Source organism: Bartonella sp. B39, from assembly GCF_053795145.1.
Genome location: NZ_CP200036.1, coordinates 1,515,001 through 1,572,671, shown reverse-complemented (window position 1 = coordinate 1,572,671; position 57,671 = coordinate 1,515,001). Strand labels below are relative to the sequence as shown.

At 40.9% G+C, this 57,671-nt stretch carries 50 protein-coding genes, 1 tRNA gene, 1 other RNA gene and 6 pseudogenes (2 of these 58 only partly in view); 39 read left to right on the top strand and 19 right to left on the bottom strand.

Annotation, left to right across the window (positions count from 1 at the left end; all coding sequences use genetic code 11):
• The 4 genes from V4P57_RS07180 to V4P57_RS07165 form a co-directional block, all read left to right on the top strand.
• On the top strand, window positions 1–45 hold the 3' portion of the coding sequence (locus V4P57_RS07180; protein WP_455465871.1) for an XRE family transcriptional regulator. 273 nt of this gene lie to the left of the window's left edge; only the last 45 of its 318 coding nucleotides appear in the window; its start codon lies off the left edge, out of view; the stop codon is at window positions 43–45.
• A 313-nt stretch (window positions 46–358) separates the two neighbouring features.
• The gene (locus V4P57_RS07175; protein WP_455465870.1) at window positions 359–748 is read left to right on the top strand and encodes a hypothetical protein; all 390 of its coding nucleotides are present in this window, start codon (window positions 359–361) and stop codon (window positions 746–748) included.
• A 5-nt stretch (window positions 749–753) separates the two neighbouring features.
• Window positions 754–951 carry a hypothetical protein gene (locus tag V4P57_RS07170; RefSeq protein ID WP_455465869.1) on the top strand — a complete coding sequence of 66 codons (198 nt, stop codon included), beginning with the start codon at window positions 754–756 and terminating at the stop codon, window positions 949–951.
• 1,364 nt (window positions 952–2,315) lie between these two features.
• Complete coding sequence (locus tag V4P57_RS07165) at window positions 2,316–3,014, top strand: lambda exonuclease family protein (RefSeq protein ID WP_455465868.1); 699 nt, start codon at window positions 2,316–2,318, stop codon at window positions 3,012–3,014.
• Window positions 3,015–3,307: 293 nt separating this feature from the next.
• On the opposite strand, the gene V4P57_RS07160 is transcribed toward V4P57_RS07165, so the two are convergent.
• Window positions 3,308–3,382, bottom strand: a tRNA-Thr gene (locus tag V4P57_RS07160).
• Between the two features lie 171 nt (window positions 3,383–3,553).
• On the opposite strand from V4P57_RS07160, the gene V4P57_RS07155 reads away from it, so the two are divergent.
• From V4P57_RS07155 to V4P57_RS07140, 4 genes are all read left to right on the top strand, one after another.
• Window positions 3,554–3,700: a hypothetical protein gene (locus tag V4P57_RS07155; RefSeq protein ID WP_455465867.1), complete on the top strand. Its 147-nt coding sequence runs from the start codon at window positions 3,554–3,556 to the stop codon at window positions 3,698–3,700.
• Between the two features lie 159 nt (window positions 3,701–3,859).
• On the top strand, window positions 3,860–5,155 hold the full coding sequence (murA, locus tag V4P57_RS07150) for a UDP-N-acetylglucosamine 1-carboxyvinyltransferase (RefSeq protein ID WP_455465866.1): 1,296 nt from the start codon (window positions 3,860–3,862) through the stop codon (window positions 5,153–5,155).
• A 34-nt stretch (window positions 5,156–5,189) separates the two neighbouring features.
• Window positions 5,190–5,498 (top strand): hypothetical protein, encoded by a 309-nt coding sequence (locus tag V4P57_RS07145; protein WP_455467008.1) that lies wholly within the window; start codon window positions 5,190–5,192, stop codon window positions 5,496–5,498.
• A 34-nt stretch (window positions 5,499–5,532) separates the two neighbouring features.
• The gene (locus tag V4P57_RS07140) at window positions 5,533–5,841 is read left to right on the top strand and encodes a hypothetical protein (protein ID WP_455467007.1); all 309 of its coding nucleotides are present in this window, start codon (window positions 5,533–5,535) and stop codon (window positions 5,839–5,841) included.
• Between the two features lie 136 nt (window positions 5,842–5,977).
• Here the strand turns inward: V4P57_RS07140 and V4P57_RS07135 are convergent, their stop codons facing one another.
• On the bottom strand, window positions 5,978–6,106 hold the full coding sequence (locus V4P57_RS07135) for a hypothetical protein (protein WP_455465865.1): 129 nt from the start codon (window positions 6,104–6,106) through the stop codon (window positions 5,978–5,980).
• Window positions 6,107–6,160: 54 nt separating this feature from the next.
• Between V4P57_RS07135 and ssrS the strand changes: the two genes are divergently transcribed.
• From ssrS to V4P57_RS07120, 3 genes are all read left to right on the top strand, one after another.
• Window positions 6,161–6,320: non-coding RNA, 6S RNA (ssrS, locus tag V4P57_RS07130), on the top strand.
• 312 nt (window positions 6,321–6,632) lie between these two features.
• A complete protein-coding gene (locus tag V4P57_RS07125; protein WP_455465864.1) occupies window positions 6,633–7,241 on the top strand; it encodes a 5-formyltetrahydrofolate cyclo-ligase in 609 nt (202 codons plus the stop codon).
• A 3-nt stretch (window positions 7,242–7,244) separates the two neighbouring features.
• On the top strand, window positions 7,245–8,096 hold the full coding sequence (locus V4P57_RS07120) for a TIGR00282 family metallophosphoesterase (protein WP_455465863.1): 852 nt from the start codon (window positions 7,245–7,247) through the stop codon (window positions 8,094–8,096).
• 765 nt (window positions 8,097–8,861) lie between these two features.
• Here the strand turns inward: V4P57_RS07120 and V4P57_RS07115 are convergent.
• On the bottom strand, window positions 8,862–9,143 hold the full coding sequence (locus V4P57_RS07115) for a helix-turn-helix domain-containing protein (protein ID WP_455465862.1): 282 nt from the start codon (window positions 9,141–9,143) through the stop codon (window positions 8,862–8,864).
• Window positions 9,144–10,309: 1,166 nt separating this feature from the next.
• On the opposite strand from V4P57_RS07115, the pseudogene V4P57_RS07110 reads away from it, so the two are divergent.
• Window positions 10,310–10,527, top strand: a pseudogene (locus tag V4P57_RS07110) (hypothetical protein).
• A 249-nt stretch (window positions 10,528–10,776) separates the two neighbouring features.
• Here V4P57_RS07110 and V4P57_RS07105 read toward each other — a convergent pair.
• The 7 genes and pseudogenes from V4P57_RS07105 to V4P57_RS07075 form a co-directional block, all read right to left on the bottom strand.
• A pseudogene (locus tag V4P57_RS07105) lies at window positions 10,777–11,068 on the bottom strand (hypothetical protein); the annotation flags it as partial.
• Window positions 11,069–11,105: 37 nt separating this feature from the next.
• Window positions 11,106–11,397: pseudogene (locus V4P57_RS07100) on the bottom strand (hypothetical protein); the annotation flags it as partial.
• 37 nt (window positions 11,398–11,434) lie between these two features.
• Window positions 11,435–11,726: pseudogene (locus tag V4P57_RS07095) on the bottom strand (hypothetical protein); the annotation flags it as partial.
• A gap of 37 nt (window positions 11,727–11,763) precedes the next feature.
• Window positions 11,764–12,055: pseudogene (locus V4P57_RS07090) on the bottom strand (hypothetical protein); the annotation flags it as partial.
• 37 nt (window positions 12,056–12,092) lie between these two features.
• Window positions 12,093–12,896: a tetratricopeptide repeat protein gene (locus V4P57_RS07085; RefSeq protein ID WP_455465861.1), complete on the bottom strand. Its 804-nt coding sequence runs from the start codon at window positions 12,894–12,896 to the stop codon at window positions 12,093–12,095.
• 144 nt (window positions 12,897–13,040) lie between these two features.
• Window positions 13,041–13,166 (bottom strand): type B 50S ribosomal protein L36, encoded by a 126-nt coding sequence (gene ykgO / locus V4P57_RS07080; RefSeq protein ID WP_455465860.1) that lies wholly within the window; start codon window positions 13,164–13,166, stop codon window positions 13,041–13,043.
• Window positions 13,167–15,512: 2,346 nt separating this feature from the next.
• A complete protein-coding gene (locus tag V4P57_RS07075) occupies window positions 15,513–16,595 on the bottom strand; it encodes a 5-(carboxyamino)imidazole ribonucleotide synthase (RefSeq protein WP_455465859.1) in 1,083 nt (360 codons plus the stop codon).
• 1 nt (window position 16,596) lies between these two features.
• Here V4P57_RS07075 and V4P57_RS07070 point away from each other — a divergent pair, with 1 nt between their 5' ends.
• The gene (locus tag V4P57_RS07070; protein WP_455465858.1) at window positions 16,597–17,895 is read left to right on the top strand and encodes a hypothetical protein; all 1,299 of its coding nucleotides are present in this window, start codon (window positions 16,597–16,599) and stop codon (window positions 17,893–17,895) included.
• Here V4P57_RS07070 and purE read toward each other — a convergent pair.
• Complete coding sequence (gene purE, locus V4P57_RS07065) at window positions 17,833–18,330, bottom strand: 5-(carboxyamino)imidazole ribonucleotide mutase (RefSeq protein WP_455465857.1); 498 nt, start codon at window positions 18,328–18,330, stop codon at window positions 17,833–17,835. The two genes, V4P57_RS07070 and purE, sit on opposite strands and share 63 nt — an antisense overlap.
• A gap of 1,042 nt (window positions 18,331–19,372) precedes the next feature.
• Here purE and V4P57_RS07060 point away from each other — a divergent pair.
• The 20 genes from V4P57_RS07060 (at window position 19,373) to V4P57_RS06965 (ending at window position 42,261) form a co-directional block, all read left to right on the top strand.
• Window positions 19,373–19,525 carry a DUF5993 family protein gene (locus tag V4P57_RS07060; RefSeq protein ID WP_455465856.1) on the top strand — a complete coding sequence of 51 codons (153 nt, stop codon included), beginning with the start codon at window positions 19,373–19,375 and terminating at the stop codon, window positions 19,523–19,525.
• Between the two features lie 10 nt (window positions 19,526–19,535).
• A complete protein-coding gene (locus V4P57_RS07055) occupies window positions 19,536–20,117 on the top strand; it encodes a disulfide bond formation protein B (RefSeq protein WP_455465855.1) in 582 nt (193 codons plus the stop codon).
• Window positions 20,118–21,865: 1,748 nt separating this feature from the next.
• Window positions 21,866–22,084 (top strand): translation initiation factor IF-1, encoded by a 219-nt coding sequence (gene infA / locus V4P57_RS07050; protein WP_004856585.1) that lies wholly within the window; start codon window positions 21,866–21,868, stop codon window positions 22,082–22,084.
• 203 nt (window positions 22,085–22,287) lie between these two features.
• A complete protein-coding gene (locus tag V4P57_RS07045) occupies window positions 22,288–22,983 on the top strand; it encodes a Maf family nucleotide pyrophosphatase (protein WP_455465854.1) in 696 nt (231 codons plus the stop codon).
• 121 nt (window positions 22,984–23,104) lie between these two features.
• A complete protein-coding gene (gene yacG / locus V4P57_RS07040; protein WP_455465853.1) occupies window positions 23,105–23,305 on the top strand; it encodes a DNA gyrase inhibitor YacG in 201 nt (66 codons plus the stop codon).
• Between the two features lie 1,648 nt (window positions 23,306–24,953).
• Window positions 24,954–27,533: an ATP-dependent chaperone ClpB gene (gene clpB / locus V4P57_RS07035; RefSeq protein WP_455465852.1), complete on the top strand. Its 2,580-nt coding sequence runs from the start codon at window positions 24,954–24,956 to the stop codon at window positions 27,531–27,533.
• A 1,290-nt stretch (window positions 27,534–28,823) separates the two neighbouring features.
• Window positions 28,824–29,153, top strand: coding sequence for a hypothetical protein (locus V4P57_RS07030; protein ID WP_455465851.1), 330 nt, complete (start codon window positions 28,824–28,826; stop codon window positions 29,151–29,153).
• Between the two features lie 422 nt (window positions 29,154–29,575).
• On the top strand, window positions 29,576–30,901 hold the full coding sequence (locus tag V4P57_RS07025) for a PBSX family phage terminase large subunit (RefSeq protein ID WP_455465850.1): 1,326 nt from the start codon (window positions 29,576–29,578) through the stop codon (window positions 30,899–30,901).
• Window positions 30,902–32,749, top strand: coding sequence for a portal protein (locus V4P57_RS07020; protein WP_455465849.1), 1,848 nt, complete (start codon window positions 30,902–30,904; stop codon window positions 32,747–32,749).
• A 56-nt stretch (window positions 32,750–32,805) separates the two neighbouring features.
• Window positions 32,806–33,615: a hypothetical protein gene (locus V4P57_RS07015; protein ID WP_455465848.1), complete on the top strand. Its 810-nt coding sequence runs from the start codon at window positions 32,806–32,808 to the stop codon at window positions 33,613–33,615.
• Window positions 33,616–33,904: 289 nt separating this feature from the next.
• Window positions 33,905–35,023 (top strand): N4-gp56 family major capsid protein, encoded by a 1,119-nt coding sequence (locus tag V4P57_RS07010; RefSeq protein WP_455465847.1) that lies wholly within the window; start codon window positions 33,905–33,907, stop codon window positions 35,021–35,023.
• Window positions 35,024–35,122: 99 nt separating this feature from the next.
• Window positions 35,123–35,818 carry a hypothetical protein gene (locus V4P57_RS07005; protein ID WP_455465846.1) on the top strand — a complete coding sequence of 232 codons (696 nt, stop codon included), beginning with the start codon at window positions 35,123–35,125 and terminating at the stop codon, window positions 35,816–35,818.
• Window positions 35,819–35,892: 74 nt separating this feature from the next.
• On the top strand, window positions 35,893–36,108 hold the full coding sequence (locus V4P57_RS07000; protein ID WP_455465845.1) for a hypothetical protein: 216 nt from the start codon (window positions 35,893–35,895) through the stop codon (window positions 36,106–36,108).
• On the top strand, window positions 36,075–36,572 hold the full coding sequence (locus V4P57_RS06995) for a hypothetical protein (RefSeq protein WP_455465844.1): 498 nt from the start codon (window positions 36,075–36,077) through the stop codon (window positions 36,570–36,572). Before V4P57_RS07000 ends, V4P57_RS06995 begins: the two co-directional genes overlap by 34 nt.
• Window positions 36,573–36,691: 119 nt before the next feature.
• The gene (locus V4P57_RS06990) at window positions 36,692–38,155 is read left to right on the top strand and encodes a hypothetical protein (protein ID WP_455465843.1); all 1,464 of its coding nucleotides are present in this window, start codon (window positions 36,692–36,694) and stop codon (window positions 38,153–38,155) included.
• A complete protein-coding gene (locus V4P57_RS06985) occupies window positions 38,152–38,613 on the top strand; it encodes a hypothetical protein (protein ID WP_455465842.1) in 462 nt (153 codons plus the stop codon). The genes V4P57_RS06990 and V4P57_RS06985 overlap by 4 nt, the downstream gene beginning before the upstream one ends.
• 99 nt (window positions 38,614–38,712) lie before the next feature.
• On the top strand, window positions 38,713–39,171 hold the full coding sequence (locus V4P57_RS06980) for a hypothetical protein (protein WP_455465841.1): 459 nt from the start codon (window positions 38,713–38,715) through the stop codon (window positions 39,169–39,171).
• Window positions 39,168–40,307, top strand: a complete 1,140-nt coding sequence (locus tag V4P57_RS06975; protein ID WP_455465840.1) for a tail fiber domain-containing protein — start codon at window positions 39,168–39,170, stop codon at window positions 40,305–40,307. Before V4P57_RS06980 ends, V4P57_RS06975 begins: the two co-directional genes overlap by 4 nt.
• Window positions 40,304–41,266 (top strand): phage tail protein, encoded by a 963-nt coding sequence (locus V4P57_RS06970; protein ID WP_455465839.1) that lies wholly within the window; start codon window positions 40,304–40,306, stop codon window positions 41,264–41,266. The genes V4P57_RS06975 and V4P57_RS06970 overlap by 4 nt, the downstream gene beginning before the upstream one ends.
• Window positions 41,267–42,045: 779 nt before the next feature.
• Window positions 42,046–42,261 carry a hypothetical protein gene (locus V4P57_RS06965; RefSeq protein WP_455465838.1) on the top strand — a complete coding sequence of 72 codons (216 nt, stop codon included), beginning with the start codon at window positions 42,046–42,048 and terminating at the stop codon, window positions 42,259–42,261.
• A gap of 1,344 nt (window positions 42,262–43,605) precedes the next feature.
• Here V4P57_RS06965 and V4P57_RS06960 read toward each other — a convergent pair.
• Both V4P57_RS06960 and V4P57_RS06955 read right to left on the bottom strand, forming a co-directional pair.
• Window positions 43,606–43,971, bottom strand: a complete 366-nt coding sequence (locus V4P57_RS06960; RefSeq protein WP_455465837.1) for a phage capsid family protein — start codon at window positions 43,969–43,971, stop codon at window positions 43,606–43,608.
• A 313-nt stretch (window positions 43,972–44,284) separates the two neighbouring features.
• Entirely contained in the window at window positions 44,285–44,551 is a 267-nt protein-coding gene (locus V4P57_RS06955) for a hypothetical protein (protein ID WP_455465836.1), read from the bottom strand.
• Window positions 44,552–45,292: 741 nt separating this feature from the next.
• Between V4P57_RS06955 and V4P57_RS06950 the strand changes: the two genes are divergently transcribed.
• The 3 genes from V4P57_RS06950 to V4P57_RS06940 all read left to right on the top strand — a co-directional run bounded on the left by V4P57_RS06950 (window position 45,293) and on the right by V4P57_RS06940 (window position 48,808).
• Entirely contained in the window at window positions 45,293–45,736 is a 444-nt protein-coding gene (locus tag V4P57_RS06950; RefSeq protein WP_455465835.1) for a hypothetical protein, read from the top strand.
• A gap of 1,023 nt (window positions 45,737–46,759) precedes the next feature.
• Window positions 46,760–46,951, top strand: a complete 192-nt coding sequence (locus V4P57_RS06945) for a hypothetical protein (protein ID WP_455465834.1) — start codon at window positions 46,760–46,762, stop codon at window positions 46,949–46,951.
• 1,104 nt (window positions 46,952–48,055) lie between these two features.
• Window positions 48,056–48,808 (top strand): DUF4167 domain-containing protein, encoded by a 753-nt coding sequence (locus V4P57_RS06940; protein WP_455465833.1) that lies wholly within the window; start codon window positions 48,056–48,058, stop codon window positions 48,806–48,808.
• Between the two features lie 44 nt (window positions 48,809–48,852).
• Here V4P57_RS06940 and V4P57_RS06935 read toward each other — a convergent pair whose 3' ends face one another.
• From V4P57_RS06935 to V4P57_RS06920, 4 genes and pseudogenes are all read right to left on the bottom strand, one after another.
• Complete coding sequence (locus tag V4P57_RS06935) at window positions 48,853–49,302, bottom strand: hypothetical protein (protein WP_455465832.1); 450 nt, start codon at window positions 49,300–49,302, stop codon at window positions 48,853–48,855.
• A gap of 50 nt (window positions 49,303–49,352) precedes the next feature.
• Window positions 49,353–49,717: pseudogene (locus V4P57_RS06930) on the bottom strand (hypothetical protein).
• A 700-nt stretch (window positions 49,718–50,417) separates the two neighbouring features.
• Window positions 50,418–51,431, bottom strand: coding sequence for a sensor histidine kinase (locus tag V4P57_RS06925; protein ID WP_455465831.1), 1,014 nt, complete (start codon window positions 51,429–51,431; stop codon window positions 50,418–50,420).
• Window positions 51,432–51,451: 20 nt separating this feature from the next.
• The gene (locus V4P57_RS06920) at window positions 51,452–52,246 is read right to left on the bottom strand and encodes a response regulator (RefSeq protein WP_455465830.1); all 795 of its coding nucleotides are present in this window, start codon (window positions 52,244–52,246) and stop codon (window positions 51,452–51,454) included.
• 169 nt (window positions 52,247–52,415) lie between these two features.
• Here V4P57_RS06920 and V4P57_RS06915 point away from each other — a divergent pair, with 169 nt between their 5' ends.
• The 3 genes from V4P57_RS06915 to V4P57_RS06905 all read left to right on the top strand — a co-directional run bounded on the left by V4P57_RS06915 (window position 52,416) and on the right by V4P57_RS06905 (window position 54,840).
• Window positions 52,416–52,619: a NepR family anti-sigma factor gene (locus V4P57_RS06915; protein ID WP_455465829.1), complete on the top strand. Its 204-nt coding sequence runs from the start codon at window positions 52,416–52,418 to the stop codon at window positions 52,617–52,619.
• Window positions 52,620–52,626: 7 nt separating this feature from the next.
• The gene (locus tag V4P57_RS06910; protein WP_455465828.1) at window positions 52,627–53,181 is read left to right on the top strand and encodes an RNA polymerase sigma factor; all 555 of its coding nucleotides are present in this window, start codon (window positions 52,627–52,629) and stop codon (window positions 53,179–53,181) included.
• Between the two features lie 228 nt (window positions 53,182–53,409).
• Complete coding sequence (locus V4P57_RS06905) at window positions 53,410–54,840, top strand: sensor histidine kinase (RefSeq protein WP_455465827.1); 1,431 nt, start codon at window positions 53,410–53,412, stop codon at window positions 54,838–54,840.
• A gap of 53 nt (window positions 54,841–54,893) precedes the next feature.
• On the opposite strand, the gene V4P57_RS06900 is transcribed toward V4P57_RS06905, so the two are convergent.
• Together V4P57_RS06900 and V4P57_RS06895 are read right to left on the bottom strand one after the other, a co-directional pair.
• A complete protein-coding gene (locus V4P57_RS06900; protein ID WP_455465826.1) occupies window positions 54,894–56,060 on the bottom strand; it encodes a metallophosphoesterase in 1,167 nt (388 codons plus the stop codon).
• Between the two features lie 1,035 nt (window positions 56,061–57,095).
• On the bottom strand, window positions 57,096–57,671 hold the final stretch of the coding sequence (locus V4P57_RS06895; protein ID WP_455465825.1) for a M23 family metallopeptidase. It continues 1,431 nt past the right edge of the window; only the last 576 of its 2,007 coding nucleotides appear in the window; its start codon lies beyond the right edge, outside the window; its stop codon occupies window positions 57,096–57,098.

The window sequence follows — 57,671 nt, the reverse complement described above, 5'->3', positions numbered from 1 at the left end:
ATTTTAACTCTTTTGCGGCGGTCAACTGGCGAAGCCTCAGAATAAGTTCTTTCTGTGTTTTTTCGTCAAGAGTGCACCAGTATTTTATCAATTTTAAATCACTCATTTTAGCTCTCCTGTCTGTTGGTGGTTGCATTAATTAAGAACAAATAGAGAACAATGTAAGGACATCAGGTGAACAAAAGAGGACAGGTTTTTATTCACGCACGCCGTTTCAACGTTGTAAAGATTGAAATTATATCTTTTATTAAGGATAATATTAATTGACATCTCTCCCATAGAGGATATAAGGGTAACGCTATATTCGGCCTTGTCAAGACAAAGCTGTGCGTTATCAACTATCGAAAGGGGGGAAATTATGAAAAATATGCCATTCGTTAAAGAGGATGAAATTATCATACTTCTTTGTGAAGATGAAAAAGGTGATGTCTATGAAGGACCACTCGAACAAATCGAAGAAGTGCTCGAATTTATTGAAGAGTGTGAAACTGTTCATAGAATCTTGCGTCTTGATCTCACGACACTTCATGCAGAGGATGTTAGTGAACAAATCGCTGATGCTTATGTCGCAAATTACGAAATTGACGAACAAAATAACCAACTCCAGCCATTCATTCTCAATAGTGATGCTTACCACGTCTGTTTAGATGAAAAAGTGGCGCGTGATTATGAAGATAATCTCTATGGTTCTTACGAAAAACAGCATCGTTTGCGCCCATGTGATGTGTTGAACGATTACTGGTGGTAAAAATCATGGCAAATTATCTTAAAACTTTTTATCAGGGATTTCCGCTTTACTACGCTGGAAATACCCAAAACACAATCAGACTCGAACCACAAAAGCACAAGGCAGTCCTTTTCATATCGCAACAGGTTGCAGAAGGTGTCGCGAAAAATTTGGCTCGAGAATATCAGCGAGACGATTTTTCCGTCGTGCAACAGCATGATTGAGAATTGTGCAACAGCATGATTGAGACGGATTATTAGTCAATAAAAAGGATACAACCCTTAAGCGTTTTTCCATCGGGAATACCGAATTCTAGGGAATAAAATGCTTCAGGGCTATGTGCTGTAATTGCATATGTTGCCGGCTGTTGGGGATGTGAGGCGCTGGTTTTTAAGAGATATTGTGAGGTATTTGGAGAAGAGGCGTGTAGGGAATGTTTGGAGAAGTATTTGGAGATGTTCACGCGGGCTTAGGAGGGAGTGCCCATGGGGGCTTTAAAAAACAAAAAGCTTTAAGCTGTCCTCAAATTGTTGGGGAAGAGAATGTGGCGTTTGTAGGGCGGAGGATGCAAGGTTGGAGATGTAAGGTGTGGGATGCAAGGTTGGAGATGCAAGGTTGGAGATGCGAGGTGTGGGATGCAAGGTTGGAGATGCAAGGTTGGAGATGCGAGGTGTGGGATGCAAGATGTGGGATGCAAGATGTGGGATGCAAGATGTGGGATGTGAGGATATTTGAGAAGGAGAAGGAAGTGAGATGCATCTGGAAATAGTGCTTCATTGAGGGAGTTTTGAGCCAAGGGGTTAAGGCGATAGACTTTAGAAGAGTGTTATGGCGGTGTTTCATGAGCAATGGGACTTGCATCTGGGAGAAACATTTGGAGAAGAGGCGTGTAGGGAATGTTTGGAGAAGTATTTGGAGATGTTCACGCGGGCTTAGGAGGGAGTGCCAATGAGGGCTTTAAAAAAACAAAAAGCTTTAAGTTGTCCTCAAATTGTTGGGGAAGAGAATGTGGCGTTTGTAGGGCGGAGGATGCAAGGTTGGAGATGTAAGGTGTGGGATGCAAGGTGTGGGATGCAAGGTTGGAGATGCAAGATGTGGGATGCAAGATGTGGGATGTGAGGATATTTGAGAAGGAGAAGGAAGTGAGATGCATCTGGAAATAGTGCTTCATTGAGGGAGTTTTGAGCCAAGGGGTTAAGGCGATAGACTTTAGAAGAGTGTTATGGCGGTGTTTCATGAGCAATGGGACTTGCATCTGGGAGAAACATTTGGAGAAGAGGCGTGTAGGGAATGTTTGGAGAAGTGTTTGGAGATGTTCACGCGGGCTTAGGAGGGAGTGCCCATGGGGGCTTTAAAAAAACAAAAAGCTTTAAGCTGTCCTCAAATTGTTGGGGAAGGGAATGTGGCGTTTGTAGGGCGGAGGATGCAAGGTTGGAGATGCAAGATGTGGGATGCAAGATGTGGGATGGGGGCATTTGAGAGAAGAAGGGTTTCAAAAAAGGTATATTCCTCAAAAATGAGGATGTTGTGAGGTTGAAAGAGAAGGCTGCAAATAAAAAATGCGGTCAATTCTGGGGGATGAAAGTTTATGCCAATTGTTATCGATTGTATTCAGGGAACAGAGGAATGGCTGCAAGCACGCAATGGCTTGATAACGGCTTCTTTGTTTGAAATGGTTATGGCACGAAAAAAACAGGGGCAAAAAACCTCAAAATATCATTCCATTATGATGAAACTTGCTGGAGAAAGAATCACTGGAAAAATTGTCGATGAGGGGACAACACTGTCTATGCGACGAGGAACAAAATTAGAACTAAATGCGCGCCAACTGTATGCTACACTCACGCACACAGAGCCTGAATGTATCGGGTTTGTTCTAGCCGATGATCGTATGAAAGGCTTTTCTCCTGATGCTTTTGTTGGAAAAAACGGATTATTGGAAATTAAAACCAAAAAACCAGAAATTCTCATCCCTCATTACGCTCAAAAAGATTTTCCAGAAGAGCATAAAGCTCAATGTCAGGGAGGATTGTGGATCGCTCAACGTGAATGGGTGGATTTAATGCTATATTGGCCAGATATGCCGCCTCTGATTAAGCGTGCTTATCGTGATGAAGTTTATATCCGAAAACTTGAAAGTGAAATTAGCCGATTTAATGAGGAATTGGAGATCATGGTACAGAAAATTAAGTCTGCTGAGGTAAGGTTTGGTATCAGAAGGGAAAATATCCTTGAAGGGAGCACAAGAAAAAAGCGTATAAGAGAAAGACGCACAATCAGGGGATGAGGAGTAAGAGCCGTGGGAATGGAAGATGAGAGTAATATGGCGAAACTTGGGCGGAAAACTGGAACAGGTTATAAAACAAGAAAGAAAAAAGGATGGGCATGCAAGTATTGAATTATGTAAAAATACTACAATAATAATATTGCAAGAATGTTGTAAAAGGAAATATTGCGAGAATGTTGTGAAAAGAAATATTGCAAAAATGTTGTGAAAGGAAATATTACGAGAATGTCATGAAAATACTAAGAAGGGATGGTGGTTGTAAAAATACTCTAATGCTAAAATGTTACGCGCAATGGTGCTGCGAGAGAGGATTGAACTCTCGACCTCTCCCTTACCAAGGGAGTGCTCTACCACTGAGCTACCGCAGCCGTTTTCAATCTTTGCGCTGTCTTGTGCCATATTGTCATAAAATAGGCAAGAGAGCATTTGTGTATTCTTGCAAGAAAATCTTCTTGTGTCATGTTATACATTTCTTATACAGAGTTTTTAAAGGCCGTGAGTTGATTGAAAAAACTCAACACTGCTTAAAAGGTTGCGCAATGACACAGATGCATCAAAAACAAGAAGAAATTAATCATAAAGATGAAAAAGCAAAACGACGCCAAGAAAGATTAGCTCAACAGTTGCGCCAAAATCTGAAGCGCCGAAAAGAGCAAAGTCGAAAAAGAGCGAAAACAGAGCTTTGAGAAATATTTCTTATGGCAAATTTGCAACCAAGCGTCTCAATGATTCGTTATAGTATCTAAGATTTATTCTAAAATTATCGATTTCGTTTTGAAATCATAAAAAAAAATAACTTCTCGGGGGTAAAACCTTTGGAAGGGGAAACACAAAGGGAAAATACGATGGATTCTATTCAAATTGTTGGCGGTAAAAAACTGAAAGGAACAATTCCCATCTCAGGAGCAAAAAATGCCGCATTACCCCTTATGATCGCGTCATTGCTTACCGAAGAAACGCTTACTTTAGAAAATATTCCCCATCTTGCTGATGTTGAATTGCTCATTCGTATTCTGAATAATCATGGTGTCGGATATGCCGTCGATGGACAGGAAGTCCACCACGATTGTGTGGATTCTAGAACAATCCATTTTACCGCTCAAAAAATAGTCACAACACGTGCTCCATACGAATTGGTGAAAAAAATGCGGGCAAGCTTTTGGGTGATCGGACCCCTGCTTGCTCGATGCCGAGAAGCGTATGTATCCCTGCCTGGGGGATGCGCTATCGGAACAAGACCCGTCGATTTTATTCTCGAGGGTCTCAAAACTTTAGGAGCCCATATTGCTATTGAAAATGGATATGTGCGGGCTAAAGCTCCAAGAGGATTAAAAGGTGATATCTACCGCTTTCCTAAAGTGACTGTTGGGGGGACACATGTGATGCTTATGGCGGCAACTATGGCAAAGGGAAAAACCATTCTCGATAACGCTGCTTGTGAACCAGAAGTCGCTAATCTTATTCGAACTCTCAACGCTATGGGGGCAAAAATAGTCGGTGAAGGCACAACAACACTCACTATCGAGGGGGTTAAAAAACTTAATGGTGCTAGAGTACGAGTCATTCCTGATCGAATTGAGGCTGGAACATATGCAATGGCTGTAGCTATGACAGGGGGGGATGTGTTTCTCAAAAATGCAAACCCTAATCATTTATCTCAAGTGCTCAAAGTGCTTCAAAAAACTGGACTCGATATTCAAATAAAACCTCAAGGAATTCAGGTGAGCCGAAATGGGCGAAAAACAAAAATAATACCTGTCGACATCAAAACTGGACCTTATCCCGCTTTTCCAACAGATCTCCAAGCGCAATTCATGGCACTGATGACAAGGGCTCAGGGAATCGCTCATATTACTGAAACAATTTTTGAAAATCGTTTCATGCATGTTCAGGAACTTATTCGTTTGGGTGCTCAGATCAAACTCTATGGACAAACAGCTACCGTCTACGGAACAGAGCAATTGCAAGGAGCACAAGTGATGGCAACCGATTTGCGTGCTTCCGTTTCTCTTGTTATTGCCGCACTGGCCGCAAAGGGCGAAACGATCGTTAATCGCGTGTATCACCTCGATCGCGGGTTTGAACGGCTGGAAGAAAAATTAGCACAATGTGGTGCTACCATTCAACGTATAACAGCGTAAACCATTTGTCCTTTAATTTGTATGGCTCTGGAACTTGATCTGCGCGATAGATGGTGCATTGCTTGAGTTTATAAGACTATGGAATCAAGAGAACTATAGCTCTCATATATCCATCTCTAGATATCCGTGTCGTAAGCTATCTCACTGTGGGTGGAGGAACTTCATTGGAGGATGGCTTCACTGGTGGCGCTTTATTGAGGTAGCACTTTATTGGGAGATGGCTGCACTGGCGGCAAAGGGCGAAACGATCGTTAATCGCGTGTATTACCTCGATCGCGGGTTTGAACGGCTGGAAGAAAAATTAGCACAATGTGGTGCTACCATTCAACGTATAACAGCGTAAACCATTTGTCCTTTAATTTGTATGGCTCTGGAACTTGATCTGCGCGATAGATGGTGCATTGCTTGAGTTTATAAGACTATGGAATCAAGAGAACTATAGCTCTCATATATCCATCTCTAGATATCCGTGTCGTAAGCTACCTCACTGTGGGTGGAGGAACTTCATTGGAGGATGGCTTCACTGGTGGCGCTTTATTGAGGTAGCACTTTATTGGGAGATGGCTGCACTGGCGGCAAAGGGCGAAACGATCGTTAATCGCGTGTATTACCTCGATCGCGGGTTTGAACGGCTGGAAGAAAAATTAGCACAATGTGGTGCTACCATTCAACGTATAACAGCGTAAACCATTTGTCCTTTAATTTGTATGGCTCTGGAACTTGATCTGCGCGATAGATGGTGCATTGCTTGAGTTTATAAGACTATGGAATCAAGAGAACTATAGCTCTCATATATCCATCTCTAGATATCCGTGTCGTAAGCTACCTCACTGTGGGTGGAGGAACTTCATTGGAGGATGGCTTCACTGGTGGCGCTTTATTAGGGACAATATCCTGCATCATCATCACAGCAGACACAACCTCTACCGAATGAGGCTCAAAAGAGAGCATATTGAAATCATTTTATATCTAGCAGAAAAGTTCAAAATGTTTTATAGTGAGTGGGGTGTTCTGCGCTTCTCGACAGGAAATAACGTATTCCTGAGACCTTATTGATCTCTAAGGGAGCTGTCCCTGATAAAGCTCGTGGGCTTTTTCATATGGCGCCCACCTATTTTATAGGTTCCCGGGGTCAACTTTTTCCACCGGTTGTCGTGGATCACCTTATCTCTTGCATAATAAAATAAATTGTTGTGCTCTTTTTTGTATAAAGTGAATTGCTATGATCTTTTCAAGAAGTTTATGAGAATCTTCGCCGATTTAAAAGAGCTTGTTTTGTGCATCTATAGCAGTTTACAGAATAATTAATGAGAAAAATGATGTGCAACATTCTCGGTTTGCTCGATCAATTTGCAAATAAGCCAAACAAAAGCAGGTCACTTTACCATGTTCTCCTTTCAAAAAGAGAGAGCATGCTGCTTTTTTGCAATCCACTCATTTTTATTTACAGCGCTATAATTAATTATTTGGGAAAAAAATGGTAGAAAATACAGATAATCTGCAGTTTTCTTTATCGATCCGTGCACAGCTCCGCAAGATTGGCTTATCCGAGCGCGCTGCTCTTTCAACACAAGAAAAATCTGTTTTTTCGCAGCGTGCCTGTGCCCATCTGATGAAGAGCCTTGAGGAAAAAGGCGAAGATTTTTCACGCATGATTCTAGCGGGATATTGGCCGATAAAATCAGAAATTGATCCGCGTCCTTTATTGGATGCTGTCGCGTTACGTGGTGGCAGTTTAGCTTTACCAGTGGTGCTTGATTCAACCACCATGATTTTTCGTGCATTTTCAAAAAACATGGCGCTAGAATCGATGCGTTTTGGAACATTAGGTCCTGGGGCAGAAAATGCCACTGTTATACCAAATGTGATTATTGTTCCACTTTCTGCATTTGACAAACAGTGTCACCGTCTCGGATATGGAGGGGGATATTATGATCGTGCGGTTGAAGATCTTGAAAAAAAAGGTTATCAGGTAAATTTATTTGGCTTAGGATTTTCGTGTCAGGAAGTTGAATCCATTCCTCATGCGGAACATGATCTTGTTGTGAAAGGAATTTTTACAGAAAAGGGTTTCTTAAAACGATAAAGTATGATTAAAACGCCTATGCGTTTTTTATTTTTAGGTGACATTGTTGGAATGACGGGTTGCGAAGTTGTTTTTGAACAGCTTCCAAAACTGATCAAGAGATGGAAACTTGATTTTGTCGTGGTGAATGGTGAAAATGCTTCTCAAGGCTTTGGTATAACACAAGAGACATATCAAGACCTTTTAATGGTGGGTGTTGATGTTGTGACAACCGGAAATCACGCTTTTTCGTGTCAAGAAGCATTAAAGTATGCGCATGACAGCGATCGTTTTTTACGTCCAGCAAATTTTATGCCAGAAAATTTTATGAAGGGAATGCCTGGAAAAGGTTCTGATATTTTTACAGCAAAAAATGGGGCGCATGTTCTGGTTGCGAACCTTTTGGGGAGTGTTTTTATGCCCTGCAAGGTCATGGATCCCTTTGAAACGGCTGAAAAGATTTTATGTGCTTGCTCTTTGATGGAACAGGCCGATGCAATTGTTTTTGATTTTCACGCAGAAACAACGAGCGAGAAGCAATGTTTTGGACATTTTCTTGATGGTCGTGTAAGCGTGATTGTAGGAACGCATACTCATATTCCTACAGCTGATGCGCAAATTTTAGAAGGTGGCAGTGCTTACTTAACGGATGCGGGGATGTGTGGAGATTATAATTCGTCTCTTGGAATGGATAAGGAAGAGCCTTTACACCGTTTTCTTTATAAGAAAAAACAGGATCGTTATGAACCAGCGCGAGGACCTGCTACACTTTGCGGGTTAGCGGTTGAAATTTCAGACCGCACAGGTTTAGCAGAAAAGGTTTCAGCAGTACGGATTGGTCCTCATTTAAAACCTGAAATTCCAGATTTTTGGTAGCCTTCTTTCAGTGCCCTCTTTGATATCTGCTCTCCAATATTCCCTTGTAAAGACTCTCTTTGGCAATGTGGTTAGCTTGGAAAAATTTCGTTCCCAAAACAGATTGGTCCTCATTTAAAGCCTGAAATTCCAGATTTTTGGTAGCCTTCCTTCAGTGCCCTCTTTGATGTCTGCTATCCAATATTCCCTTGTAAAGACTCTCTTTGGCAATGTGGTTAGCTTGGAAAAATTTCGTTTCCAAAATAGATTGGTCCTCATTTAAAGCCTGAAATTCCAGATTTTTGGTAGCCTTCTTTCAGTGCCCTCTTTGATATCTGCTCTCCAATATTCCCTTGTAAAGACTCTCTTTGGCAATGTGGTTAGCTTGGAAAAATTTCGTTTCCAAAATAGATTGGTCCTCATTTAAAGCCTGAAATTCCAGATTTTTGGTAGCCTTCTTTCAGTGCCCTCTTTGATATCTGCTCTCCAATATTCCCTTGTAAAGACTCTCTTTGGCAATGTGGTTAGCTTGGAAAAATTTCGTTTCCAAAACAGATTGGTCCTCATTTAAAGCCTGAAATTCCAGATTTTTGGTAGCCTTCCTTCAGTGCCCTCTTTGATGTCTGCTCTCCAATATTCCCTTGTAAAGACTCTCTTTGGCAATGTGGTTAGCTTGGAAAAATTTCGTTCCCCCAAAAGAAAGTCCCTCCCAAAAAATCCCAAGAAAGAGACCCTCCAAAAACTCGCCTAACAAAAATAAAAAAAATGACCGATGAATTTTTTATTCTAATGAGAAAGCAACGGTAAAATCGCTTTCCGTTTTTTAAGTTTGAGCATTCTAAAACTTTTCAAAAGGATGTGCTCTTCTTTGCTCGATATTGCTTCATCACAATGATAGGGAGTGTTTCCTTTTGGTGAGAGATCCCTGTAAAAAAAGGAAAGTGGAACATTGAGAATATCAGAAATTTCCTTTAAGCGCTCCGTACTCACACGATTTAAGCCTTTTTCATGCTTTTGGATTTGTTGGAAAATTACACCTAATTGGCTACCTAATTGCTTTTGCGGCATTCTTAGCATTGTTCTTTCAAAGCCAATTTTTTTGCTTATAAATTTTGCCTATAAAAATGTCGTTTAAATGTGGATTTTTGATTTTCACTCTTAAGCTTCCTCGCCGATTGTGAACGCTCTCGTATTGATATTCCGGGAGTCTGAAAACACTGAGTTCAAATCAACCTTTTGCTTTTAGTGCTGAAAGAATCCGGACATAGCAAAAACCACCGAAATTCCCATGATACCCATATAATGGGTTATTTTCACGTTCGAATTTTGGAATTTTCAGTTCCCTCTTGATCGCTGCGTATACGACCAAAATCACCCTTTAGATAGTAAAGTAATTTCAGGGAATTGGAAATTAAAATCGCCTTTCTTTGTTTTCTAATGAGAAGATATCTCTTATGAACGCTCACCAAAATCATGAGCTCATATCTGCGTGAGAAAAACAAAACAAGCTGTTATGATTCTTAAGTCAAGGACGCCATTAGGCGCGCCTTTAAAGGGTTTCACCCGACTTGTAAGAACCAATGCTTGCTAGTCCTCTCAATAAACGCGAGTCTGAGCTCATGATATGAGAAGATGCAGAGATGCTTTGACGTGCGATGAGAGGATATTCTTGCTTTGTGCAAAAATGGAGCGGTTTGGGTGGAATAGTCATACAGATTTTGGTGGAATACTGCTGATGTGATCCTTATGCTTTAAGAGTTGTTACAAGATGAGGGGTATTCCTTTTCTGGAAAATGGTCTCAGTACAAAAGGAACAATGAGAAAATAGTCATTTATGATTTTAGCTGCTGTAGCACAAGCTGAATGTGCACGTATTTTGGAGAGCAAACGAATGAGGAATCAATGGTAGCGTTGGAAGTCAGTGTCGTAAAATTTGGCTCAAAACCTCATCCAAAGATAAAAGAGGGTACTGACGTTGATTACAGCAGGGCGTTTCATCTAAAATTGTTAAGGAAAAAAGAGCGATTTCTTATGGGTGACTTAATTTTAGGACAAAAAAACAAGTTTGTGTAAAGAAACCATAAGCATTTTTATTGATCAGATTTAACCGTTAAATTAGTATACAAACACACATCTGTGAGAAGGGGATTTCTATGAAAAAAGGGTTGCCAAAAAGTTATATGATCAATGCTGAATGCGAAAAATTATGAACAGGAGGCTTAGATCAAGATGGTATTTATCTCTCTGAATCAGAAGCAGCTGACCGTGTTGGTGATGACAAAACAGCATGGGAATGGTTAGCAATGGCTGATTTATCAGCTCATCACTCTTATTTCTTAAATCTCAAAATGGTGCGCAATTTGTACGCGATATGGGTTTTCTTACAAAGAATGCTGATAAAGAATATGGTCTAAATTGGTTGGATAAAGATGTTATTGTAGGAGAAAATTAATAGTTTACTTATAACCTTTTATATCTTTGTAATAATGCCTATTATGGATAAATTCGTTGGAATAGGTAAGGCGGACTCAAGTTTTGAGTGTTTCGACCAGTATTCTACGCCGCTGGGAAGCAGAGGGTAAGTTAAAATCACTAGGTTGAATGGGAAACCATACTCATCTTACCCAAGCTTGAAGCATAAGTGGGTTCAAGCGCAAGGATGTTTCTTAAGTCGCGTTATTCTCTATCATCAAGCGCAAATTTAAAGGGTTTGAGGTGTTGCTTTCTCTAAAAGAGCTTCAATGCGCTTTTGAAGCTTTTGCATTTGTGGATAATATTCAAGTGCCTTTTTATAGGCCTTGATGGCAAGATGTGGACGCTCTGTTGCCTCCATGGTAACTCCAAGCCCAAAGAACGCTATGTAATTGCGTGGCTCAAGTTCTAGGGCATGGTTAAGGTCAAGCATCGCTAGCTTAAAATCACTAAGTTGAATGGGAAACCATACTCATCTTACTCAAGCTTGAAGCATAAGTGGGTTCAAGCGCAAGGATGTTTCTTAAGTCGCGTTATTCTCTATCATCAAGCGCAAATTTAAAGGGTTTGAGGTGTTGCTTTCTCTAAAAGAGCTTCAATGCGCTTTTGAAGCTTTTGCATTTGTGGATAATATTCAAGTGCCTTTTTATAGGCTTTGATGGCAAGATGTGGACGCTCTGTTGCCTCCATGGTAACTCCAAGCCCAAAGAACGCTATGTAATTGCGTGGCTCAAGTTCTAGGGCATGGTTAAGGTCAAGCATCGCTAGCTTAAAATCACTAAGTTGAATGGGAAACCATACTCATCTTACTCAAGCTTGAAGCATAAGTGGGTTCAAGCGCAAGGATGTTTCTTAAGTCGCGTTATTCTCTATCATCAAGCGCAAATTTAAAGGGTTTGAGGTGTTGCTTTCTCTAAAAGAGCTTCAATGCGCTTTTGAAGCTTTTGCATTTGTGGATAATATTCAAGTGCCTTTTTATAGGCCTTGATGGCAAGATGTGGACGCTCTGTTGCCTCCATGGTAACTCCAAGCCCAAAGAACGCTATGTAATTGCGTGGCTCAAGTTCTAGGGCATGGTTAAGGTCAAGCATCGCTAGCTTAAAATCACTAAGTTGAATGGGAAACCATACTCATCTTACTCAAGCTTGAAGCATAAGTGGGTTCAAGCGCAAGGATGTTTCTTAAGTCGCGTTATTCTCTATCATCAAGCGCAAATTTAAAGGGTTTGAGGTGTTGCTTTCTCTAAAAGAGCTTCAATGCGCTTTTGAAGCTTTTGCATTTGTGGATAATATTCAAGTGCCTTTTTATAGGCCTTGATGGCAAGATGTGGACGCTCTGTTGCCTCCATGGTAACTCCAAGCCCAAAGAACGCTATGTAATTGCGTGGCTCAAGTTCTAGGGCATGGTTAAGGTCAAGCATCGCTAGCTTAAAATCACTAAGTTGAATGGGAAACCATACTCATCTTACTCAAGCTTGAAGCATAAGTGGGTTCAAGCGCAAGGATGTTTCTTAAGTCGCGTTATTCTCTATCATCAAGCGCAAATTTAAAGGGTTTGAGGTGTTGCTTTCTCTAAAAGAGCTTCAATGCGCTTTTGAAGCTTTTGCATTTGTGGATAATATTCAAGTGCCTTTTTATAGGCTTTGATGGCAAGATGTGGACGCTCTGTTGCCTCCATGGTAACTCCAAGCTCAAAGAACGCTATGTAATTGCGTGGCTCAAGTTCTAGGGCATGGTTAAGGTCAAGCATCGCTAGCTTAAAATCACTAAGTTGAATGTGAATCCACGCTCGCCTTACCCAAGCTTCAGCATAAGTGGGTTCAAGCGCAAGGGCATTGTCAATGTAATCAAGAGCAAGACCATAATTGTCAGTATTGATCGCATTTTCAGCCCATGACATCAAAAGATCAATCGTTTCACTGCCCGATTGTGACCATAAACGTTGAAGTTGTTCGCTTATCTTTTTAGCTTCATGAACATTCGCACAAAACTTCAATTCTTTGAGAAGGTGTAAAATTTCCGCTTCTCTACGCTCTTTCGCTCTGTCAGTATGAGATTGGGTGGATGCGTCAGAATCTTCAAAAATGGTCACAGTACTATCAGGAATTCTCAGTGTTGAAGAAGGAGAGCTGGGTAAAAGTTCATCTAGCGGTAAAAGCATTTGAGGAGAAGGGGGATCTTCAGGAAGTGAGGGAGGATTTTGTCCATATCCAGTCGAAACTAAACCAAAATTGCCTGCAGAAATTAAAAAAAATACAACGAAATGCAAAAAACGGAAACGCAAAAAACCTTGCCAGAAAAAACAAAGATCCCGAAATCGTAAACTTTTAAAAAAAATCAAAAAAACCATAACGACAAGACCTCAAACGGCAAATTATTACACAACAGACCTGAAATGCAAAAATAAACTTTCAAGAGAATAAAAAAATTAATGCCTGCTAAAAAGCAGGCAAAAAACCATCTATCATGACAAGCCATTAAGCTTGACAGAATATCAACCTTGACGTGCTCTAAAACGTGGATTCGTTTTATTGAGGATGTAAACACGACCTTTGCGACGCACCAAACGATTGTTACGGTGCCGATCCTTTAGTGCTTTAAGCGAATTCTTAATTTTCATCATACTCACCGTTTATATATACTCATGCAAATTAAGGTCATAATTTAAGTTGTCATAACCTCAATACAACAACATGCTGTTCTTTTGTAAACCAGTATGCTGCTCCTCTTGAGAGACCTTTACAAATTAAGAGACCTTTACAACACTATGCTCTATACTTTTTCATTGTGATCAAAAAAAGAAAAACGCACCCTCAAAACAAAGGCACGCATTAACACATTTCATTAACACAACGAAGAAGTGAAAATTGCAAAAAACTGAAGCACTTCTAACAAGAACTCTTCTTCTTGTCAAGGAACTATCCCCTCAAAATGCCTGAGGATGTATCCAATGGAAGAGAAAAAAATGCAAAAATCTCAAAGGTTCTCATTTTTGATGATATGGGCGGTGAAATACCTGTGCTCTCTCACGTAGAAGCGAGGAGAAAATGTATCAACAAAAATACAAGAGCACAAACCGGTACTTTTCATTGTTTTAAAACTTAACCAAGCCATGGTTTTTTGGAGAGCCAAAGCGCTTGTCGTGCTTACAATAATTCCAAATTTTAGAGCGAGAGAGAAAATTGTGAATCTTCGGTTGAACACTTTAGAAAATGCTCCATAAAAACAGAAAAAGCCATCTACTTCTTTTTTGTTAAGAGATAAACTAAGTTCTGCTTTGGCGCTTTTGCATCATAATTTATAAGAATGTGGAGGACCTTTCGTTATTGCTTGGTATTTTTTCAGTCATCGACTACGATATTTGTGTCGTTAAAACAGAAATTATGTGCTGCTAAAGTGGAAGATTGCGCCATTAAAGCAAAAGATTTTGCGACAATTTCATCGATGGCGATAGTGTCCTTCAGAATTATCCTTTCTTGGGGAGATTTCTGTATGCCATTTAAAAAGAAGGAAATGAAAATCACCCGTTCTAGGGCTTTTTCAACTATGCTGAGAGGCCATTTTTGCTTTTGGATATGGGGGGATTTCTTGTGTCCTATAGCCTATAAAATTTTGAAACCTTTGTAAATTTCAGTATCATCTCTGATTAAAATACCATGAGACTTAAGGTATTGTAGCTAAAAGCGCGGGGTATTTTGGGTGGAAGAGAGGCGGAAATCTTCTTGGAGAAGGTAATGGAGGGCGCTTTTAACGAGAAGAAAGGCAAATTTGTTCTCTCTTAATCCACGGAAATAAGCAAATTCAACTATGCTGAGAGGCCATTTTTGCTTTTGGATATGGGGGGATTTCTTGTGTCCTATAGCCTATAAAATTTTGAAACCTTTGTAAATTTCAGTATCATCTCTGATTAAAATACCATGAGACTTAAGGTATTGTAGCTAAAAGCGCGGGGTATTTTGGGTGGAAGAGAGGCGGAAATCTTCTTGGAGAAGGTAATGGAGGGCGCTTTTAACGAGAAGAAAGGCAAATTTGTTCTCTCTTAATCCACGGAAATAAGCAAATTCAACTATGCTGAGAGGCCATTTTTGCTTTTGGATATGGGGGGATTTCTTGTGTCCTATAGCCTATAAAATTTTGAAACCTTTGTAAATTTCAGTATCATCTCTGATTAAAATACCATGAGACTTAAGGTATTGTAGCTAAAAGCGCGGGGTATTTTGGGTGGAAGAGAGGCGGAAATCTTCTTGGAGAAGATAATGGAGAGCGCTTTTAACGAGAAGAAAGGCAAATTTGTTCTCTCTTAATCCACGGAAATAAGTGAATTTTGCCGTGTGATAACAGAAGCTTTGCGAGAGTTACCAAGGGAGGCTTGTAGGGAGGGGTGTTTTGGATAGATTTGTGAGATTGTGCAAGGTGTTGGGGTATTCTTAGGGGAAGAATGATCGTGAGGGAATGATTTTTTCCTATACGTGATTTGTGCCTCATATGAGGGAGAACACTGTGGTGGTGGTTAAAAAGAAAGGATATCGTTTAGAGCTCTTGAAAGCACGGCGACTGGAAATGAGGGATTGTTGAGGAATGCATCAGATTCCCGAATCTGAGATCATGATTTTTGTTTTGCGTGAGAGAGATTGTGAGTACTCAGACAGAGCATTTGGCAGACAGTTAACCTCTCATTTTTGATAAAATGATGCGCAATAAACTGTCTATGGATCACTGCGTAAAAAACAGCAGAAGAGGATGTGAGAGATCATAAAAATGCACAACCCATTGCTATAGAGGAAGGTTATGAGAAGTTCTACTATAATCCCAAAGGAATGGGGGCTAGCAATGTGAGGGCTCGTATGTCAAAGGGGAAAGTGTTGTCATATCTGTGGGAGGAGTATTTTTGAGAGGTTGTTTTTTCTCTGTTTGCTCTTCCTCTGGTGGTGTGTCGAGAGGCATCCTTTGCAAAGATATTCTCCTGTCAAGATTGGGTAGATGGCCCCGTTAATTGAATGACATGCCCCATTTTGCGTAAGGGTTGTACAGAGCTTTTACCATATAAATGAACCGATGTATTTTCTTGTGTGAGAAAATATTTGTATTCACTGAGGTTATTGCCAAGAAGGTTGATCATTTGGCAATTGCTATGGCGGTATGTGCTGCCCAATGGAAGACCACAAATAGCACGGATATGTTGTTCAAATTGTGAAGTGATACATGCTTTTTGCGTCCAATGACCAGAGTTATGAACACGAGGTGCCAATTCATTCACTAAAAGACGACCATCTATGAGAACAAAAAATTCAATGCAAAGAACACCAACATAATTGAGCGCATCCATTACGCGTGCGCTTATTTTTTGGGCGGCCTTTTGTACATCAAACGGAACACGCGAGGGCACAAATGACTTATGAAGAATGCCATTTTTATGCTGATTTTCAGGGCAATCATAAAAAATATGTTTCCCTTGTTTTGTACGGGTTGAAAGCACCGAAATTTCCGATAAAAAAGGAACAATCTCTTCCAAAATTAGAGAATGATCCCGAAAAGTCGTAAAAGCTTTTTCAAGAGTTTGCTCACAGGGGTGATCCAACATCATCTGGTTCTTTCCATCGTAACCAAAACGACGTGTTTTCAAAAGGCCACGCTCTCCTAACGCTGAAAGTCCTGAAAGGAGAGATGAAGTATTGTCAACAGCATACCACGATGCAGTCCCTATGCCTTTCTTTTGCAAAAATTGCTTCTCAAAAAGCCGATCTTGCGTAATTTCTAACGCTTTGGAAGAGGGATAAACACTTTTGGCTTTCTCTATGTATTGAACCGTTTGAAGTGAAAGATTTTCAAACTCATAGGTCACAACATCACACATGGAAATAAAACGATCTAATGCCGAAGTATCATCGTAGGAGGCAACAATATGATCGTTGGCTGTTTGCGCAGCTGGGCAATCTGCTTCAGGGCACAAAACAACCGTTCGAAATCCTAATTCTGCCGCCGCTATGGCGAGCATCCGTGCCAACTGTCCTCCACCTATTAAACCAATTGTATTCCCTGAAGGTAACATAGTGGGTGCGTTGGGAGTGGCGGATGTGGCGGATGTGGCGGGTGCGTTGGGAGTGGTGGTTGTGGCGGATATGGTGGGTGCGTTGGGAGTGGTGGGTGTGGCGGATGTGGCGGGTGCGTTGGGAGTGGTGGGTGTGGCGGATGTGGCGGGTGCGTTGGGAGTGGCGGGTGTGGCGGATGTGGCGGGTGCGTTGGGAGTGGTGGTTGTGGCGGATATGGCGGGTGCGTTGGGAGTGGCGGATGTGGCGGGTGCGTTGGGAGTGGTGGTTGTGGCGGATGTGGCGGGTGCGTTGGGAGTGGCGGGAGTGGCGGATGTGGCGGGTGCGTTGGGAGTGGTGGTTGTGGCGGATATGGCGGGTGCGTTGGGAGTGGCGGATGTGGCGGGTGCGTTGGGAGTGGCGGATGTGGCGGATGTGGCGGGTGCGTTGGGAGTGGTGGTTGTGGCGGATATGGCGGGTGCGTTGGGAGTGGCGGATGTGGCGGGTGCGTTGGGAGTGGTGGTTGTGGCGGATGTGGCGGCGGATGTGGCGGGTGCGTTGGGAGTGGTGGTTGTGGCGGATATGGCGGGTGCGTTGGGAGTGGCGGATGTGGCGGGTGCGTTGGGAGTGGCGGATGTGGCGGATGTGGCGGGTGCGTTGGGAGTGGTGGTTGTGGCGGATATGGTGGGTGCGTTGGGAGTGGTGGGTGTGGTGGATGTGGCGGGTGCGTTGGGAGTGGCGGGTGTGGCGGATGTGGCGGGTGCGTTGGGAGTGGCGGGTGTGGCGGATGTGGCGGGTGCGTTGGGAGTGGCGGATGTGGCGGATGTGGCGGGTGCGTTGGGAGTTGTGGTTGTGGCGGATATGGTGGGTGCGTTGGGAGTGACGGGTGCGTTGGGAGTGGTGGATATGGTGGGAGTGGCGGATGTGGCGGGTGCGTTGGGAGTGGTGGTTGTGGCGGATGTGGTGGGTGCGTTGGGAGTGGTGGTTGTGGCGGATGTGGTGGGTGCGTTGGGAGTGGTGGTTGTGGCGGATGTGGCGGGTGCGTTGGGAGTGGTGGTTGTGGCGGATGTGGTGGGTGCGTTGGGAGTGGTGGATGTGGCGGATGTGGTGGATGTGGTGGGTGCGTTGGGAGTGGTGGATGTGGCGGGTGTGGTGGTTGTGGTGGATATGGTGGGTGCGTTGGGAGTGGTGGATGTGGTGGGTGCGTTGGGAGTGGTGGGTGTGGCGGATATGGTGGGTGCGTTGGAAGATTCTGTCATTTTAAACCTCAGTTACTGGAGTTTGTGCAACACCGGCTGTTTGTTGCTGACGCCAATCTTGTAACCGCTGTGCGAGTGTATCGTCGTAAACAGCCATAACTGCTGCAGCTAATAACGCTGCGTTAATAGCACCTGCTTTGCCAATCGCTAATGTGCCAACGGGCACGCCCGCTGGCATTTGCACAATGGAAAGTAGTGAATCTTGGCCAGATAAAGACTGTGAATGCACTGGAACACCAAAAACAGGGAGGGGTGTTAGTGCTGCTAACATACCAGGAAGATGTGCTGCACCTCCTGCTCCAGCAATCAAAATTTTGAAACCTGATGCTTTTGCTTCTTTCGCAAATTGGTAAAGTCGTTCAGGGGTTCGGTGTGCCGAGATAATATGAGAAATATGAGAAATACCAAGACATGTTAAAGTATCCGCACTATGACGCATTGTTTGCCAATCAGATTGGCTGCCCATTAAAATCGCTACATTATATGATTTTTTAGCCATTTTATATCCTTAATTTAAATGTCCAAGGCGATTCTTTCCTCTTATTCTTGTAAGAGTTTTATATTCCTTTTGCAAAGTTAATTGGTGACAGAGCAACAGCTTTTTAATCATACTTCTAGGGTGAAACACGAAGTTCACAGACAGAAAATTTACAGGAATTTACAAAAATTTGAAAAAATAGTGATAGATCCTCCTTTATTATATAAACAGTATTTTGTAGCAGAAAATCCTTTCTATAAAAAATTTGAGCAGTTTCAAGTAGGTAAATCTCTTCGCGTATGTAAATTTTAAGACAAAAATCTTAGTCACGTTCGTTTGCTCTAGGAATATGAACGGGTTACTCTAATCATTAGGAAAATAAATCTCTGGGTGAAGTGATGTTTAAAACAATCTTAGATTTAAAGTGGATAACTTTCCTCTCGTGTTTCAGAGGAAGAGAGGCTTAGCATGATTTGCTTTGGGAAAAAATTATGTCCGATGAGATAAAAACCTTTTTTGACTTCAGATTGTCGCACGAGAAGCAGAGTTTGAAAACAAGGGTTGTCAAAATATACAAGGATAGTTGTCGGAAATCGGCAGAGATAGGGTTTGTTGGAAGAATTTCAGAAATTCTCATGATTTCTTATCTCCTCAAGTGAAGAGAAAAAGTCATAAAATGTAAGAATTGTAGAAATGTGAACAATTAATCTTGTAAAAGAAAAAATAATGGCAAAAATAAGTTAAAAATAAGAATACGCCATTGTAAAAATGACAAATGTAAAAACGTCAATATTCAGTAAATGATATTGATTTTGCCATGCAAATCATTCTTTCCGCCTTGGCAGAGAGAAATACGCTCTTTTGCTTGTTGGTAAAGGAAAGTACAAGATCAAAGCTTTTATTGATTTTCGGTTCTCCTGCCCTAAATACCTCCTTGTCTCATTTGTTATCTCAAAAAGATAAAAGTGGATGATGAAGTGTTAATAGTAGATTGCTTGTCTCTTTTTTGCCTAATTTTGTAACATGTTACACAACCAATAATAAGAAAAGGAGAATTTAGGTCATGTTTCTTCCGTTCTTAATTGCTTTAGGCGCAGCAATAACGACGATATCGGGCAAAAAAAATATCAGTTATGCCTTGTGGATGGTTTTGTTGTTTGTCATTCTTCTCACCTTTAATTACCATGCAACTTCTACTTTAAATTTGTCGTTTTGAGAAAATAGCTATGGAACATACAAAACAAGAAAATCCCCATTTTGTTATATTCATGAATATCTTGGGGCTTATTGGGTTATCCGCTGTTTTGGTGGTAGCCTTCTATTATCAGCTGGTGAAGTTTGAGTTGCCTTGTCCCCTTTGTCTTCTTCAACGTGTTGGTTTGATGCTTGCAGGATGTGGATTCTTGCTCAATATTCACCACAAAGTGAGAAGTACCCATTATGGTATGGTCATTCTCGGGTGTATGGTCACAAGTACCATTGCCGCAAGGCAGGTGTTTTTGCATATCACACCAGATGATCTTGGATATGGTTCAACATTCTTTGGGTTGCATTTTTATACTTGGGCATTCATCATCTCTGTTCTTTGTATTCTTGCAGTTTCCGTCGTTATGATTTTAAGTGAATTTGCGCACAAATTTAAAATATTTTCTCCTTTTCCTATATTGAGCAAAATAGCAAGTTTCTTATTTGTGTTTTTGATTGCAGCAAATTTGATTTCTACTATACTTGAGTGCGGTGGTGGGCAATGTGCCGATGATCCAGTAAGATATGAGCTGTTGTCAAACTGGTTTCTTTCCTCGTCTTAAAGTGCTTTTTCAATAAACTATCCGCATGCCTATCCTAATGGTGAGAGATAAGAAGGTAGAAGTATGGACAGCGCCGCCTCTTTTTTGTAAAAACTTTTGAGTGAAATTTAATCCAGATTTTCGATCTTCCCAGGTTTTGATCTTCCCAGGTTTTGATCTTCCTAGATTTTGATCTTCCTAGATTTTGATCTTCTTTGTAAGACATCGCTTTTATCAGTCTATAACATCGATCTTCTGTATTATCTTTATGAAAAAGCTATCTGCAAAATGCTCAAGAATTTTCTGTGTCAAAGGCTTAATCACAAGTTTGTATGAGAAGCTTTGTCGATTAGGATCTTTTGCGCCTTTATGATGAAATTTTTTACCCTTAAAACTTTTAAAATTCTCTGTTACCTAGATCCTATCGTTTAGTATTCATGAATGCTCCGGAGAGGGGTAGTAAATGCTTTTAAAGCTTTGGGATTCAGATTTGGAAAGTTATTTATAAGTCATTGTCTTTTAAGGTTTATTTGTAAAAAATGGACCGCTCTTCTTATGTATCGTTCTCTGCTTTTTAAATATCTTCTGCTTGCACGATTGGCAATATAATCCGCTCTTTTTCCATTTTCATGTGTTAAATCGGGGGAACAGGGGGTAGTAATCCTCTGGAAAGGTTATCTGATTGTATTGGGCGTCTGTAAGTGCGTATGCACGGGGTGAAGGAGAGATCAGAGTGGAGAGAAAAAAGAGCGATACTGAGGAAATACATAAAGATGAGCTGAAAAGCACATGGCGTTGAGGTGAAACAAAGTATTGCAAATGAGAAAAATCAAATAGAGCAGGGCGTGAAGTGAGAGTACTGGAGAAGAATTGGGTGCAGGGGTGAGAGAATGGATTGGGTGAGAGAATTTTTATGTATTCTATATGCTCTAAATTGTTATGAAAATATATCCCATAGTATTTTTATGAGAAGCCTATTGTGCTATTTTCTGTAAATATTTAAAAGCGTAAAAATGTGAATCTTTAAAATAGTAAGGTAAAGAAATTAAGTATTCTGCGGGCTTTTGTAAGTGCGTATGCACGGGGTGAAGGAGAGATCAGAGTGGAGAGAAAAAAGAGCGATACTGAGGAAATACATGAAGATGAGCTGAAAAGCACATGGCGTTGAGGTGAAACAAAGTATTGCAAATGAGAAAAATCAAATAGAGCAGGGCGTGAAGTGAGAGTACTGGAGAAGAACTGGAATCGTGGAATAAAAAGGAGGCGTAAAAAGCTTGTGGGAATGTTTTGACAGTCTCTTGTGAATCCGCTCAAAAAGCGTTTTCATCATTGATTGCCTTGAGGGGATTGCCTTGAGGGGATTGCCTTGAGGGGATTGCCTTGAGGGGATTGCCTTGAGGGGATTGCCTTGAGGGGATTGCCTTGAGGGGATTGCCTTGAGGGGATTGCCTTGAGGGGATTGCCTTGAGGGGATTGCCTTGAGGGGATTGCCTTGAGGGGATTGCCTTGAGGGGATTGCCTTGAGGGGATTGCCTTGAGGGGATTGCCTTGAGGGGATTGCCTTGAGGGGATTGCCTTGAGGGGATTGCCTTGAGGGGATTGCCTTGAGGGGATAAAGCTTTTGAAGAGTATCAGAGAATAAATATAAAAATAAAAACCTTTACCCGTTTGTTGAATTTTTGTTCACAAAACCAACAAAATAGGGTATGAACGCTGAAAAATAACGCACAGCCTAAAAAATGTGCGCACTATAAAGGAAAATATTTTTTATGTCAAAAGAAGAAGTTTTGGAATTTTCTGGTATCGTGACCGAACTCCTGCCCAATGCAATGTTTCGTGTGAAATTAGAAAATGATCATGAAATTATTGCCCATACCGCTGGTAGAATGCGCAAAAATCGTATTCGCGTGTTGGCCGGTGATAAAATTATGGTGGAAATGACCCCTTATGATTTGACAAAAGGACGTATTATATATCGCTATAAGTAAGTCATTAGCAGTGGTGGTTTTCTATCAAAGCAGTCGGATTGTTTCTAAAATACTTTGTTTTTTCACAATTGAAAAATAAAAAGAAACAGAAGGTAAAGTGATCCTAGAAATGCATGAAGTCGATATGTAAAGGATATTTGTGACGTCAAGAGAATTGAGTGGTAGCTTGAAAGCATTCCGAGGGGGATAAAGAGGGGGCTAAAATGAGAAACTTAAAGAAAACCTTCTTAAGAAAACAGCATTTGCCAGAAAATCTTGTCCAAGAAACTCAATTGATGCTTGCTTCCGCATCACCGCGTCGCTTGGCACTCTTAGCGCAAATTGGTCTTGACCCTCATGAGGTTTATGCAACAAATATCGATGAAACACCAAAATTAAGAGAACATCCTGCAAATCTCGCAAAACGTTTGGCAAAAGAAAAAGCGCTTAAAGCACAAGAAATTTTGCTATGGCGCAGCCAAAATGTCCAAGGGGGAGCAGCGCGGAAAATTGTTATCTTGGCTGCTGATACGGTGGTGGCTGTGGGGCGCACCATTCTTCCTAAACCAGAGGGTGAAGACGAGGCTTATGAATGTTTGCGATACCTTTCTGGGCGTTCGCACAAGGTCTATGGCGCCGTTTGTGCGCTCAATGAACGTGGAAAAATAACCGTAAAATTGGTCGAAAGTCGTGTCCGTTTTAGACGCTTAACATCTTCCATGATGAGGGCTTACCTTGCTTCTGGTGAATGGGAAGGGAAAGCTGGTGGCTACGCTATTCAGGGAAAAGCCGGTGCTTTCGTCGTCCATATGGCTGGTTCTTATTCCAATGTGGTTGGTTTGCCGTTAGCTGAAACAGTCGATCTCTTGACCGCTTATCACTATCCACTTTTCACTCACTGGGCTGAAGAAACGCATTAGAAAAACTTTAAGGAAAGATCAATGCAAGGTGAAAAGCAACAAAATGAGAAAAGAAAAAAGCAAAAAAATAAAGCAAAACCTCCAAATCAATAACAAAAATACAAAATAACAAAGATATAAAATGCCAAAAGAGTCAGACTTAATGCAAATAAAAACATCTCCGATCCGTCCTCCGCATCCTTGTCCGATTTGTGGTCAGATGGCACAACAAAACGCCTATCCTTTCTGTTCAACACGGTGCCGAGCTATTGATCTCAATCGGTGGCTTTCGGGTGCTTATATTTTACCGCCACCACCGCAGAAAAGTGATGAAGAAGAATAGAAAATAGCAAGGCGTTTCAAAACGTTGAAAATATGGTTTATGGTGCAGACAGAGGCTTAAAGCTGGTGGGATAAATAAGGTGCTGCTTAAAGTGAGCTGTTGGGGCTGAGGAGAGATCTGAGTGTTTGCTTGGATGTTGGTGTTGAGAAGTTTTAGCTTTTGAGAGCCGTCGGCAGGTTGAGCATTTGAGTTTGAAAGAAAATTGGCTATTTGGCTTGAAGAGTAGGCAGAGGCTTAAAGCTGGTGGGATAAATAAGGTGCTGCTTAAAGTGAGCTGTTGGGGCTGAGGAGAGATCTGAGTGTTTGCTTGGATGTTGGTGTTGAGAAGTTTTAGCTTTTGAGAGCCGTCGGCAGGTTGAGCATTTGAGTTTGAAAGAAAATTGGCTATTTGGCTTGAAGAGTAGGCAGAGGCCTAAAGCTGGTGGGATAAATAAGGTGCTGCTTAAAGTGAGCTGTTGGGGCTGAGGAGAGATCTGAGTGTTTGCTTGGATGTTGGTGTTGAGAAGTTTTAGCTTTTGAGAGCCGTCGGCAGGTTGAGCATTTGAGTTTGAAAGAAAATTGGCTATTTGGCTTGAAGAGTAGGCAGAGGCCTAAAGCTGGTGGGATAAATAAGGTGCTGCTTAAAGTGAGCTGTTGGGGCTGAGGAGAGATCTGAGTGTTTGCTTGGATGTTGGTGTTGAGAAGTTTTAGCTTTTGAGAGCCGTCGGCAGGTTGAGCATTTGAGTTTGAAAGAAAATTGGCTATTTGGCTTGAAGAGTAGGCAGAGGCCTAAAGCTGGTGGGATAAATAAGGTGCTGCTTAAAGTGAGCTGTTGGGGCTGAGGAGAGATCTGAGTGTTTGCTTGGATGTTGGTGTTGAGGAGTTTTAGCTTTTGAGAGCCGTCGGCAGGTTAAGCATTTGAGTTTGAGAGAAAATTGGCTATTTGGCTTGAAGAGTAGGCAGAGGCCTAAAGCTGGTGGGATAAATGAGGCGTTTGAAGGAACAAGGAATTTTTTAAAATTGAAGCATTATTTTATCCAGAATAAAAAACAAGGCTAAAAATAATCAGAAAAAGGGGAAAAACAGGAGTGGAAAAGGCAAAAAACTATCCCTCACGCTCGTTTTTAAGTAAGGTGAGGATTTCAGAGTCCCTTTCAAGAGGGAAACAGGTTAATTCGTTTTCATAATTTTCCAGATTTTTCCATCAGACATATACATGATTTTTCGGCATGTGGTTACTTTTCGTATCTCATGATCGGTATGAATTGAGAAACTCAAAGCTGTCCGGTTGTCTATGAAGATTGATTTCCACATAAATGGGCAAGGGGGCGGGAAAAAGATATTGGGTGCCCAAGCACCATCTTTTAAACGAACGACGACAAGTGCTTCTTATCCGAAACAGTTCGTGCAAACAGGCCTTTCCTGTCGACAATGGTGAGACCCCGTGCATAGGGTGAGGATAATTTTATTTAAATAATGATGGTGCGCCTTTCTCTCCCTCTTGCTATAGAGATTGTGAGAACCCATATTCCTTTTAGCACTACGGTTCTTCTTCATGCGGCATAATTTGCGGTGTTTGGTGGGGGGTGTTGGTCCTTTGAAGATGTCTCTTTTGTGGAATATTGGGAAAGTTTAAAGCGTGGCGGTGGCTTAAGTTGAAGGAAAAAAAATGAACCTAGAAAAATATAGCGAACGATTGCAAGGTTTTTTACAATCAGCACAAAATAGCGCCCTCTCTTCTGATCATCAGCAGTTTATGCCGGAGCATCTGTTGAAAGTGCTGTTAGACGATTCTCAAGGATTGGCAGCATCATTGATCCAAAAAGCGGGTGGTGATCTTACTCTTATTCGAAAGGCGCTTAACGAAGCACTTGGTGCTTTGCCTAAAGTACAAGGGGGTAATGGACAACTCTATTTGACTCAGCCGTTGGCAAAAGTCTTTAACATGGCAGAAGATCTGGCAAAAAAATCTGGTGATCAGTTTGTTACTGTGGAGCGTGTGCTGCAAGCACTGATCATGGAAAAGACCGCAAAAACCGCTGATATTCTCACAAGCGGAGGGTTGACATCGCAAGCGCTTAATCAGGCTATTAATGATTTGCGGAAAGGAAAAACAGCAGCAAGCCCCCATGCCGAAAGCCAGTATGATGCTTTGCAAAAATACGCTCGTGATTTGACAAAAGATGCCCGCGAAGGAAAACTTGACCCTGTTATTGGGCGGGAAGAAGAGATCCGCCGCACTATTCAGGTGCTTTCACGGCGTACCAAAAATAATCCTGTGCTGATTGGTGAACCAGGGGTGGGGAAAACAGCTATCGTGGAAGGATTGGCATTGCGCATTGTTAATGGCGATGTGCCTGAAACTTTGCGTGATAAAAAGCTTCATGCGCTCGATATGGGAGCACTTATCGCTGGTGCAAAGTATCGCGGGGAATTCGAAGAACGCCTCAAAGCGGTGCTGGCAGAGGTGCAAGCTGAAAATGGTCAAATTATCCTCTTTATCGATGAATTGCATAATCTCGTTGGTGCTGGAAAATCCGATGGGCCTATGGATGCTTCCAACTTGCTAAAACCTGCACTTGCACGCGGAGAACTCCATTGTGTGGGGGCTACTACGCTTGATGAATATCGAAAATATGTTGAAAAAGATGCTGCTCTTGCACGCCGCTTCCAGCCCGTTTTTGTACCTGAACCAAATCTTGAAGATACCATCTCTATTTTGCGCGGTATTAAAGAAAAATATGAACAGCACCACAAAGTGCGCTTGGCAGATAGTGCACTGATTACGGCAGCGCGTTTGTCTAACCGCTATATTACGGATCGCTTCTTGCCCGATAAAGCTATTGATCTTATCGATGAAGCGGCAGCACGGTTGAGGATGCAGGTCGATTCAAAACCAGAAGAACTTGATGTTATTGATCGGCGTATTTTACAGTTGAAGATCGAACGTGAAGCTTTGAAAACAGATGTAGAGCCAACAGCAAAAGAACGTTTGCAAAGTGTGCAGGATGAACTCAAAACATTGGAACAACAGTCTGGCGAAATGACAACCGCTTGGCAGGCTGAGAAACAAAAATTAGGGCATGCTGCTGATTTGAAAAAACAACTCGAAGAAGCCCGCAATGCTTTAGCTATTGCACAACGTGATGGACAATTCCAAAAAGCTGGAGAGCTCGCTTATAGTGTTATCCCTGAACTCGAAAAACAATTGAGCATTGCTGAAAATGATGATCAACAAAATCATCTCGTTGAAGAAACGGTTACTGCTGAACATGTGGCACGGATCGTTTCACGCTGGACTGGTATTCCTGTTGATCGAATGCTGGAGGCAGAACGTGAGGCGCTGTTGCGGATGGAAGATGAAATTAGCAAGCGTGTGATTGGTCAGGGCGAAGCTGTTCAAGCTGTTTCCCGCGCTGTACGCCGCGCCCGTGCAGGGTTGCAAGATCCAAATCGTCCGATTGGCTCTTTCATGTTCTTAGGTCCTACCGGTGTGGGAAAAACCGAATTAACCAAAGCACTCGCCGCTTTTCTTTTCCAAGACTCCAATGCCATGTTGCGCATCGATATGTCTGAATATATGGAAAAGCATGCTGGTGCACGTCTGATTGGGGCGCCGCCTGGATATGTCGGATATGAAGAGGGTGGGGTGCTGACCGAAGCCGTACGTAGAAGACCTTATCAGGTCATTCTGTTCGATGAAATTGAAAAAGCACATCCTGATATTTTTAATCTCTTGTTGCAAGTGCTCGATGAGGGACGTTTGACTGATAGTCAAGGACGTACCGTCGATTTTCGCAATACCTTGCTGATTATGACTTCTAATCTTGGCGCTGAATTCTTAACCGCTTTGCCTGAAGGACAAACAACCGATCAGGCAAAAAATGATGTCATGAATGTCGTCAAAGCGGCTTTTCGTCCTGAATTTTTAAACCGTATTGATGAGATTATTCTCTTTCAAAGATTACAACGCCACGATATGGAAGATATCGTCGATATTCAGGTAGAACATTTGCAAAATTTGCTCAATGAACGCAAAATAATTTTGCAAATCGAGCCAGATGTAAGAAAATTTCTTGCCGATAAAGGCTATGATCCCCTCTATGGTGCACGTCCTCTCAAACGGATTATCCAAAAAGAAATTCAAGATCCACTGGCGGAAAACATCTTATTTGGAAAAATTCACGATGAAACAACCGTCAAAATCGCGAAAGAAGGAGATCGGTTGACTTTTTTGCCTGAGGATTAAAAACTCTCATGAGAGAGGGTTGTTTGTGAAAGAGAGGGTTGTTTGTGAAAGAGAGGGTTGTTTGTGAAAGAGAGGGTTGTTTGTGAAAGAGAGGGTTGTTTGTGAAAGAGAGGGTTGTTTGTGAAAGAGAGGGTTGTTTGTGAAAGAGAGGGTTGTTTGTGAAAGAGAGGGTTGTTTGTGAAAGAGAGGGTTGTTTGTGAGAGGGTTGTTTGTGAAAGAGAGGTGAAAGTTTTTGTGAAAGAGAGGGTTGTTTGTGAAAGAGAGGGTTGTTTGTGAAAGAGAGGGTTGTTTGTGAAAGAGAGGGTTGTTTGTGAAAGAGAGGGTTGTTTGTGAAAGAGAGGGTTGTTTGTGAAAGAGAGGGTTGTTTGTGAAAGAGAGAGTTGTTTGTGAGAGAAAATATTTTCATGAGGCAGATGAAAAATGATAATGAGAATATAAAAAACTTGACAAGGTAAATCTTAATAGGTACCATAATGGGACAATAGGAATTGTGTGCTTTTTGCAAAGTGGATAAGATAGTCAGGGTAGGGGAAATCTTTTGTAAAGGGTGGTGGCTGTTTGGGATTTGCCTGTTAGAATGCTTTCTAGAGTCTGTAAGCTTTCGGATTTTGTGTTTGCCAAAATGGTGAGTTTGTGTTTTTCAGGCTAAATTTGCAGTGATGAGCAGTGGTCAGTTCGTAACTACTTGAGTTCTATTGGTTTATCAGAAATTTTATGCATTCATCAATCGAACTTGATTGTAACATCAATAAAGTTCTGTGTGGTTGGGAGATTTCTAGGGGATGTATTTCTCTGAAAAGGAAATGGCTTAGAAAATCTTGGTGTGATGATACATTTTTGCTAATCTTTTGCTAGGTGATTTTGCTGTATGCTTAAGCAAAGAGGGGGGTGGGTATTAATGTTTTCTGTTTTTTATGAGAGAATTCTCTTTCTATTCTCTATAAGATGGTTTCCCTTCTAGAATAGCGTTCTTCTTTTTATCTTTTTTTGCTTTTTTAACTTTTATGCATCTTTTGGTGAGGATGAAAAGAAAAATTTGTCTGTTTCTTTCGAGAATAAAGAGAATTATCGTAATGAGAGAGAGAAGCTTGTGATAAAAAAGGCAAAAAGATTTTCACTTAATTATCCGACAAAGAATTATCAAAATATATCATCATATTACCCTAAGCTATCTGAGTGATTTTGATCTTTTATCAAAAGAATTTTGGTTGTTTTTGAAATTTCGTTGCTAGCTTTTATACTCTTTTTTTGTCGTGAGATGCGCTTTTCTTTATTTGAAGGAACATCATGATGGCAGATGAACGTTGTCTTCCTTTACGCCGAAGAGGGCGTCCAAAAGGTGCTTTGAATAAAACAACAAGGCGGTTTAATGAAGCCCTTCTTACAGCTGCTGAGCAAGCTGGATATCACTATGGTGAAGATGGGTTGGTATCTTACCTTCAATATCATGCACTGAATAATCCTGTGCCTTTTTTTTCACTTCTGGCTAAAGTGTTGCCTCTACAAGTGATGGGAGAAGCGGGAGGCGATGTTACAACAATTTCACGTGTTGAAATTGTGCCGATAAGGACAAAAGATGCGGTGTCTTTAGAACGGGGAACTAAAGATCGTGATGCTTAAGGGCTTTTATGCTTGAGGATTTTGATACTTGAGGATTTTGGTGCTTGGGAGGATCTTTCAAGATCGTGGTGTTTTAGAATCACTGTTTTAGAGCATACGGTTTTTTGAAAGATCATCATGCTTGAGGAGAGCCGTATCTGTTGTTGTTTTTAGCTCTTTGAAAAGCTGTTGCTTAGGTGATGGGAGAAGCGGGAGGCGATGTTACAACAATTTCACGTGTTGAAATTGTGCCGATAAGGACAAAAGACGCGGTGTCTTTAGAACGGGGAACTAAAGATCGTGATGCTTAAGGGCTTTTATGCTTGAGGATTTTGATGCTTGAGGATTTTGATGCTTGGGAGGATCTTTCAAGATCGTGGTGTTTTAGAATTACTGTTTTTAGAGCATGCGGTTTTTTGAAAGATCATCGTGCTTGAGGATTCATGAAAACTGCGCAAATTGCTCTTATTCCAAAGCTACTTCCTGTTTTTACTGGAAAGGCCGATGTGCGTGCTGCTTGGGGAGGACGAGGGTCTGGGAAAACACGTTCTTTTGCCATCATGTCTGCTGTGATCGGATATCGGCATGGAAAGGCTGGAGAACGCGGCATTATTCTATGTGCACGGCAATTTCAAAATTCGCTCAATGAAAGTTCGTTGGAGGAAATTAAACGCGCAATCGAGGCCTATCCTTTTCTACAGGATTATTATGAGGTGGGTGATAAATATATTAAGTCAAAAGATGGACGTATTGTCTATGTTTTCGCTGGGCTTGATCGCAATATCGCAAGTATTAAATCAATGGGGCGCGTTTTCCTATGCTGGGTGGATGAGGCGGAGCCTGTAACCGAAACCGCTTGGCAAACGCTTATTCCAACGCTGCGCGAAGAAGGAAAAGATTGGAATGCCGAATTATGGGTGACATGGAACCCTTGTCGTGAAAATGCGCCCGTGGAAAAACGTTTCCGAAATGTCGATGATCCAAATATTAAAGGGGTGGAAATCAATTGGCGTGATAATCCTCAATTCCCAGAAAAACTCAATCGAGATCGCAAGGCGGATTTGGCACAACGACCTGAACAGTATAACCATATTTGGGAAGGTGAATATATGCAAACTGTTCAAGGTGCTTATTACCAAAAAGCGCTGCTTGAAGCAGAGCAGGAAGGGCGTATTACTATTGTGCCACGCGATCCGTTGATGCAGATCAGAATCTTTTGGGATATCGGGGGAACAGGGGCGAAGGCCGATGCTACCGCTTTGTGGGTGGCACAGTTCGTTGGGCGTGAAATTCGCGTTCTTGATTATTATGAAGCTCAAGGACAGCCTCTCTCTGAGCATGTGGGGTGGGTGTTTCAAAGGGGATATGATAAGGCATTGATGGTCTTGCCCCATGATGGCGCTACCAAAGATCGGGTTTATAATGTCAGTTTTGAAAGTGCTCTACAACAGGCTGGGTTTCAAACAAAAGTGATCCCTAATCAAGGGATGGGAGCGGTTAAAATGCGTATTGAAGCCGTAAGGCGATTGTTCCCTGCCATATGGTTTAACCGTGAAACAACGCAAGCTGGGCGAAAAGCGCTCGCTTGGTATCACGAAAAACGTGACGAACAACGTAATATCGGACTGGGTGCTGAACATGATTGGGCAAGCCATGGTGCCGATAGTTTCGGACTTATGTGTGTGGCTTATGAACAGCCACATGCAAAACCTAAAAAAAATGATTATCGTTTTTCTCACCATTCTCAAACGTCATGGATGGCTTTCTAAATGAATATTTCTACAAATTCTTTTTATTCCTCAGAGACGCTTGAAAATCAAGCACTCTTTAAAAAGCTCGTCAGTTGGTATCAGGATGATATTGCACATGTGGAGCAGTGGCGAAAAAATGCCCAAGAAGACTACAATTTTTATAATGGACGGCAATGGAATGAGCAAGATCTTGCCGTGTTGCGTGAACAAAATAGACCGGTTATGACCTTTAATCGTATTGCTCCTTTGATCAATGCTGTGATCGGTACAGAGCGCAATAATAAACGACAAGTGCAATTTATTCCACGCCAAGAAGGTGCAGCCTTTGCAAACCAGATCCTCACCGGAGCAGCCGAATGGTTTCGTGATGAGGCTGGTGGAGAGTATGAGGATTCTGATGCCTTTCAAGATGCTATCATTTGCGGAATGGGGTGGACAGATACCCGTCTCGATTATGAAGAAGATCCCCAAGGAAAACCCGTTATTGCACGATTAGATCCTATGAAAATGGTCTGGGATGCTAGTGCGGTGAAGCCTAATCTTATCGATGCCCAGCGTGTGTGGTATATTGATGAAAAACCACTGGACGTTGCTCAGGAAATGTTTCCTCATGTCCATTGGGGTGATCTTAATGCCGATTGGGTTACTAATCATACATCTTTCCACAAAACCAGTAATGGTGATACGCAAAGCTATCGTGGAGATGTCGAGAAGGAAAGTAGTTATCAACGACCTAAAATGGTCACATTGGCTGAATGCCGCTGGTTCGAGCGTGAGGTTGTTTATAAAGTCCTCGATCCCTTGAGCGGAAGATTTATCGATTATGCCGAGCAGGATTTCCAAAAATTAAACAAAGATTTTCCTGAAATCCAAGCAACGCGGTTGATTAGGAAAGTTGTTAAACGTGCATTCTTGGGAAAAAAATTGCTCGACGCTCCTGATAAGCCTTTGGTGCCATCTAATCAATTGGGGTGGGAGTGTATTACTGGTACTTTTGATAAATTAAGCAGACAGTTCTATGGTCTTGTTCAACCAACAAAAGATCCGCAACGATGGGCAAATAAATATTTTAGTCAAGTAATGCATTTGCTCAATAGTCAGTCAAAAGGCGGAATTATGGCTGAACGCGATGCTTTCGATGATGATCGCCAGGCGACAGAAAGTTGGGCGAGGGCTGATAGTATTACTTGGCTTAAAAGTGGTGCAGTTTCTGGCGGTAGAATTCAGCCTAAACCCGTTGCGCAATTTCCACAAGGATTCTTCCAGCTGTTTAATGAAGCAAAGAGCGCACTCGAACAAGTGACTGGGTTGTCTTCCGAATTTATTGGAACAAGGGCCGTTAATCAACCAGGAATCCTCGAAGAACAACGAAGACAGTCGTCACTCAATTTGTTGGCTTCTTTCTTTGATGGATTGCGTCGATATCGGCAACGACAGGGGAAAATTATTCTCTATCTTATTCAAAATTATCTTTCCGATGGACGGTTGGTGCGTATTGCTGGTGAGGAAAATGCCCAATATGTACCGCTAACACGGGAAATGATAACTAGTTTGGAATATGATATTGTTGTCGATGATGCTCCAACAAGTCTCAATGAAAAAGAGCGCACATTTGCCATTATTATGCAATTGCTTCCTTTGATGCAGAATTTCACAACGCCTGAGATTATGCTCGATCTTCTACGCTATTCACCTTTACCAGCATCGCTTATACATAAAATTGCCATCAAAGCACAAACACAAAGTTTAGACGAGCAAAGCCCTCCTTTGCGGGACAATGGCCATGCTGGAGAAATGTTCGGTGGTAACGATGGAGTGGAACATCTGGTGCAAGATGTTTTGCAGAGGGAAAATGCGCAAAAGTAAACAGATTCATCTGAAAAAATATTATTTTATTGTTTGAAAAAGAGAAGGCTAACAGTATGGATCAAGAACATTTAACGCAAGCAGAACAAGACCAATTGAAACAGGGGTTGCTTTCAGAAGCTGAACAGGAAAAAGATCGCCAAAGTGGAGTGGGAGAAAAAGAAAAAACTCTGGAAGAAAATTTCCAAGGAGATCAAAATGGATACCAACAACAGCGGTCATTACAAGAAGATGTGATGGCAAAAAATGTTCAAAAAGCACTCGAAAGTGATCTACCACCAGACCCGAAAAAAGATTTTATGGGTTATATACAATGGTTGGGAAAAGCACTCTACAAACAAGAGGCGTTGCTCTCTGAACAATCATTTGTACAAAATTCTGAAGCAGAACAGTTGCAGAATTTCTATCAGCAATCCGTTGTTAGTGTTAAACAAAAACATCATGATTTTGATGAAGCTGCCGATTTTGTTTATGATACACGGGCAAAACAGTTGGCTGCTTATGCTGCTCTCTATCCTGAAATGGCAGATCCAAACGTTGTGGACACCCTAATTGGTAATGAATTGAAGCAAATATTGCATGATTGTGCGAAAAAAAACCAAAACCCTGCAGAAGTGATCTATTCTATTGCGCAAAAAATTGGCTACACAAATGTTTCAAATAATACCTCAAAATATGAGGGCGAAAATTTGCAAAAAATACAAAATTCTGCACGTACACTTGCAGCTCATAACGGTTTAACTCCAAAGGGACCTCTTTCTTTAGATATGCTCGATAAAATGTCGGAGGGAGAATTTGGTAATTGGGTTAGTGAGCCAAAAAACAAGGCTGCTTTTAACCGCTTAATGGGCGGTGGAGAAGCCTAAAAAGTGCATATGTGCTGGGGAAACTCTTGAGGAGGATGTGTTGGCCGATTTTAAGGCGGATGCATTGAGAGCTGTTAAAACCCATCCATTGGGAGTTTTCAAGGAGACTATGTGGGGCAAGGGGAAAATGCGATGGGAAAATTTCGCAAGGGGGGAAAAATAAACTTTCAACAAAAATTACACAAAAAATGAAATAGCTGATCCACCATCTGAAAATTAAGAGATGTGGAATGTTAACAACCGGGATTTTACCGGTTTTTTTTATGTCAACAAACTTTTAGAGGATAAAATGACCGTAAATTATATCGGACTGAATGACCCAATGGCAGTGCGCACATGGTCTAAACTATTGAACCAGGAAGTTTCAAAAGCAATTCCTATTGCACCATTGATCGGAGATGATTCAAATAGTATTGTACAATTAAAAGATGAAACAACGAAAGCAAGTGGGGATGCGATTAGCTTTAATTTGCGCGTCCAGCTACTCGGTGACGGGGTGAGTGAAGGACAGGCTCTTGAGGGCAATGAAGAAGCACTCCAATTTCTTAGTGATCGCTTGGCTATTAATGAACTTGTTCATGCGGTGCGTGTTAAGAATGAAGGGACTATTGATCAACAACGTGTTCTTCATGATTTGCGTACCGAAGCCAAAAATGGCTTGGTTGATTGGTATGCGGATCGTCTTAGTATGATGTTTTTCATTCAAGTCTGCGGCTATACCGCAAAAGCCATTAACTTTGAAGGACGTACAATAACCCTTAAACCTGTTCATTACGGATTTAATGCTCCAACTGCACCAACCGATAAACGCGTTGTGCGTCCTAATGGAAAAACAAAAGATGAAGACTTGAAAGAAAACGATGTTTTCAATCTTAAGTTGATAGATAAAGCCGTTGAACGCGCTAAGCTTGCAAATCCCAAAATTAGACCGGTACGTGTCGAGGGAGAAAATGTTTATGTGCTTTATCTGCATCCAACACAGGTCACGCAATTGCGAACCAATACAGATGCCGGACAGTGGCTCGACATTACGAAGGCAATTTATAGTGGAAGCCATGTCAAAAACCCACTCTATGATGGCTCTTTGGGCATGTATAATGGCGTCGTCTTGCGTGAGGCTGAACACGTTACTGAAGGTGTCGAGTCAGGTTCAACAAACAAAGCAGTGCCAAATGTGCGTCGTGCGGTTTTGTTAGGGGCACAAAGCGCTGTTATTGCTTTTGGAAAAGATCGCGGCGCTACACGTTATAAATTGGTGGAAGAGTTGTTCGATTATGAACGAGAGTTCGGTGTCGCAGCAAAAACCATTATCGGTATGAAAAAAACCTGCTTCACCTTGCCAGGAGGCACACAAGGAGTGCAAGACTTTGCTACCATCGTGATCCCAACTTATGGAGCACCTGCTTAAAGGCATTCGTGAAAGCTTGCAAACTCTTCCCCCAACAGAAAAATCTGCTTGGGGGGAGACATATAAAATGTTGCATACGTAAAAGGATTATGACTGCTCATGACCGTTTTGCCTACTGACCACAATGATCACAATCTTTCGCACTTAGATCATTCTAAAACTTTTGCTTTTATGGTCGCGCTTATTCAAGATGAAATTGACGATACAACAGCTGAATATTCTACGCAAATTCAAGATTCCATTTTTACCGCTTTGCGTTTGTGTGAACGAGAACCATTTTTCTTTAGTGAAAAAAGGAAAATGAGTTTCAAAACACAACCAAAAAAAACATGGTATGGTCAAGAAGAGGGAGTTTTTATTGAATCAGAAAAAGCTTTGGAGCGCGTCCTTTTAGGAACACATCATACAACACAAATACCATTGCTTTTTAAATCTGTAGAAGCGTTGCAAAAACAATATGGATTACAGCCTGTACAAGGAACGCCCATCTTTTATACTTACCTTAATCAAAAAATAGGACTCTTTCCAACACCCAAACAGGTTGAAACTGTGCGCCTTTTTTATGCTCCTGTCTGTTTGGGAGATGAGAAGGTAATGGAGGAGGATAATCCTTGGTTGATTCATGCATTTGATCTCATTAAAGCACGTGCAAAATATGAGCTATACAAAAATATCCTCAAAGATTCTGAATATGCTGCTGTTTCTTTTAGAGACTATCAAGAGCAGCTCCAAGCTTTGCGATTGGAAACATCGCGTCGAAAAGACTCTTCAAATATTCTGCCAATGCAGTTTTAAAGAGATTTTTCTCAACCATTGATAATTGATGCTTGGCGGTTGAAGCTGGTGGTTGGTGCTGGCGGTGGATACTGGTGGTTGAAGCTGGTGGTGGATGCTGGCGGCGGATGCTGGTGGTTGAAGCTGGCGGCGGATACTGGTGGTTGAAGCTGGTGGTGGATGCTGGCGGCGGATGCTGGTGGTTGAAGCTGGTGGTGGATGCTGGCGGCGGATGCTGGTGGTTGAAGCTGGTGGTTGAAGCTGGTGGTGGATGCTGGTGGTTGAAGCTGGTGGTGGATGCTGGTGGTTGAAGCTGGTGGTTGGTGCTGGTGGTGGATGCTGGCGGCGGATGCTGGTGGTTGAAGCTGGTGGTGGATGCTGGCGGCGGATGCTGGTGGTTGAAGCTGGTGGTGGATGCTGGCGGCGGATGCTGGTGGTTGAAGCTGGTGGTGGATGCTGGCGGCGGATGCTGGTGGTTGAAGCTGGTGGTGGATGCTGGCGGCGGATGCTGGTGGTTGAAGCTGGTGGTGGATGCTGGCGGCGGATGCTGGTGGTTGAAGCTGGTGGTTGGTGCTGGCGGCGGATACTGGTGGTTGAAGCTGGTGGTGGATGCTGGTGGTTGAAGCTGGTGGTTGAAGCTGGCGGCGGATGCTGGTGGTTGAAGCTGGTGGTGGATGCTGGCGGCGGATGCTGGTGGTTGAAGCTGGTGGTGGATGCTGGCGGCTTCTTACGCGTAAATACATCAATGTGTTTTTGTTTATTCTCTATAGTCTGAGCTTTATGCCTTTGTTATAGAGGCTTATCTCAAGGGCTTTTGTAGTTTAAAATAAGCCTTTGTGATTTGAAATACAATAGATAAAGGTTTTTCAAATATTTTGCTAATGGGGTTTCTCAATGGCTTTTTTCCCAATCGCTGATTATCGGCCCGATGTTGCTGACATTAATGGCATTTTTACTGATGAACTCATAAATGTGCTACCGGCCGATGGATCCTATATCCCTATGCCTAGCTTTGAACCTTTGACAGAGCCTTGTCCTGATAGGCTTTTAGGGGCTATTGCTGTTAAAACAGAAAATGGTGTGTCTATTATTGTTGGTACGGCACAAAAAATCTACCTTCTCGATAATACGACAATGCAGTGGAAAGATATTAGCCAAAAGAAAAAATCTTATCTCGCTAATATCGATGCTCCATGGTCTTTCGCTTTGTTTGGTGATTATGTTATTGCTGTTAATGCCAATGATAAACCTCAAGTGATCGATATTAATCATGACAAAAGATTTAGAGATTTAGGAGGAAATCCACCACAAGCAGGAATTGTTCGCGTGTGGGGAGATTTCGTTTGTTTGATGAAATTAACTCAACATCCAAGACGTGTCCATTGGTCAGGATTGAACGATGCAGAATTTTGGACCGTTGGGAAAAAAAGCTGCGATTATCAAGATTTTCCCGATGGCGGTTTCGTGCAAGGCGCAACTGAGACAACAAATCCAATCATCTTTATGCGGTCTGCAATCTATGCCGGTTCTTTTATCCCTGGCTCCAAAATTATTTTCAGTTTCCAAAAAATCCACGATAAACGCGGCGCAAAAAACGCTGAATCTATCGTTTGTCGTGGTGATCTCGCCTTCTTTTCTGATGAGGGTGGATTTTATCAAATGACCAATGATGGACAGATTATACCCATTGGGTTCGAAAAAGTAGACCGAACCATGAAAGCAAAATCTCGTCAGAATAATCTGTACACTTTGTCTGCTGCCATTGATGGGGTGTATAATCGCGTTTATTGGATGATTGATAGCGATGAGAGCTCCGATAAATGCATTTTACTCATTTATGATTGGGGATTGCAAAAATGGACAAAAGCTGTCGTGGGGATTAAAACAATTCTGCCCATTTTTTTGGCTGGAGTCACTTTAGAAGGACTTGATCGGATTACTCAGAACATTGGTGATCTACCTTTTTCTCTCGACAGTAGAGCGTGGAAAAATGAAACTCCTATTCTCGGTGCATTTGATCATCAGGGAAGGCTTGGCTCGTTTTCTGGTCCGCCTATGGCTTGTGTGGTGACATCACAAGAAATGGGACAGACAAATGGCATGATAACCAGGGTGAAAAATATTATGCCCCAAGTGAATAGTGGAGAGTTTTATTTGTCTGTGGGAATGCGCTTTCGCCAATCCATCGAAGAGGAAACGGTTTGGTTGCCGGAAAAAAAACCCTCTCATAATACGGGGCAAATTCATTCCCGCGCAAGAGCACGGTTTTACCGTTTTAAATTGCGAATTCCAGAGGGGCAGAATTGGTCTCATGTCACCGGGTTTGATGTGGAATTGAAGGCTGCTGGCATGCGGTGAGGTCTAAAAGCTCATCTGTAACGGGGGAAGCCTATGGGGTGAGGCCCAAGCCATCTGTAACGGGGGAAGCCTATGGGGTGAGGCCCAAGCCATCTGTAACGGGGGAAGCCTATGCGGTGAGGCCCAAGCCATCTGTAACGGGGGAAGCCTATGCGGTGATGTTCAAGCCATCTGTAACGGGGGAAGCCTATGCGGTGATGTTCAAGCCATCTGTAACGGGGGAAGCCTATGCGGTGATGTTCAAGCCATCTGTAACGGGGGAAGCCTATGCGGTGATGTTCAAGCCATCTGTAACGGGGGAAGCCTATGCGGTGAGGCCCAAGCCATCTGTAACGGGGGAAGCTTATACGGTGAGGACCAAGCCATCTGTAACGGGGGAAGCCTATGGGGTGAGGCCCAAGCCATCTGTAACGGGGGAAGCTTATGCGGTGAGGTTCAAGCCGCGTGATAATAAATAAATGGTATGGAAAGCTATGGTGGGAACACTGAAAATTACCTGAGAGTTCGCTGTGAGAAGGCTAAAGAGAAACAGCAAAAAAGCTGAAAGAAGCAAAACCATGATACCGCAACAGGGCAGCCAAAATATTTATTCTGCTCATCTTACAGATCAATGGTCATGGGAAAAAATAGCTCCTTATAAAGAAGCTCTCAATACCGCATTGGAAAAATACGCTCAGCGCTTTCCCGATGATGTCTGTTTGGCAACAATTACTGAAGAACTGGCAAGAGGACAAGCACAATTGTGGTTGGTTTTAAAAAATAAAACACAATTTAGTGCCTTTGCGATTACCAAAGTTGAAATAACACATACGAAGAAAAAACGCGTTGTCCTCTCAGACCTTGCCGGAGAGGGAGGGCTGGAATTGGTCAAATTGATCGATAAGGTTGAACAATGGGCACGGACAATCAATGCTGAAGAAATGCATATGTTTGGAAGGTCTGGATGGGCTAAAATGCTTAGCCATCACGGATATTCTCGTAATCTTATTTATTATAGAAAGGTTCTCAACCCATGAGTAGAAAAAAAACACCTCAAGTGCAAACAACAACACAAACAAATGCACCACCCGCGTGGGCAGCAGATATCTTTAAAAAAGCCAGTTCTCAAGCGCTTGACCTTTATAATAAAGGACTTGGAGGAAATGTTTATCAGGGGCAGCGTGTCGCGGGTCTTGGTACTGTGACAAAAAATGCTCTCACCGGTCTAGAACAGGCTGCTGGACAGTATAACAATCCTGCGTTGACACAGTGGTTTAATGCACCAACACAAAGTGCTACGAACCTGCTTGGTATGGCTAAAGGAGACTGGATTGGAAGCAATAGTAAATTTAATGCTGCCTTGCAAAATGCACTGAATAAAACTTCTGATGCCATTAATCAATCGATGTCTGGAGCTGGACGCTACGGATCGGGTGCACATACTGGGGTGCTCGCCGGTGAGCTTGGCGCATTGGCAACAAATGCTACTGCACAGCAATATAATCAAGATATTAATAATATGATGAATGCTAATCAGATGATTGACCGCTCTTTATATGATCAGATTAATGCAGCAAACAGCTACTATCAAGGGCAAAGTAATGCGCAAAGCAATGCTTTGAAGGGCGGGATAATCCAAGATATGAACCGCCAGAGTGCTTTAGATGCTGAGCGCCAAAGGTGGATGGAACAAGATAATCAAGGTTGGAACCGATTAGGACAGTTGCTCGGCGTTGGAACTCAAGCTGCTGGAAATTACGGAACAACATCAGGAAAATCCACAATAATGCCTTCTGTTACAAAAGATCCATTGCGTGATGCACAGCAGGTGCTTGGATTGGTAGGTGGAATTTTAGGTCTTTCTGATGTCAGAGCTAAAGAAAATATTGTTCTTGTCGGCGAAAAAAATGGCTATCCGCTTTATGACTTTAATTATAAGGGAGATCCGCAACGCTATCGTGGTGTTCTTGCTCAGGAAGTGTTGCGTTTGAATCCCGATGCTGTGTATGTCAATGCAAAAACAAAGTTAATGCATGTTCATTATGAAAAAATCGGACTGAAAATGGAAAAAGTGAAAATGAAGAAAATAACAGCACTTAAAAAGAAAATGGCTGCTTTCTTTTCTTCTTTCTTTGCGCGTTTTCTTTTCTTGCAAAAAGGATATATTCTATGAGCTCTATTTATGATTGGTCGCTTATCGCATCCGAAAATGCCTATGCAGATGATCTTATAAACTGGGCGGAGGGACAACCTCCAAGTTCAGTCAATGATAGTGCGCGCGTGATGATGCAGCGCATCAAAGAGTATTTGTTAGATAATAGCGGGATGATTGACACACAGTTTACGGTCGATCAAGAGAAAAATAAAACATCGCTTCGCTTGATTACAAAGTCTTCTTTTAAAGCTTATAGGGGTGGGATTGTTGTGCGATTTAGAGCGCAAGGGCAAAATAAGGGAATAACAAATGTCTCTTTAAATCAATTGATTTCACGTCCTGTTTATATGATGAGCTTAAATGGTATAGTACCTTTAAAGGGCGGAGAAATTCAAAGCGGGGGAATTTATGAGCTTGTCTATACTTGTGACATTGCCGGAAAAAATGTGGATGGTTGGTTTTTAACAAATCCAACGCAAAATTCTTCACCTCCTGGCTTTATAGGCACATTTGCTATGGAAAAAATGCCTGAAGGTTGGCTTTTATGCGATGGTAAAGCTTATTCTCGTAAGACATATGCAAATCTTTTCGCTACTCTTGGCGAAACATGGGGAAGAGGAGATGGGCATTCAACATTCAATGTTCCTGATTTGCGTGGAATGTTTTTGCGCGGGCTAGATAGTGGAAAAGGGGTTGATAAAGAACGACAAATAGGAAGTAGACAAGAAGAGTCTTTTAAAGCGCATAGCCATGAAGGGAAAACAGATTCAGCAGGTGCGCACACGCATAGAATTGACAAACTCTCTTTCAGTTCTATGAACGCTTATTCAGGGAATTTTAGTGGCTGCTATAGGATTTCAGGAGAAGAGCGGACGGGTTATTCAGGATTGCATGAGCATGATATCATTTTGGAAAAAACAGGCGGTGATGAAACGCGCCCCGTCAATGTAGCAGTTGTTTATGCTGTCAAAACATGAAAATTAAAATGCTTACAGAGGCAAAAATTGTTTGCAAAATCTCTGCCACGAGAAAAAGGTGCCTTATGAAATGTTATAGAGGATGGCATATACCAAGCTTGAGAGAAAACCTTTGATTGGAAGACAATGCCTCCTTGGTTTAGTTTATCTCTTTCTCTTCAACGCTCTTGAGCAGAGAAAAGTGAGATGCGTGGTGTAATTTTTCCAGTATTGGTATATCTGTTTTTCATTTTTTATCGTTTTTTGCCGTGGTGTGTAAGGGGGAAAATAAAGGCGTTGTTTGTTTTCGGAAAGCAGATTTTTTTGTTTAGGGAGCAATATTTGACCTTTGTATCAAAATAATTGACTCAGAAGAATGTCATGATAATGAGGAACTTCCTCTTTTGCCAAAGAATGAGGGTATGCAAAAAAATCTCCACGGCTTTTATCTCTGACAGCTGTATAATGGTGTTGACCTGTGAGAGGTGTGTGTGCTGATAAATTCAAATATTCCCTGAACAATAAAATGCTTCTGTTTGTGAGGCCATTTGCTTAAATAGACTCAGATCATACCCAGAAAATCTTATGATAAAAGATCATGGCCGGTCAAATGGTGCATGGTGATCCTGCATTTTACGCTGCTTTCAAATTGTCAGAGCAGCGTTCTTCGTGAGAGAAAAAGGGGTGTTTTTAAGAAGATCAATTGCTGAAACACACCGGAGTTTTTAATCGGTTTGTATCCGGTTTACACACTGTTTTATAGTACATCAATTTTATAGCACATCAAAAAGAGGAATGTAATGGCACTTTTTCCATTTTCTATTGCTGATATCGATGATCCTGAACATATTCGTGTGGTGCTTTATGCCAGCGGAAGAATGGGACATGCTCCTTTGAATGCATTGTTGAAACAAATACAGGAAGGTATGACAAAAATCTCGCAGCGCTTAGATGCTTTGGAACAACAATTGAAAAAAACAGATCTTGCCAATGACAAACATAAACAAGTTGTTTAAGAGAAGGATAAAAGCAGAGCAGGACTTTTATACAATAACTGTAGACAGTCGTGAAGGTGACATAAATGGCCGTGGAAGAGGCGTAATAACTGATAATAGCATGAAAACTTCTGGTATTAAAGGATACGCTTTATCTAGCTTTAATGCTTCAAAAAAATTGAAAGATTAAAAAGATAAGCAGTTGGAATTATTAAAGTTTATAAAGAAGAAATAAGTTAGTTGCTGATAGAGCTATCGCAACCAGTGGTGTGAGTAGCAAAGCTAAGCGGAAGCAGTATATTCAATAGTAGATAGCCGAAAAACACATTCTCGGTAAAAAAGATTGTGGAGCATGAAAGAATAAAAAAACTGCTATGTATAATCCGGATATCAGTTAAAACTTTCTAGTTTACATCTTCGATATGAACTCTAGAGACCGTAATGTATTTGCATCTTTTTAAAAAAGATAAAAATTTCAAAAAAATAATTAGTGTGCATGAAACAATGGCGAATTTCTACGGGAAAGTATATTGTAAAGGACCCTCTTGATTGGAGAAATTCATCATAGATAAGTTGGGGATCCTTCTTGTACGAAAAGGGACGGTTTGTACGGCTTTTCAAGACAAACTTCTGTGGTAAAAAATTTGAGCACAATGTACGTAAAGTTATAAGGAGAGAATTGAGCGGTTTTTAATCGGTACACAATTTGCTGTGTCTGTGCCTTCTTCTATGAGAAAAGAACACAGGCTTTTTTTCATCATTTTTAATTCTTCAAGCATTAGGATTTCGAAGAATTTCAAACCTTGGTTCTTTTGTTAAGGCAACCCCTTTAGGGTGCTTAACGGCGGCCTTGACAAAAGAACCAATAGGGTTTGTTTTATCATTTTGTTATTCTATGTTTTTCAAAAAGCTTAAGGAATAGATTTATGGCTGAATTGCCAAAATAGACTAAAGCAAAAGCAAATTCTTATAAAGCCATGTTCACTTCTATGATTGAGAACGGATGGTGGGGTGGTTATAGCAAATTTGAGAACTCAAGCTGCAATTATCTTTTCCTCTTCTCAAGAGAGTGGAACAGCACGCGCATAACAATTTATCGCCATTATTCTTTTTTCTATCAATCTATACCAATAATATGTTGCTTCTCTTTTCTCTGCCAGATACCTTTTTCGCGCCTCAAAAGTTGAGGAATCTCACTAGAAAATTTTATTTCTTGAGAAAGAGTATGGATTTTATGATGGGTTTTATCATTTTTCCGTAAGGAGAGCTGCAATTAAAATAGAGGCTTTCGTTTAAAGTTTTTTTCTTGCGCATCAAGAAGGATCTAAAGAAAAAGAATTGCGATTGCAGATCTCATCAAAACTATCAGTATTGATGGATGGCATAGGTTGCGATGACCATTGTTGCAAGGTCTTTTATGTCTTGGCAGAAATAAGAATTTGTGAAGCGTGTCTTTTTCATGCCCATGATGGTTTTGAGGGTCATAAGGGGTGAATTTCCTTCGCTGTTTATTAAAGCGTTTTCAAAATTATAGTTTCTTCCAAAAGCCATGATCACACTTTGGCTTCCAAGGAGGATAGCACGGCGCACATTGGCAATAGCTGTGTTGTTTTTTGAATGAATCCCGTTGGTCACATAAGCAGATTCTCGTGAAATAACATCACGAGTATATACCAAGCGCATCTTCAAAAAGAGGGTGGTTTTGGTTGTGTGACATTCTTTCATTTGCATTTTGAATATCTTTCCAAAAATTGAATCCAGTGTCCTTTTGTAATTGTGTAACTTGGGTGGGGTGGAGTTAGAAAACATAGAATTTTTTTGTTGTTGATATGTATCGGATGAATTGAGGAATATGCACGTTTAGCATACGTAATAGCTTGATCGATAAAGTTAAGGTTGAAGCTTGTGTTATTGCGGACCTGTTAAATCTTCATCCTTGAGAATTCCATGAGGTCGTATGATGCGTTTACTGATCTGAGCAGTTGGCTTATTAAATCCGTAATGGACGGGCTTGAGCCTTAAGCTTTGTTTACTAACGTCCATACTATAATGCGGTGTAACCACGGACTTGAATAAAAAACATCAGGCTTAGCAATTCATTGTATGAATCAATAAGCTGACATTCAGCTTCTTGCGCATTCATACAGTATTTGTTGGGCGATTGGAGTAAATATATCAGCTTTTCGATTTGCACTTTATCATATAAGCGTGGCTGTTTGTTTCCTGTCCATGTGTCTTCTGTAGCAACATCCCTCTTTAATGCTGGAACAAGTGAGTTAAATAGAGACAGTGGTTCCAGATTCTTTTTCACTTTTCTCTTTCATTTGGATGATACTGTATTTAGTTTTATCGCCTAAGAAAAAAGCAATGTTGCTCCGGTATTTTATATTTTTTACCGTCATTTAAAACGTCTCTCTTAAAAAATACATAATGACGAAAATCAGTTTCTAGGTGTCTTTTTGTTTTGTATTTTGGTTGGGGAATAGGGAGATTTTCACTTTTCTTACTATGCTATAAGGGTGGCTCAGTTCTACTAAAAAGTCCATAATAAAACTGGGATATCTCTCTTTTTTCTTTTAGTAGAGAATTCTTGGTGAGAAGATGAGCATTTATAAAAGAACGCGTTTTATTTGTATTGATTTTAATGGAACAATGTGGAAGGCAGAAAAATTTTTTTCTAATATTACGAAAAGTAATGGGGGCACTAGAGTGAGAGTGGCTCTCTTAAATACGGGGATGGTATCACTGTAAAATAAGGGCGTTTATGTATTGGTTTGTTCTGATAATAAAATCCATTCTATTGCTTGTATAGGATTTTACATCAATAAACTCTTATGATAATGCCTCTAGAGCCTTTTCATAAAGGAGATGAGAAGATTTTCAACAAGAATTTCAAATACCAAAGAGAATGAAACATTTATGATGTAAATAAAAAGGAGTATTTTAGCATAAGGAGAAGGAAAGGTTACGGCCGAATATACCATATGCATTGATACTTCTCTCGTTTTTTGCTGTCAAAAGCTATCTTCAGATGTTAAAGGATATAGTCTTTATGGAAAAAAGAATCCGCGCAAGACAAAAAGCTTATTTCAAAAAATTATATCGTAAGATCGCTTTTATTTTCATGCTGCTTTTTTGTATAGCGGCGTTTTGTTTTTTTGTTGCAAAAATTATCAGCTATTTTTCTGCCCACAAACCAATAGTACAGCAAGCTCCCGTTGAACTAACCATTCCAGTCTTCGATTTACGCGTATATTGCAAAGAAATTGCTGCTTCCGTTATACCTGATATGAAAAGAGAAGTTTATCAGAATTGTATTCATTTGGAAAGTGAAGCCTATTTTCATATTCGTGATATGTGGGATAAACTTTCCGATACGGTAAAGAAAAAATGTATGACAGTAGTGCGACCGGGGGATGGAAATTATTTTATTTTAAGGGATTGTTTTCTCAGTGAAAAAGAGGGTACAAAAGATAAGGTACGCAATCACTTTTAAATTTTTACTGCGAAAATTATTTTTACATGGCAATTTAAGAGTATGCAAAATGTAATACAAAATATAAAGGATTATGGTGATTGTTTCCGTAACTGTCTCTAATATTCGGCTATGTGCATTTTACGCCAAGTAAATCTGAATACTCATGGTATTTTGGCGAATGACATTTTGGCGAGCAGAAATCCTTTTCATTGTTGAATGAACACTCGCTTCTCTTTTGTAATTTTTCTTTTTATACAACGAGTTGCAAAACATTACAAAGAGGAAAAGACAAATATTGAACCTTGTTTACTTTCTGCATGGAGTATCTTTCTTAGAGGAATGAAACAGGAGGCAAAACACATTTTTGATTTTTGTTTAGCAGGCATGGAGGTCGTTAATTTTCTTGTCGTGAAGTTGTGTATTTTGCCTCTGGAAGTCGCTTCAATATAAACCATAAAAATACCGTATTATTGTTGATAAAGAGAGATGTTTTTGTACTTTTTATTGTGTGCGTTAGGTGGCAAGAGCAATATTTTTGTTTGTTACATCTCTTTGTAGTAAGGTTCGTGGTTTTAAGCCTCTTGTTATCGCTCCATGAGTTTCCGGCAGCTTCTCTTTGTGGCTGTCGGGAGTGGTGTTTTTTGTAGGGGTTTTTCTGGTCTTAAGCTATTTGCTCTAGAGTAGAGCGCGTTACCTTCTGTATTCAGCTAAAAAGAGATTAAAGCTCTTATACTTAAAACGAGAAGAGGTTTTGTGTAAAAAATAAGCTGTTGGGGTGCTCAGATTATCGGCCAAAACATCGAGTGTAGGATTTTGATGATAATTGAGTTGTTGGCAATAAGGGCCATATATCTCGCACATTTCAAATAAAATGCTCTCGGGAATGTTTTCGCTTGTGTAGGTGGAAATGTGCTGCATTGGTTGTGTGGAGTATGCCAGAGGATGCTGCAATAAAAGCAAGAACAAACTTTTAGAGTTTCGTGCGGTTTAAAGCTTCGTGTCTTTCTGTCGAAAATGTTTGGCCAATAGGGTGTTTGGCCAGTGGGTGTTTGGCTAGTGGGTGTTTGGCTAGTGGGTGTTTGGCTAGTGGATGTTTGGCTAGTGGATGTTTGGCCAGTGGATGTTTGGCCAGTGGATGTTTGGCCAGTGGGTGTTTGGCCAGTGGGTGTTTGGCCAGTGGGTGTTTGGATTGTCAGATGTTTCAAAAAATCTTCAACAATATTTTTAAGCTAAAAGCTAATAATTTTGGTCTATCAAAATGGAGGGTTGAAGATATACCGAAACGACTAAGAGGGACAGCAAAATCTTTAAATTGTTCGGTTTATTGTTGTTGGGCATCACAAAAATGCGCAAAAAAAGGAAAGCTTTTTTGTTCGCGAGGGTACTGGCTAAATGCGCAAAACGCTGTGCTCGTTTTGCAAACAAAGTTTCCAAGTTAGGTAGTATGACGAAAATTGAAGAACCCATTGTATCATTTTTCTTCATAAACTTCGAATTTTTTTGAGGCGCTTCTGAAATTCTTTGCGCGCCAAGCATGTTGGTCGTTTTTTTCTATAAGCTTATAGCTTTTTAGTGTTTCTATATTTGGCTTTTACATTGCATTTATTCTCAATTAAGGGTTCAATTTATTTATAGATCTTGTGATGCTAAACCAGAAATTTGTAGTGTGGTTAGTGGATTTTTGTAAGAAGACTAATCGGTTAGCGATCATAGGACTTGAATAGTGTTTGTTGTTAATCTACTTATAAAGTTAGGGGCTTTTGCAAGAGAATAGTGGATTATTGTTCACAAAGGGGTTGCTTTAGCACAGAAGAAAGGCTATGTTCATAGGGTGGATATGTTTGTGCAGTAACTCATGGGGAATGGTGCTTGTGAGTTCGATGCGCGAGGGGGCAAGGAATATCGGCATTTTTAGAATCGTTGGTTTTAGAACAAAAAAGAGAGCTGCTATTGTTTTCTAGAATAATTTGTTTGTTCGTTGGGAGCGTTCTATGCTTGTTCTCGTTTTTTGTTTTTCCACAAGATGGTTATTTTTTTAGTAAAATATGGTCTATTTTAAAAAAATACTTGGCATTTTATGTGAACATGACTAGGTTTCTACTGGTTAACAGAGGAATGGGGAATTTTAGGATTATGATTTCCCTGATGTTATTGTGATTTTCAGAAAATATACAGTATATCAAGTATTGATAGGTATCAAAATATCAGTGGATATTATTTGAGTAAAATAGGATGCAGATAGTCTGATAACCGTATTTTAAACATAATCAGTGTTATCAGAAAATAATGCAATGAGAAAAATCAATTAGGATACACACACTCCAAAAAGGGATAAAGATGAGGCCACAACAAAATAGACGAGTACGCGGTCGCAATAATAACAATAACAGTAATAACAATAACAGTAATAATAATCGTCGCGGTCCTAACCCCTTGTCTCGGAATTATGAAAGTAGCGGTCCGGATGTTAAGATTCGCGGAAATGCTCAACAGATTGCCGATAAGTACATAAGTCTTGCGCGTGATGCACAAGGTGCTGGTGATCGTGTTATGTCAGAGAACTATCTACAACATGCGGAGCACTACCTGCGTATTATTTTGGCAGCGGTTGGTCAAACGCCTCAAAATGCTCGACGTGATGAGAATAATGAGCGAGAATACGGTGAAATAAACGCTGAAGATGAGAAAAAAGATACTGTCGCTTGTGACACGGACGCATCACAAACACCATTGCAAAAAAATGGTCATGGTCAATATGCTAAGGCACAAAATGGCTATGTGCGTGAAGATGCATTAGAAACAAATACTTTGTCGGGTGAGGAAAGCGCTCAAGAGCAATGCATTGCTGAAGAAAATGTTGAACCTGTCAAAAAACCACGGCGAATTTCACGGCGACGCATTGTGCGTGCGCAAGAAGAACCAACCCTTGAACTTTCAAATTTTGAACTTTTGCGGGCAACGTCAGAAATTTCTCAGAATGAGGATGTGTCGACGGAAAAAGTTGCCTCTCTGACTATATTAAATAAAGAGGTGCCAAGAAAACCACGGCGTCGTCGGGTGACAGCCTCTTCAGCAGAGGAAAATGCGTAAAGCAAGGTACGATGTTTTAAGTATTGGTGGAGAGCCTTGTTCTCTTAACGGGGTAAGGGGGTGGATGTTTCCTCTATTGTTTTAACAGAAAGAACGGTGATCAGTGCACCGGTATGATAATTGTAAATCATAAATTTTGTTTGCCCGTCTGGTGTTAAAATTTTCAATACGATATTATGCTCTGAGAGGCTTTGCGACAAAATCTGTGTGTTTTTCGGTAAGGAAAGCGTGTGGTGGATAACTTCTTGATTTGTATTGTGCGAGGAAAAAAGGTTTGTTTGCTTTGGAGCTGAACTCGGTGCTATAATTTTGTAGATAACTCCAAAGAGTACGGCAAGAATAAGAATGAGCGTTATTGAAATAGAAATAATCATGAGACGCATGAGCTTTTTTCTCACACGTTCTACAGCTGGGTCTAAGGGTTGATCTTGAGGCAGTGCACATTGCTCTGTGGGATGGTCTTTTGAAGTCTGAATTTGTTTATGATCCATCATGCTACACTCTTCCGTGGATTGTTTTTTTAGAGCTTGATGGGTTTATGCTTTTAAGGTTTTTTATGCAAGAGGTTTATAGAGAAAATTCCTAAAAGCGGGGATGGGGTGGGAAGGTATTTTCTTCGTGAATCCTAGACTCTTTATCATTCATATTTTGGCTTTTAAGCAGAAAATTGCCTCGGTTGGTTACGTACCAGATCAACTTTACTTCTTGTTGATGTAAATTTGCCTGTACCTTTGTGCATTGGGCAAAGATTTGTTGCCCATAAGCTGTAAATTTTTTTATTGAGGGTACCATAGCTTGCTCACATGCTTGAGCTGTTGAGAAGGTTTTGACCATTGTCTTGTTAGAATAGCAACTGTTAAAATCATCTGTGCATGCAACCAATAAGAGGATAAAAATGAGGGTATTCATAAAAATATTTTCCAAATAAGAGGTTGACAACATAGAGCCTAATTTGTCAGCCTGGTGGCGTTATTCTTTACGAATAAACGTTTTTTAGAGGGTCAGGGTTCCGCTAGTTTGGTTGTGCTAGTTTGGTTGTGCTAGTTTGGTTGTGCTAGTTTGGTTGTGCTAGTTTGGTTGTGCTAGTTTGGTTGTGCTAGTTTGGTTGTGCTAGTTTGGTTGTGCTAGTTTGGTTGTGCTAGTTTGGTTGTGCTAGTTTGGTTGTGCTAGTTTGGTTGTGCTAGTTTGGTTGTGCTAGTTTGGTTGTGCTAGTTTGGTTGTGCTAGTTTGGTTGTGCTAGTTTGGTTGTGCTAGTTTGGTTGTGCTAGTTTGGTTGTGCTAGTTTGGTTGTGCTAGTTTGGTTGTGCTAGTTTGGTTGTGCTAGTTTGGTTGTGCTAGTTTGGTTGTGCTAGTTTGGTTGCGCTAGTTTGGTTGTGCTAGTTTGGTTGTGCTAGTTTGGTTGCGCTAGTTTGGTTGTGCTAGTTTGGTTGTACTAGTTTGGTCGTACTAGTTTGGTTGTGCTAATTTGCCATGACGTAACTAGATTTTAGAGGCTAAATTTTAAGAAATTGATTGTGTGGAAAATGTCTTTGTGCTGGGCAATGGATGTTATGAGAACAACAGGGTGTGTGTTGTGCTTTTTCATATTGTGGTATTTTAAACGCTCTTTTTAAAAAAAGGTATCAAAATAAGTTTCAGGAACACGCAAGCAATAAATAATCCCTGTTTCTGTTAATTGTAAAGAAGCAGAACCATTTACAGAAACAGGGACAATCTTTTCTAAGACAGCGCTGCCAAAACAGGCTTTATTATTGCTTGAAAGAGGTGTTTGCGCTTCAAAATTTTCATTCCAAGTGATGATGAGTTCCATTTTTCCATTTATTTTTGTATGGATTTCACAGCGTACACAAACGCTTCCCTTTTCTTGTGAGAGAGCGCCAAAGGAAAGAGAATTGACAATGAGTTCATGAAAAGCCAAACCAATATGCAAAGCCGCATTGGGAAAAAGATAAGGATCTATGCCTTCAAGTGAAAAACGTTTTGTTTCTTTTATCAAATAGCCTAAAGCCTGCGTTTGTATTAATTCGCGAAATTGAGCACCGCGCCAGTCGGAATCGGTGATGAGATCTTGAGAGTGAGAAAGAGAATGAAGTCGCCCTTGAAATTTTCGTAAAAAAACCTGAATCGATTCAGTATAACGTGCGGTTTGGCTGGCAATACTTTGAATGATGGCGAGAAGATTTTTAGAACGGTGACTTACCTCCCGAAGGAGTATTTTTAGCACTTGTTCACGGCGGCGTAATCCTGAAATATCAACACCGGTGGTGATAATACCGATAATGTCTCCATTGTCATTGCGATGGCAATCAATAGAAAATTTGTACCAAGTCGCTTGTTTGGCCATATCTTCAAACCGTGCTTCAATGGTCTGCATTTTGCCGGTGGCTAAAACTTGCAATTTGATTGTTTCCATATTATCTGCAAGTTCAAGCGAAAAAAAATCACCGTCACGACATCCCACCCGCCATTTGTTGTGTAAATGTTGCGGCAGGTTTTCAGCCCATAAATAATCCAGGTTTGTTGTCTGATAGAGAACACAAATATCAGCACCACGGATCGCTTGCATGAGAGCGCTAAGATGCGATGTATCTATGGGTGGCTTTGGAAGAGACATAACCATCATGATAAAGATGTTAAACTGTTCTAGGCCGCTTTAGAGGCATTCTCTTGAAAAAATAAAGCTTGTGAAATAAGCGCTTTCACCATATCTGGATTAAAGGGTTTGGTAACTAAAAAAGTTGGTTCTGGACGTTCTCCAGTTAATAGCCTTTCAGGAAAAGCGGTGATAAAGATCACTGGTATACGGTCATTTTGCAAAATGTCATTAACTGCATCAATGCCGGAAGTGTTATCGGCTAATTGAATATCAGCTAAAATCAATCGTGGCTTTTCCTTATGATATATGGAAACAGCTTCATCACGGGTGCGTGCAATTCCTACGACCTGATGGCCCAAACTTTCTACCATTTGTTCAATATCCAGTGCAATGAGAGGCTCATCTTCAATAATCATCACTTCAGTGGCAATTTGTTGAGAAATATCCGTCGATGCTTGGTTGAGGAGCTCGCGGAATTCTTTGGTATCAAGAGCCATGACTTCACGCGCTTCTTGTTCGTTAAAGCCTTCAACAGCAATTAACAAAAATGCTTGGCGTGCACGTGGGGTGAGATACGATAATTTGGCACTAGTTTTTTGTTCAATACCAAATTGTGGCAGTGGCTCGGGGATATTAGGTGTAGTTTGGTCAAAAAGATGGCAAAAAAGCCAATAGGTACCAATGCGGTCGCTGGACGTTTTGGGAAAAATAGAAATATCTGCAATAAGTGCTTCCAACATCGCGGAGACATAAGCATCACCAGATGCTTGGCTGCCGGTGACAGAGCGGGCAAAACGCCGAAGATAGGGAAGATGCGGGGCGATGCGCGTGGATAATGACATAATCTATAACTCCTTTGACCTTTTACAAGCATTTTATTGATTGAAATCCTCAAGAGAGGAAAAAGTTCCTCTTTCCATATGGAACTTTTTTCATACAACCATATTTACAATTATTAGGCGAAAAATTTTATTGTTGCTACTTATAATATATGGATTAGGGGGATAAAAAATGAACGACCGTGATGAAAAAAATCTCACCAATCATTTCACATTTGGAGATGATCTTCTCGGGGTCAATTGCGAAGTAGCACGGAAGTTACGCCAATTTTACATGGAAATTCAAGAAGAAGCACTGCCTGTACGTTTGCTGGAACTTTTGGATAGGTTGGAGCGAGCAGAGCAATTTAGCTTAAATAATGCAGAAAAGGCTTGAATCCACTATGGCAGAGAGCGTAAAAAACTTTAAACAGGAACTGCTTTTGGTTCTGCCAGCTTTACGAGCTTTTGCTGTTTCTTTAAGTGGCAAGCACGATAAAGCTGAGGATTTGGTCCAAGATACACTTATGAAGGCATGGGCTAAGCAAGACAGTTTTGAAATGGGAACTAATCTCAAAGCTTGGCTTTTTACGATTTTACGCAATGAATTTTACAGTCAAATGCGCAAAAGAGGAAGAGAAGTTCAAGACAGTGATGGTGTGTTTACCCAAAATGTGGCGATTCATCCTGCTCAATATGGATCGCTTGATTTGCAAGATTTTAGAAAAGCCTTAAATATGCTTTCTTCTAACCAAAGAGAAGCCATTATTCTCATTGGGGCATCGGGTTTTTCTTATGAAGATGCTGCAGCTATTTGTGGTTGTGCTGTTGGAACAATTAAAAGCCGTGTCAGCAGGGCGCGTAATCGCTTACAGGAACTCCTCAAAGTCAATGGTGAATCTGATTATGGTCCCGATATTTATTCCGCTGGAAGTACATTATGTTCATTTAATGGCTAAAAAGCATAATAATTATGATGGATAGCCTTGTTTTTTTTATTCCCGTTATAGCTATTAAAGTAAAATTTGGCATCTGAGGAAATTCAGAGTGTTTGGTATTGTGTACCCTTAGGGAAAATAAGAAAGCCTGTATGAAAGTATCTGGCAGGCTTTTTGCCTTGTGTTCTATAAGGGAGCTTTCCTTTGTGCTGAAAAATGACAATTTTCAGGTTTGCCGATGGAAATTCTATGACAACAAAGACGAATTTGCTTTCTCAAAGTCTCTCTTCTGATTCAAGCATATCAAGCTGGCGTTGGATGACAATTATCGTTTCTCTTGTTATGGCCCTTTTGGCATCAGTTTTTATTATGCTGCTCTCAAATGCTGTTGATCGAGAAGTTGCACAGTTGAATACAAGTTCTGAATTGCGCGAACAAGCTGATTTGGTGCTCATTAGTTTGATCGATATGGCTGTCGCTGACCGCAGCTATGCGAAAACTCACAATGCGGAAGACAAAGCACGCTTTGAAAATGCAGCGCGTGAGATTGACGATCTTCTCGAGTATACGGCGTTTCTTGTTTATGCCCATCCGCAGTGGTATGAATGGTTTACGGCTTTTAAAAACGAGGTCGAAGCACGCAAAGCTTTTATGAATGCCCATATGATTGCCATTGATACACTTCCTGATCAATCTTCTCAACCCTCTCTCTCTTTGGAAGTCCCGAAGGTTCAAGTGGCGCGTTTAGCACAACTGATGACAAGCTTTATGAATGGTGATGATGTGGTGCGACAAAAACAGCGCGAAGGTATAGCGCTTATGCGTTCTGCTTTAACATTGGCAGCAATTGTTTCTGTGGTAAGTACCTTTATTTCCGCTTATTTTGTCATTAATCGTTTTCAGCGTGATATACGCTCTTTAAAATTGTATCAATTGCTGCTTCATAGTGAAAATGTAGCTTTGGAAGCGCGTGTGAAAGAACGGACGCAAGAATTGGAAAGAGCACGTAATCACGCCGAAAAAGAACGTCAACGTGTTGAAATGTTATTACAGGATGCAAGTCATCGTATTGGCAATTCTCTTGGCACGGTCTCTTCTTTGCTCGGGCTACAATTAAATCGGAGTAAAAATGAAGAAGTACGTGCTGTTCTTGGCGCTGCACGAGACCGTATCCAGACAATCTCCACAGCACATCGGCGTTTGCGCTTGTGTGATGATATGGAAACAACTTTATTGGCAGAGTTTCTCAGTTCGGTGGTGCATGATGTTGAATTAGCAGTGCCCTTTGAATTGCGCGGAAACATCACCATTCACACGAACTTTAAAGAGTGTCACTTGTCTTCAAGAGATGCAACAACACTTGGGATTATTCTTGGTGAATTGCTGACAAATTCCTTAAAACATGCCTTTCCTGATCAGCGCTCTGGTCATATTTATATCTCATTTGGGCCTCAAGAAGATGGACAATTGATGTTGATTGTCGAAGATAATGGTGTGGGTATGAAGCACCAAACAGCAGAGCAAAAAGCAGGTCTTGGCCGTTTGGTTATCGAACAACTTTGTATGCAGTTTGGTGAAAAACCAGTTTTTGAAACTTCTACTTTGGGGGGAGCAAAGGTCACAATCCCTTTACCAAAACTTAAAACAAATGATTCAAATGATTCATCAGCTCTTTCTTAAAAGGGGATGTTAAAATCCCCTCTGTTTATTAAGGTTAAGAGAAACAAATATCTTTACAAATTGCTGCAGCTTTCGAAGAATTCTGTGGAAGTGCCTATCATGCCTAAATCCTCAATCAAAGTGGGTTTTCCTGTTCTTCCATTGTAAAATTTAACATGTATATCTTTCCCCCGCACATTGACGAGGTAATAATCTCCCTTGAACAGTGCTCCCGCTGTGTATACAGGGATATTACCGAAGACTTTATCATTTTGTGCGCGACAATAGCTCTGATAATGGGTGTGTCCAGCAAAGATTGCTTTGACATTATGAGAGGTAATGATTGACTTAAATGCCAATAGATCTTGAGCCTTTTCGGGTTTAAGAAAATGTGAAGGACCATCGGGAAAAAATGGGCGCGCATCGTGGAAGTTCATAATTGTAATTTTCCCTCTAGCGTCAGCTGCAGCTAAATCTTTTTTTAGCCAATCCAAAGAGCTCTTAACATGGATATTCGTATCGCTTTGTTTTAAATGGGCTGTATAAGTTGGGTAATTGTGAAGTTGCACATAGTGAATATCTCCATAATCCCATGAGTAACTGAAACTTCCTTCTATAAAGTGAACAGATTTGTTAGAAGCGCCAGTCAATTTTTCCGTGATATCTTGATTGAAATGAGGAAGATCATTGCCGTATTTTTTTATTTCTCTCATCATCCTAGAGATGGCGCTTATCGCACACGCATCGCTTGAAGAATTCATTTCTTCAGGAATCGTACATTTGCCAATATTATCAGCATAATCATGATTGCCGAGCCCTTCATAAACAGGAACGCCAAGTTTTTTGTATATGTTTGCATAATCGTCATAAGTTTTTTTACGCCCAAAATCGGTTAAGTCACCATTGACGATATAAAAAGCTGCCTTCTGTGATTTTATTGCTTTTGCGATTTTTTCATTTTTACTAATCCAGAGCGCTCTGTTTGCTTCCGAATTTGGATCACCATAATCCAAACGCCACGGTTGCGGATCAGCCATGATGATAGCAGTATAGTTCTTTATGGAAGTTTTTTTTCTTATGTTCGAAGATGTTCTTGAATTATTACGAGAGCCTGTGTCTTTTTGTTGTGTAATATCTTCTTTTTGTTGTGTAATATCTCCTTTTGTTTTTCCAAATACAAAAGTTGTATAGTTAAAAATTGCTAAAGCAACAACCGTTATCGTTGTATATTTATATTTCATAAACTTACTTCTCCAATTATTATGCTGCAGACACTTATAAATATATTTAAAAATACTTTTAGATACAAATATTTTTTACGGTTTTTATTTTAATTGATGTCTGTATTCCTAATTAAAGTTTCTCTCCAGATGTTTTAATAGATCCAAAAGAACTTTTTATCATATAATTTGTTGTATTGTTTACCAGACAGTTTTGGATTATTTTTGCGCTTTATTCTTTTCCTTATCGAGCGTTTTATCTTTTGACGACTGCTTCAGAGTAAAAATGCTGTCTTTAAAGCGAGCACGAAAGAAAAAATAAACACAAGAATTGGAAAGAGAACGCAATCACACAGAGAAAAAACGTCAATGTGTTGAAATTTTATTGTAAAATACTAACCCTCGCATTAGCAATTCTCTTAGGTAGGGTGTCTTCTTTGCTTGGGCTATAATGAAATCGTAGTAAAAATGAAAAATGGCGTTTTTGTTTTAGTGAATCACTACGATGTGTGAAAGCTTTTATTTGGTTCAAGCGTCGCTACGTACCGCGAAAGTTATAATTTTCTACACCGCAGCAGCGCAGAACTTTAAATGTGCTTGTCATAAAAAAACGCTTTTCAAAGCGATAATTCTCCAAGATCTCATCACTTATCTCACCATTGGCGATATTTTAGTTCTCCAGAGGTTCACGCACGCATTAAGCTGGCTTTCGGCTTCTTTTATTTTATCTAGCGTTGCTTTGGTGGGCAAAAGCTGAAAGGCAAAATACTGCAAATAGGGAGATATGTGTGAAACAAAAACGTTTCATATGAATATTTCTTCTTGGTTTTTATGGGAAATTAAAAGACGCGTCTTTATAAAGAATTATATGAAATTTTTCTTCAATTATTTATTTTGCCAACATTGGCCCTCCCTTATGTCAAGAAATCTCTCTAAGTAAAGAGTCTAGCGGTGTGTGAGATTTTTGCAGGTGTTTATTTGTTTTCGTAAAAACACAAGAGGGGGGTGTTTGTGTATTTTGATTTTTGGTATGTTTTGAAATATCTGAGGATGGTTTCAGGAAGCATCTTCTGATGGTGTCATCGGACTGTTTATCAAAGAATCAATATTGTTTTTTTCGCGCAAAAATGCTTGCAGGTCTTGATTGGTTAAAGCTTTACTGTCAGGTATACGAATGCGCATGGGATCAACTTTTACACCATTGACAATGATTTCAAAATGACAATGGGGACCGGTTGCCATTCCTGTTGTTCCGACATAGCCAATGACTTGCCCTTGTCGTACTTTCACGCCGGGTTTGATGTCTGGTGCATAACGACTTTGGTGTGAATAACTGCTGATATATCCATTGCTGTGTTGTATTTCTGTATGGTTTCCATAGCCACCGGTCACACCCAATCTTGTGACAATGCCATCTCCTACAGCAATAATAGGTGATCCTTTTGGAGCAACCCAATCAACGCCCGTGTGCATGCGAACATACCCTAAAATAGGATGTTTGCGTGGTCCAAAGGGGGAACCAAAAACGCCATTTGGGGTGGGTTTGCGGAGCAAGAAAGGTTTGGAGCTTTTTCCTTCTGAATCATAATAATCAACAGTTCCGTTTTTTGATTGATAACGGTAGTATTTATA

Bases quoted from the DNA above. Each gene is read 5' to 3' on its own strand.
- V4P57_RS07175 (WP_455465870.1), top strand. From the start codon at position 359: ATGAAAAATATGCCATTCGTTAAAGAGGATGAAATTATCATACTTCTT.
- V4P57_RS07170 (WP_455465869.1), top strand. From the start codon at position 754: ATGGCAAATTATCTTAAAACTTTTTATCAGGGATTTCCGCTTTACTAC.
- V4P57_RS07165 (WP_455465868.1), top strand. From the start codon at position 2,316: ATGCCAATTGTTATCGATTGTATTCAGGGAACAGAGGAATGGCTGCAA.
- V4P57_RS07155 (WP_455465867.1), top strand. From the start codon at position 3,554: ATGACACAGATGCATCAAAAACAAGAAGAAATTAATCATAAAGATGAA.
- murA (WP_455465866.1), top strand. From the start codon at position 3,860: ATGGATTCTATTCAAATTGTTGGCGGTAAAAAACTGAAAGGAACAATT.
- V4P57_RS07135 (WP_455465865.1), bottom strand. From the start codon at position 6,106: ATGCTCTCTTTTGAGCCTCATTCGGTAGAGGTTGTGTCTGCTGTGATG.
- V4P57_RS07125 (WP_455465864.1), top strand. From the start codon at position 6,633: ATGGTAGAAAATACAGATAATCTGCAGTTTTCTTTATCGATCCGTGCA.
- V4P57_RS07120 (WP_455465863.1), top strand. From the start codon at position 7,245: ATGATTAAAACGCCTATGCGTTTTTTATTTTTAGGTGACATTGTTGGA.
- V4P57_RS07115 (WP_455465862.1), bottom strand. From the start codon at position 9,143: ATGCCGCAAAAGCAATTAGGTAGCCAATTAGGTGTAATTTTCCAACAA.
- V4P57_RS07085 (WP_455465861.1), bottom strand. From the start codon at position 12,896: ATGGTTTTTTTGATTTTTTTTAAAAGTTTACGATTTCGGGATCTTTGT.
- ykgO (WP_455465860.1), bottom strand. From the start codon at position 13,166: ATGAAAATTAAGAATTCGCTTAAAGCACTAAAGGATCGGCACCGTAAC.
- V4P57_RS07075 (WP_455465859.1), bottom strand. From the start codon at position 16,595: ATGTTACCTTCAGGGAATACAATTGGTTTAATAGGTGGAGGACAGTTG.
- purE (WP_455465857.1), bottom strand. From the start codon at position 18,330: ATGGCTAAAAAATCATATAATGTAGCGATTTTAATGGGCAGCCAATCT.
- V4P57_RS07060 (WP_455465856.1), top strand. From the start codon at position 19,373: ATGTTTCTTCCGTTCTTAATTGCTTTAGGCGCAGCAATAACGACGATA.
- V4P57_RS07055 (WP_455465855.1), top strand. From the start codon at position 19,536: ATGGAACATACAAAACAAGAAAATCCCCATTTTGTTATATTCATGAAT.
- infA (WP_004856585.1), top strand. From the start codon at position 21,866: ATGTCAAAAGAAGAAGTTTTGGAATTTTCTGGTATCGTGACCGAACTC.
- V4P57_RS07045 (WP_455465854.1), top strand. From the start codon at position 22,288: ATGAGAAACTTAAAGAAAACCTTCTTAAGAAAACAGCATTTGCCAGAA.
- yacG (WP_455465853.1), top strand. From the start codon at position 23,105: ATGCCAAAAGAGTCAGACTTAATGCAAATAAAAACATCTCCGATCCGT.
- clpB (WP_455465852.1), top strand. From the start codon at position 24,954: ATGAACCTAGAAAAATATAGCGAACGATTGCAAGGTTTTTTACAATCA.
- V4P57_RS07030 (WP_455465851.1), top strand. From the start codon at position 28,824: ATGGCAGATGAACGTTGTCTTCCTTTACGCCGAAGAGGGCGTCCAAAA.
- V4P57_RS07025 (WP_455465850.1), top strand. From the start codon at position 29,576: ATGAAAACTGCGCAAATTGCTCTTATTCCAAAGCTACTTCCTGTTTTT.
- V4P57_RS07020 (WP_455465849.1), top strand. From the start codon at position 30,902: ATGAATATTTCTACAAATTCTTTTTATTCCTCAGAGACGCTTGAAAAT.
- V4P57_RS07015 (WP_455465848.1), top strand. From the start codon at position 32,806: ATGGATCAAGAACATTTAACGCAAGCAGAACAAGACCAATTGAAACAG.
- V4P57_RS07010 (WP_455465847.1), top strand. From the start codon at position 33,905: ATGACCGTAAATTATATCGGACTGAATGACCCAATGGCAGTGCGCACA.
- V4P57_RS07005 (WP_455465846.1), top strand. From the start codon at position 35,123: ATGACCGTTTTGCCTACTGACCACAATGATCACAATCTTTCGCACTTA.
- V4P57_RS06990 (WP_455465843.1), top strand. From the start codon at position 36,692: ATGGCTTTTTTCCCAATCGCTGATTATCGGCCCGATGTTGCTGACATT.
- V4P57_RS06980 (WP_455465841.1), top strand. From the start codon at position 38,713: ATGATACCGCAACAGGGCAGCCAAAATATTTATTCTGCTCATCTTACA.
- V4P57_RS06975 (WP_455465840.1), top strand. From the start codon at position 39,168: ATGAGTAGAAAAAAAACACCTCAAGTGCAAACAACAACACAAACAAAT.
- V4P57_RS06970 (WP_455465839.1), top strand. From the start codon at position 40,304: ATGAGCTCTATTTATGATTGGTCGCTTATCGCATCCGAAAATGCCTAT.
- V4P57_RS06965 (WP_455465838.1), top strand. From the start codon at position 42,046: ATGGCACTTTTTCCATTTTCTATTGCTGATATCGATGATCCTGAACAT.
- V4P57_RS06960 (WP_455465837.1), bottom strand. From the start codon at position 43,971: ATGCAAATGAAAGAATGTCACACAACCAAAACCACCCTCTTTTTGAAG.
- V4P57_RS06950 (WP_455465835.1), top strand. From the start codon at position 45,293: ATGGAAAAAAGAATCCGCGCAAGACAAAAAGCTTATTTCAAAAAATTA.
- V4P57_RS06940 (WP_455465833.1), top strand. From the start codon at position 48,056: ATGAGGCCACAACAAAATAGACGAGTACGCGGTCGCAATAATAACAAT.
- V4P57_RS06935 (WP_455465832.1), bottom strand. From the start codon at position 49,302: ATGATGGATCATAAACAAATTCAGACTTCAAAAGACCATCCCACAGAG.
- V4P57_RS06925 (WP_455465831.1), bottom strand. From the start codon at position 51,431: ATGATGGTTATGTCTCTTCCAAAGCCACCCATAGATACATCGCATCTT.
- V4P57_RS06920 (WP_455465830.1), bottom strand. From the start codon at position 52,246: ATGTCATTATCCACGCGCATCGCCCCGCATCTTCCCTATCTTCGGCGT.
- V4P57_RS06915 (WP_455465829.1), top strand. From the start codon at position 52,416: ATGAACGACCGTGATGAAAAAAATCTCACCAATCATTTCACATTTGGA.
- V4P57_RS06910 (WP_455465828.1), top strand. From the start codon at position 52,627: ATGGCAGAGAGCGTAAAAAACTTTAAACAGGAACTGCTTTTGGTTCTG.
- V4P57_RS06905 (WP_455465827.1), top strand. From the start codon at position 53,410: ATGACAACAAAGACGAATTTGCTTTCTCAAAGTCTCTCTTCTGATTCA.
- V4P57_RS06900 (WP_455465826.1), bottom strand. From the start codon at position 56,060: ATGAAATATAAATATACAACGATAACGGTTGTTGCTTTAGCAATTTTT.